The sequence below is a fragment of the Xenorhabdus sp. Sc-CR9 genome (genome assembly GCF_963897815.1).
Classification (GTDB): Bacteria; Pseudomonadota; Gammaproteobacteria; order Enterobacterales; family Enterobacteriaceae; genus Xenorhabdus.
Genome location: NZ_CAWQTY010000211.1, coordinates 1 through 57671 on the forward strand (window position 1 = coordinate 1; position 57671 = coordinate 57671).

Here is a 57671-nt window from a genome sequence, read left to right on the forward strand (position 1 = left end):
TTAGATGACGGCTTACCGTACTTTCATGAATACGTAAGGCTTGGGCAATCATCTGAGCTGTCCAGCCCTCTGATGCCAAAAGCACGGCCTTGATGCGATCACAGACTCGACTATCACGAGTCGTATCGTGCATCAATTCGAGGGCGCGTTTTTGTTCTGGTGTCAGATGAATTTTCATGGCTGCAAGCATGATCGGGTTTGGATAAGAAATCAAGCATCTTCAATGGCGATTGGTATAAAATGTAACAGGTTAGCATGTTAGCACTTTCAAGCGTCCTATATTTCTGCGGATCTTTTATTTTCAAACAGGCTCGAAATTTTTTTTGCAAAAAATGTAACACATGATTATTTCTTCGAACCAACTCGATAAATATCATGAAGGCTATTTTATTTTTCTCCTTTTAATTCATGCTTATTCTTATCCGAATTTATTCCCAATAGATTTCAAATTGCAGCATCACGGCACAATATTATAGCAACGTAATTATTTGAAAGGTTATAGCCACATGCAATCGGATATGTCACCAAACTACAAAAAAGGAAAAAAAATGAATCAGCAAGGATTTACATTGATTGAAGTGATGGTTGTTATGGCTATCGTGTCAATTCTCGGCGCAATTGCCATTCCCAGTTATCAAGGATATATCCAAAAAGCAGCATTAACCGATATGCTACAAGCTATTGTACCTTATAGATCCGGCATAGAGCTTTGTCGTTTTGAAACTGAGAATTATAAAGAATGTAATTCAGGCCAGGTTTCCATTCCATCCGGCCATAATAGCCGATATATCAGCGCCATCTCAGTAAAAGAAGGAGAAATAATCGTTACAGGTCAACAAAACCTCAGTGGCTTGAATGCTATTTTAAAACCAACTCAGGATATTAAAACAGGATTCACTCAGTGGAAAACTATTTGTGAATCTAAGAATGAATCATTGAAAATAAAATGTCAGGAAACATTGAAATTTTAAATATCAAAGAGTTTTATATCAAATAAATAAAATCATTAACCACTTTCAAACAAAAAACACAACCAATTAATTGAAGTTTTCGAGAAATAAAACTGTAATTTTAAAAATGAAGGATATTATTAATGAAAAATAAGGAAAACGTATTAATGGAAAGAGAAATAAAAGATCTGTGCCAACAGTATCAGGCTATTGTTATACAAAAAGATCACCATACTATTACCATAGCTTGTAGTAAATCACCTAACGAAGATTTCATCGCTGCATTACGTTTTGTTTCTGGCCTGATTGTGAATATAAATATTTGGCCTCAAGCAAAAATAGAATCTATGCTGACACAGGAAAAACCTCTGATATCAGAAGAAATTTATTGCGCAGAAAATGATGATATGGAGTCTTATCGTATAGAAAAACTGAACACCAACTATTCCAATCATCATACAATACAAACTAATAATATCCGAGATGAAGATATAGATGCCCCAGTTATTCAATTAATTAATCAGACGTTATTAACTGCAATACAAAAAAGAGCCTCAGATATTCATTTTGAGCCTTTTAAAAATAATTATCAAATACGCATTCGAGTGGATGGAATATTACATACAATGAAAACGCCGCCACCTCAGATGAATGCGAGTATTCCTGCCCGCTTGAAAATTATCGCAAAACTCAACATCGCTGAAAAACGTCATCCACAAGATGGGCAATTTGACTGGAACGACAGTAAGAATAACTATGCGATACGTATATCTACACTGCCGACACTACATGGAGAAAAAATAGTCCTTCGAATTCTAAATACCATACACCAATTGTCATTGGAACAACTTGGCCTGCCTGAATCACAGTTACAACTTTTAAGGCAGAAGATCCATTTACCACAAGGCATGATTTTAGTGACAGGCCCAACCGGCAGCGGAAAAACTGTCACTCTCTATAGTTGCCTGCAATATTTAAATCAAGCTAAAAAGAATATCTGTAGTGTTGAAGATCCCGTAGAAATCCCTTTGAATGGCATTAATCAAACACCTGTAAATAACAAAATTGGGCTAGATTTTGCCAAAGTTCTCAGGGCGTTATTGCGGCAAGACCCCGATATCATCATGGTTGGTGAAATCCGTGATAATGAAACTGCCGAAATATCAATGAAAGCTGCACAAACAGGCCACTTAGTTTTATCGACACTACACACTAACTCGACTATCGATACCTTATCCCGCCTGCAAAATCTGGGAATTTCTGGCTATACCACAGCTTCATGCGTAAAATTGATTATTGCCCAACGGTTAGTTCGCAAACTTTGCCCCCACTGTCGCCAACAAGATAGCACTCCGACTATTATTCCCAACATAACTAATAAAGAAGAAAGCCCATCGGCCTTAACACTAAAAAAATGGCATGCGGTTGGCTGTGACCACTGTTTTTCTGGTTATTATGGTAGGACAGCCATTTATGAATTTCTCGAAATTAAATCAGAATTCCTGCAAACCCTGTCTGAACATTTAACTGACAATCTCTCACATTTACTCACCCAGCAGCAGGGTTCAACACTGTTTTCGTCAGGCATCACATTAGTAGAAAAAGGGATAACTACTCTTGAAGAGATTTACCAGATTACAGGCCATGAAACTGTATGAAAATAGAGTATATCTACCAATGGCAAGCCATTAATAATAAAGGAAAGATTATAGCGGGGGAGAGCATCGGTTACAGTAAAAAAAGTGTCTTCCGGTACTTAGGCCATCTCGATCTGCAACCTTATTCCATTAAATGCAAAAGGGTGATTCACTACGGTGAAAAAGAAGTTGCTTACCGACTACATTTCATTCATCAATTAAGTACGCTACTAACATCAGGCATCCCCCTTTTACGGGGGTTAGTTATCTTATTGCAAGATTGCAAATTTGCTCTCTGGCGATGTGTATTAACGGATATGATCCAGAAAATTAGTCAAGGAGAATCATTTTCAACAACATTAGCTCATTATCCGAAGCTATTCTCTCCTTTATTCTGCCAAATTATTGCAGTCGGAGAACAAACAGGCCAGCTTGAGAATTGCTGCCAATTAATCATCAATCAGTTAGAGCAACAGGATGCATTACTGAAAAAAATGCAAAAAGCTTATCGCTACCCTTTGATAGTCGCTTTTGTCACACTGTTAGTTATTATTTTGATGTTGATCTTTGTTCTGCCGGAATTTCGACAAGTTTATTCTTCGTTTAATGCTACCTTGCCTCTATTAACACGGTGGGTTTTGTCGGGATCTGACTTTTTGATCCAGTATGGGCTATTACTACTAATAATAATATTTATATTGCTAACTGGTTACCTATGGTTACGTAAGCGTTTTTCAATATTGCAAACAAAAGAAAAAATGCTCATGCTGAAGCTCCCTCTTTTTAAAAAATTGATAATTTATCAACAAATAAACCAGATATTCCATATTTTATTTATGACACAGAAAGCAGGGTTAACACTAACAACAGGGCTAGAATGTGCTATCAATGCCACTCGTCATCCAATTTTTATTGCTGGAGTAAAAAGCTTACATAAACAGATCCAACAGGGAATTCCTATGAGTGATGCATTAAAAAAAGCAGCATTTTTCCCTTCGTTATGCCAGCAATTTGTCATGATAGGTGAAGAATCAGGCGAGTTAGAATTATTCTTGTTTAATATTGCAAAATGGTATCAAGAAAAATCCATCAACCTTGCTGATAGTTTAGTTCAATTACTTGAACCTCTATTGATGTTGATAATGGCATTGATTATTGGTTTATTATTGTTGGCCATGTATCTGCCTATTTTTCAATTAGGAACAATATTGGTTTAACAAAATATTTACATATTTCATTATGCTTCCTCAAGGACACAAAAGCTGGGAATATATTCGTTTGTTTATAGCTCATTAGCGTTCCTTAGGTTACAATTTAATTATACTATCAGAAATATTTTAAGGGATAGGATGACTTATATTGTTGCACTCACAGGTGGAATTGGTAGCGGTAAAACGACTATCTCTAATGTATTTTCATCCCTTGGTGTTCCTCTTGTTGATGCCGATATTATTGCCAGAGAAGTAGTTGCTCCTGGTACTCCCGCATTGCTGGCAATTTCACAGCACTTTGGATCTGACATATTATTATCCGATGGTAGTCTAAACCGCGCATTGCTACGCCAAAAAATTTTTGCATCTCCGGAAGAAAAACAGTGGCTGAATGCGCTGTTGCATCCGCTGATACACTCAGAAACTCAGCGACAATTAAACCAAGTGACTGCCACCTACGTTATTTGGGTGGTTCCTCTGTTAATTGAAAATAATTTAATGCATCTGGCAGACCGTATTTTAGTTGTTGACATCTCACCAGAAACACAAATTGCTCGGACAATGGCACGTGATGGCGTAAACCGTAAACAAGTGGAAAATATTCTGGCTGCGCAAGCCAGCCGTCATGACAGACTGGATAAAGCAGATGATGTCATCTTTAATCACCATGGAGAACAAGACATTGTCTCCCGTGTGGTTGAATTACATCAACAATATTTAAAACAAGCAAAATCAGTCAGACAGGAAAACCGTAATGAGTGATGCAACCTCTACTATTATTTTTGAACATCCACTCAATGAAAGAATGCGTTCATGGTTGAGAATTGAATCTTCACTGCAACAGTTGGAAAAACAACGCCACTTAGATTCTCTGGCAAGCAGCCTGTCGTTTTTTCGTACAATCTCAGAACTAATTGAGATCCTAGATCGTGGTGAAGTCCGTTCTGAATTATTAAAAGAGTTGGATCGCCAGCAAGTTAAGTTAAAACTGTGGCTCGGCGCTCCAAATGCAGATACTGGCATGATCCAGAATTTAGCGAAGCAGCTGAAAGAATGCAGTATTGCCTTGAATCAAGGCCCCCGACTCAGCCAGCATATCAAAGAAGATCGCATCATCAATATGGTTCGCCAAAGACTAAGCATTCCGGGGGGATGTTGTAGTTTTGATTTGCCAACATTGCACTTGTGGCTGTATTTGCCACAATCAGTCAGAGATGAATCGGTCAAAGCCTGGCTAGGCAGCCTCCTCCCATTAAAGCAAGCATTGGAAAGTATTCTGGAACTCATACGCCAATCGGCAGTATTTACGCCTAAAATCAGTCACAATGGTTTTTATCAAGACAATGCTGACGAAGCAGACCTCCTGAGGCTGAAATTGGACGTCGTACCGAATGCATTAATTTACCCACAAGTCTCCGGCTATAAGACACGTTTCGCCATCCGTTTCTTGCCTATGGATAATGAGCGTATCGTTCCTGCCCATTTGTCTTTTGAATTAGCCTGCTGTTAACATGGCTCCGAAATCAAGCAGGGGAAAGGAAAGTAAGATGTCTGAAGTATTGACAGTCGAATGTCCAACATGTGGCAACACAGTAATATGGGGTGAAATCAGCCCACACCGCCCATTTTGTAGTAAACGTTGCCAATTAATCGACTTGGGAGAGTGGGCCAGCGAAGAAAAGAAAATACCGAGTCAAAGCGATAGTGCAGAAAATGATAGCTGGAGCGAAGATCCAGAACGGTGATATCACTTAGATGACATCGCGAGGGCACTGATTTTATTTAGTACTATTTTTATTTAGTACTATCGCGATGTCATTCTCTAAAGCAAATGATTTTAAAAAAGTAATCCCTGTTTTTAATGGGAGTCATTTTTTGTTAAAAAAGCGACAATACTACGATTTGCGGGTGGAAATTCATCAGCAATCAATTCTGACCGTAATACCCAGCGGGAAGGCTGTCCTTCTCTACCAAATGGTTCATTTTTCCATTCATCAACCAGAAAAAAGTAGAGTGTGATATTTCGGTCAGGAAAATCATGTGTAATAGTATCTACCAATTTACAATGAGTCACAGTGATCCCGACTTCTTCCTTTAATTCTCTAATCAATGCTTGCTCAGGTGTTTCTCCTTGTTCAAGTTTACCTCCGGGAAACTCCCAAAAACCGCCCATATGTGAATCAGCACTACGCTGTGTGATAAATATTTCATCAGTGCTATTTTTAATGATGCCTGCGGCAATATGCAGATATTTTTTTTCCATAATTGTTTTTTCTTGCTATTGATTATTTAACCTAGGTGATTATATCTTGCAGACTACAATAAAATTAGCTTAAATCGCAAACTTGTCTTTCATTTAATCGTTAATCACTTTTACCTTTCACAAAAACATATCATGTAAAAACAAACAGCAAGCGGTATAAAACTCTGTCTAAAAATGGATTCAGGTTTAAGCCATTATTTCAAAGAATAAGGAAAAACCGTTTATGCAAAATGACGCTCAACAATTAATTGAAGCAAGACAAATCGCCTATCAGTTTTCTGGTGAAGCAACCCCTTTATTTTCTGGTATTGATATGTTTTTGAATGCAGAACAACATGCGTTAATCGGACGTAATGGTATTGGTAAATCCTGGTTGGCATCTATATTGACGCGGCAGATATCTCCCACCGAAGGCAGTGTAAAACATTTTTGTAATGTAGGTTATTTATCACAAAGCCTATCATCTTTTGTTGGTAATGCTGCCGATATGCTGGGATTAACTAAAATTATGAGAGCTAATGAACGAGTTCTGGCAGGTATTGGTGATACAGATGATTTCGATGTAATGGAAGGTAATTGGGATTGGAAATTTCAGGTCGAATCCCTGCTGGCAGAAGGTGAACTCAATCCAAAAATACTAAACCAACCTTTTGATTCTCTAAGTGGTGGGGAGCAAACACGGATTAGGTTATTAACACTAAAGAGACAAGATGTAGGTTTTATGATCTTGGATGAACCAAGTAATCATCTTGATCGACAAGGACGTCTTTGGTTAGCCCGATGGCTGGAAGCTTTCAATGGTGGTATTTTGCTGGTTACCCACAATACTCAACTGTTACAACATACCTCAATTGTATATGAGCTCAGTGGATTAGGATTATCGCGTAGTATCGGTGGATGGGAAACGTGGTTGGAAAGCAAGGAGCAACTCCGGCTTGGTATTCAACGCGAAGTCGAACAAACTCAAAAAAACCGGAAACAAGCACTACAAGATAAGCAAAAAGATCATGAAAAAGTAAGTAAAAGGCTGAGTCAAGGCAAGTAACGGCGAGAAAATGCTAATCAAACTAAACTTATTCTTGACCGTGAACTAGAGCGCTCAGGAGCCACTTTGGCACGGCAAGCAAAACTGCATGAAGAACGAATACAAAGGAATAACTCTCTGGCGACAGATGCCAGAACGAAATTAGAAATTATTGATCCGTTGTCCATTGCTGTGGCTACCCCACAAACTGCTACTCCACCGTTACTTTACTTACAGGATGTTATTTTACCCTTTGGCTCAAACACTCCTATTAGTCTGACAATTCATAATAATGAACGCCTTGCTGTTGTCGGCAATAATGGCAGCGGGAAATCGACCTTATTGAAAGTCATAACAGGTGTTCTGCCCCTCAAACAAGGTACTCGCCGAATAACACCGTCATATCGTCTGATGGATCAACATTTTTCGTTTCTGGATAAAAATCAATCCGCACTACATAATTTTCAATTACAGTCTCCGGGCTGGACTGAAGATCGCTACCGTACTCGACTTGCTCAATTACGTATTCGTGGAGAAGAAGCTTTAAAGCCTGTCGGCTATCTGAGTGGTGGGGAGCAACTTAAAGTTGCACTGGCTTGTCTGTTTTGTGGTCCATATGCTCCTGCCCTATTGTTGTTAGATGAGCCAGACAATCATCTGGATATAGAATCACGTGAACTGCTCCAGAAAGCATTACATGACTATACCGGAGCTATGGTATTGATTTCCCATGATGAGATGTTCATTCAAAATGTGGGGAATATGCAAAAATTAGAGATGAGCTGAATCTGACAATCTCAGTCGTGATAGCTTTCCGTTACTGTGATTATATAAGCATGAAATATGGAGCGAGTGGCAACCTGCCACTCGCTCCATTCACTTGGTTTTAATTATAAGCGCCCGTGACAATGCTTATATTTTTTGCCGGAACCACATGGGCAGGTGTCGTTACGTCCAACTTTACGTTCCCCACTTGCCATCTGTGCTTCCTCTTCTGACATTAATGCGCCTTGTTCAACTTCATGGCTCAAGTACTGCTTTCTTGCCAAACGTTCAGCTTCCTCGCGGCGTTGCTGTTCAAGTGCTTCAACTTCTTCCGGCATTCTGACCTGAACTTTGCTCAAGGTACTGATCACTTCATATTTCAATGATTCCAGCATATTGGCAAACATGGCGAAGGATTCACGTTTGTATTCCTGTTTTGGATCTTTCTGAGCATAGCCACGCAGATGAATACCTTGACGCAGGTAATCCATCGCAGCTAAATGTTCTTTCCACAGTGTATCCAAAGTTTGCAGCATAATGCCTTTTTCAAAGTTACGCATCATCTCTGCATTGACGATCTCTTCTTTCTGTTTATAGACTTCAATCGCCTTATCAAGAATCCGATCCCGCAATGTTTCTTCATGCAGCTCAGGTTCTTTATCCAACCATTCTTTTATTGGCAGATCCAGATCGAAATCGTTGACTAAACGTTCTTGTAAACCTTCAACATCCCACATTTCTTCCAGAGATTGTGGTGGAATATACGTATCAATCGTTATTTTGAAGACATCTTCACGAATGCTGGAAATAGTTTCACTGACATCACTCACATCAAGTAAGTCGTTACGCTGAGCATAGATTGCACGACGCTGATCATTGGCAACATCATCATATTCCAGTAGTTGCTTACGGATATCAAAGTTACGGCTCTCAACTTTACGCTGCGCATTAGCAATCGCTTTGGTCACCCATGGATGCTCGATCGCTTCACCCGGTTTCATACCCAACTTGCGCATCATGCCTGTAACACGCTCAGACGCAAAAATACGCATCAGAGAATCTTCCATTGAGAGATAGAAGCGTGAAGAACCCGCATCACCCTGACGTCCGGCACGGCCACGTAGCTGGTTATCGATACGGCGTGATTCGTGACGCTCTGTACCAACAATATGCAAACCACCCGCTGCCAATACCGCATCATGACGCACTTGCCATGCTGCTTTAATGTTCTCAATTTGTTCTTCGGTTGGCTCTTTCAGTTTGGCAATTTCTGCCTGCCAACTTCCTCCCAACATGATATCTGTACCACGTCCCGCCATGTTGGTTGCAATAGTTACCGTACTGGCTTGGCCTGCCTGAGAGATAATATCGGCTTCCATAGCATGGAATTTTGCGTTCAGGACATTGTGTACAATGCCAGCTTCAGTCAATGCATTAGAAATAACCTCAGACTTCTCAATCGAAATAGTTCCCACCAACACAGGTTGACCTTTGCTTGTACGCTCCCTGATATCCTCAATGATCGCTTCAATTTTTTCCGCTTCCGTCATGTAAACCAAATCCGGTAAATCTTGACGGACCATTGGGCGGTTTGTCGGAACAACAATAGTATCCAGCTTATAAATAGAGCTGAATTCAAAAGCTTCAGTATCGGCTGTTCCCGTCATCCCCGCTAATTTTTCATATATACGGAAATAGTTCTGAAAGGTGATTGAAGCCAGTGTCTGGTTTTCATTTTGGATTTCGACACCTTCTTTAGCTTCTACTGCCTGATGCAATCCATCAGACCAGCGACGTCCCTGCATGGTACGCCCAGTATGTTCGTCAACAATGATAACTTCACCATCTTTGACAATATAATCTACATCGCGGGTAAACAGGGCATGGGCACGTAAAGCTGCTGTTACATGGTGCATCAGCATGATATTGGTCGGCGAGTACAGAGATTCACCTTCATTCATCAATTTGGCATCCACAAGCAATTCTTCAATCAACACTAAACCGCGTTCTGTCAGGTTGACTTGACGTGTTTTTTCATCAACTGAGAAGTGACCTTCGCCCTGGAAAGTATCTGAATCCTCTTTTTCCTGACGGATCAGGTTTGGTATCAATTTGTCCACTTTGAGATAAAGTTCAGAGCTATCTTCCGCAGGCCCTGAGATGATCAGAGGTGTACGAGCCTCATCGATAAGAATGGAGTCCACCTCATCCACCAAGGCATAATGCAATTTACGCTGAACTCGTTCTTCCGGGCTAAATGCCATGTTGTCACGCAGATAATCGAAACCATATTCATTATTAGTTCCGTAAGTAATATCTGCACTATAGGCTTCACGTTTTGCTGGCGCTGGCATGTTCGGCAGGTTAATACCGACTGTCATGCCGAGAAACTCAAATAGTGGACGGTTGTTTTCAGCATCCCGCTGTGCCAGATAGTCGTTTACGGTAACAACATGGACACCCCGGCCACTCAGGGCATTAAGATATGCAGGCAACGTTGCTGTCAGTGTTTTACCTTCACCGGTACGCATTTCTGCTATACAACGTTCATTCAGTACCATCCCGCCCAACAGCTGGACATCAAAGTGACGCATACCAAAGACACGTTTACTGGCTTCACGTACAGTAGCAAAAGCTTCCGGGAGAACTTTTTCCAGTGACTCCCCTTCCTTCAGACGAGTACGGAACTGATCTGTTTTTGCTTTCAGTTCTTCATCAGAAAGTTTTTCAAAATCCGGTTCCATGTGGTTGATCACATCAACTACTTTACGCAAACGACGCAGGGTACGGTCATTACGGCTACCAAAAATTTTAGTCAGTAATTTAATCAGCATAATTTAGTACATCTCAGATAGGGCTACTCTTGCAGCCAATCAATCATTTCTTGAAAAAAGTCTTATTGAATAAGAATAAAATAATACAAAAGTATTAAAGCAAAAATAAATGATTGGATAATGGCCCTGCTCTGATCCCTTGAATTTGGGCTACCCAGAGCGCTGGTGTGTACGTATCAGGAAAAACAGTCACTAGTATCGCAACATCAGATATGGTGTCATCAAATGGCTTTGATACTTGTGTCAACATAGCATGCAAAGTGTCCAGCATAAGCTGTTGCATTGATGGAGAAGAACTCCGAGCACTTTCTTTTGCTTCTTCGCATCTAACCGGCTCTGTGACCGAAAAAGCAAAAGAAAGTTGACGGATCACGTTACGAACAGCGTGTTGCTGCCAGTAGTTTAAATAATTGGAGGGTTGACGCTGAGCACTTTTTAGTTCAAACAGGTGTAATTGAAATAAATGCTCAAACGAAGAAAATGATTGATTTTGGTTTTCTTGAGTAGAAGAAGTATTAGTATGGGGAAGGTTTTCTGCCACTTTAGCAAAAACAGTAGGAACACCAATTCCCGTGGCAACTATGCCCAGTAAAAGGTGAGACCAAAAATAACGCCTACCAAATTGTCGCCAAAGATTTAAAATACTCATTAATCCTTCATTAATAAATACTGGAACTGCCCTTATTATGCGAGATAGCCGCCCACAATCACTGGATACTCTATTTGAAGACGAGGCGACTGTCGGGAAAAGCCCACTTCAAGTAATTCAAAAACATGCCATCGCATTATTGAAGCTCAACCGTGCTGTTCTCAGCTTACTTCCTGCACAGTTGCATCCATGGTGCAGGGTTGCCAATTATCGCAAACAAATTCTGGTACTGGAAGCAGGAAATGCCAGTTGGATGACCCGGCTTCGTTATGAAATTCCTACGTTGCGTTCTACTCTGAGGAGCGAAATTCTACCATCTTTATCCTCAATCGACATCAGGATTAATCCATCATTAATGGTCAAGTATGATAATAATGCACAGAACATCGCAAAATCCTCAGTTGAAGTATCCAATAATGATAATCAGGATTTACCAAAGCGCCAACTGACTCATGAAAGTGCAGAAACAATAATGATGTTGGCTGCACGCAGCCCGGAAAAATTGAAAAGGAAATTAGAACGATTAGCTGCACTGGCCGGAGAGGGTACCAGCACAGCCAAGAATAAGCGCTAACGCTGAATGAAAAACATCAGCGAAAGGAGTGTGATAGATAACATAACCCACTGGTGCATCATAGGAATGTTCTCAACACTCTTTTAGTTAATATACATGTTAGAAACACACACATTAGCCATTATGCCAACACTAATGAAGGGGCACGGAAAGCCAGCGGCATTTCAGCCTCATCTTCAAATGTGACAAATTCCCAAGCACTTTCTTGCGCCAAAACGGTTTGCAGTAGCTTGTTGTTCAGTGCATGACCCGATTTGAACGCGGTAAAGGCACCAATAATGTTGTAACCACACATAAACAGATCGCCGATGGCATCCAACATTTTATGACGAACAAATTCATCATGAAAACGCAAACCATCTTCATTGAGTACACGGTAATCATCTACCACAATAGCACAATCGAAGCTGCCACCAAGGCACAGACCTTGAGATTGTAAGTACTCAATATCACGCATAAATCCAAAAGTACGGGCACGGCTAATCTGACGAACGAATGAATCCGCTGAAAAGTCCATACTATAACGCTGTGAACCGGAATCAATCGCTGGATGGTTAAAGTCGATGGTAAAATCCAGACTGAAACCATGATATGGTGCCAATTCAGCCCATTTATCACCATCTTCCACGCGAACAGTTTCTTTCACACGTACGAATTTCTTCGCGACATTCAGTTCTTCAATACCCGCATCCAATAACAGGAAAACGAACGGGCTAGCACTACCATCCATAATCGGGATTTCTGGTGCATCGACGTCAATAACAATGTTGTCGATTCCCAAACCTGCCAATGCTGCATTCAAATGCTCAACAGTTGAAATCCGCACATTATGCTCATTCACCAAGCAAGTACAGAGCATAGTATCACGCACAGATTTGGCATCAGCCGGAAAATCAACCGGAGGATTCAAGTCAGTACGACGATAGATGACCCCGGTATTAGCCGGTGCTGGACGCATTGTCAGCGTGACTTTCTTACCGGTGTGTAAACCAACGCCAGTCGCTTGAACAATACGTTTTAATGTCCTTTGTTTGATCATCGTTTATATCTCGCAGTGTTACTTATCCCGCCAACCATTATAAAGTATGATTGCCGGGATATTTTAGCACAAAAAGCGGAGAAACCAATTTTTTAGCTATTAGTCAGCCTGCTTACGCAAAAATGCTGGAATATCAAGATAATCAGGCTCTTTGCTTGTATGTGTATTTTGGTCATTAACTACTTTTGCTGCTGGTTTGCTCTCATCAGACAATGAAGAGATTCCGCCGGGCATCTGCTGGTAACGGCGATCCATTGTGTTTGTCTGAGGAGCTTTGTTATTGGTCACCAGAGTAATTTCCGGACGCTTGTCCATCCCTATACCCGTTGCAACAACAGTAACACGCAGTTCATCGTTCATGTCCGGATCCAATGATGTACCGATAACCACGGTTGCATTATCAGAAGCAAATGCACGGATTGTGTTACCAACTGTTTCAAATTCGTCCAGACGCAGGTCAAAGCCCGCGGTGATGTTAACCAGAACACCACGCGCACCAGATAGGTCGATATCTTCCAACAGTGGGCTGGAGATAGCCATTTCTGCAGCTTCTTCCGCACGATCTTCACCTTGTGCAATACCTGAACCCATCATGGCATAACCCATTTCAGACATCACGGTACGAACGTCAGCGAAGTCAACGTTCATCAGCCCCGGACGAGTGATCAGCTCAGCAATACCCTGAACCGCTCCTTTCAGAACATCATTTGCCGCACCAAACGCATCCAGCAGGGAAATTCCGCGCCCCAAAACTTTCAACAATTTGTCATTTGGAATAGTAATCAATGAGTCCACATGTTTGGACAGTTCAGTGATTCCTTGTTCCGCGAAGGCCATACGCTTTTTGCCTTCGAAGTTAAATGGCTTAGTCACGACAGCCACGGTCAGAATGCCAAGTTCTTTGGCAATTTCAGCTACAACGGGCGCTGCACCTGTTCCTGTACCACCACCCATACCCGCAGCGATGAATACCATGTCAGCCCCTTCCAATGCGGTACGCAATGATTCGCGATCTTCTTCCGCGGCAGTACGGCCAACTTCAGGGTTTGCACCAGCGCCCAATCCTTTCGTAATGCCGTTGCCAATCTGGATAGTCTGACCAACAGCTGTCTTACGTAGTGCCTGAGCATCCGTGTTAATCGCAAAGAAGTCTACTCCTTCAATGCGTTCACGCACCATGTGCTCAACAGCATTACCGCCGCCGCCGCCGACGCCGATGACCTTAATCACCGCGTCATTGGTTAATTCCAGTGGTTCAAACATAATTTCTCTCCGTTTTGTGCCTTTATATCGAGGCAGGCGACATTGTCTTAGCCTCTGTATAAAAAATCAAAATTCTTTTTTCAGCCAGTTGCTGATTTTATTAAACCAGCCGCTCACTGACGTTCTTTTATCGGCATCAGAATCTCCGCCAAGGTGGGATTCTTTGCCATAATGCAGAAGCCCAACTGCTGTTGAGTAGCAAGGCTCCTGCACATAATCTGTCAGCCCAGTGATGTTCAGAGGACGACCAATACGAACTTGGGTATGGAATACCCGCTGGGCACAATCGGCCAATCCATCAATCTGGGCACCTCCCCCTGTCAGGACAATCCCTGCTGCCAAGTGGTGCTTTACTCCCTGCTGACGCAACTGTTCCTGCAATCGCAAAATTTCATCATTCACTAAATTCAGCAGTTCGGTATAACGGGGTTCTATTACTTCCGCCAGCGTCTGACGCTGCAAGCTACGGGGAGGCCGTCCTCCCACACTTGGGACTTCCACGCTCTCATCTTTGCTCACTATTGAACCCAATGCGCATCCATGACGAACCTTGATGGTTTCAGCATCACTTGGGGGGGTACCAAACGCATAAGCGATATCACTGGTAACAACATTTCCTGCATAAGGAATAACCTTGGTATGACGCAATGCACCGCCGGTATATACAGCGATATCCATCGTTCCACCGCCGATATCAACAACACATACCCCAAGTTCTTTTTCGTCTTCCGTTAATACAGCATAACTTGCTGCCAGTCCGGCAAAAATAAGTTGGTCAACTTTCAGCCCACAACGTTCAACAGCTTTTACAATATTTTTTGCCATATCGTTATGACAGGTAATCAAGTGAACTTTCGCCTGCATGCGCACACCAGAAAGCCCAACTGGATTTTTAATCCCTTCCTGATAGTCGATCGCGTATTCCTGTGGGATTACATGCAAAATACGGTGCTCATCACGAACACGAACCGATTTGGCTGTATGGACAACACTGTCCACATCATCTTGTGTCACTTCTTCTTCCGAAATCGGCACCATACCAATTTCGTTCTGACAACTAATATGCTTACCGGAAAGCGCCAAATAGACTGACGAGATCTGGCAATCTGCCATCAGTTCAGCCTGATCTATTGCACGTTGGACGTACTTAACAACCGATTCAAGATCGTTGACACCGCCTTTATCCATGCCACGGGATGGGCAACTTCCTACTCCGATAATATTAACCATACCATCGGGCAGAATTTCACCAACCAGGGCAGATACTTTTGCTGTCCCGATTTCAAGACCAACTACCAATTTTCTGTCCGTTGATTTGATCATCGTTATTCTGCCTGTCTCTGTATTATTACCAGTCACTGTTTGTTTTCTTGCCCGTTCATTGAAACTGGCGCATCAGTTAATAAAGGAGCCCAACCAACCGCAGCACCGCTGTCATAACGTAAATCGATATAAGCCACGCGTTTTTCCGTGTTTTTCAACAACACAGGATAAAGTTCAATAAAACGTTTTATTCGCTCCATATTATCTCGATTTCCTAACTCTAACCGGATATCGTTATCCAGTATCAATTGCCAGGAATTACGCGCTGTCATGATCACCGCTTTCAATTTTATTTGATGCGTTGAAAGAAAAGCTGTCATTGTGCTATATCCTTCCAATACATCTTTTTCTTTGCTTTCAGGACCATACAGCATCGGGTATTGCCCATTCATACTGCGTTCCATGGGCAAACTAAACACCCGACCTTCTGCATCCAGCATTTGCGTATCATTCCAGCGCGCATAAGGCACGTATTCTACCAGATGTATTTTCAGTTCATCAGGCCATTGTTTACGCACAGTCACTTGCCGAATCCATGACAGTTGTTCAATATTTTCCTGAATGACATTGACATCCTGTGTCATAAATGTTCCTGGGGTTCCCAGAGACAAAATAGCCTGCCTGACATCATCATTCGTGGTGTAATGGCGTTCACCGGTTAACACCAGTTTTGAAAGCGGTAATCGACTAGAGTCTTTCATCCAGTCCAGTGTCATCCAGCCCCCCCATATGATGGTGCCGATTACCATCAGGAAGAAGATAATCCCTATCAGATGATAACCATTACTGGGGCGTATCCCCTGAGCTTCGATCTCCCGCTCCCGGATATTCCGGGCTGCCTGTGACATATCAATCAGCCAATTCCAAAATTCTCGCTACAAGTTGGGAAAAACTGAGTCCGGCCTGACGCGCAGCAATTGGTACCAAACTATGACTGGTCATGCCCGGAGAGGTATTTGCCTCTAACAGATAGAAATTACCCTTGCCATCATCCATGATATCAACGCGTCCCCAGCCACTGCATCCCAGCGCTTTATATGCCCTTGATGCGATATCTATCAACTCCTGCTCTTTTTCGACACTCAAGCCACTTGGACAAAAGTATTGTGTTTCGTTGGAAATATATTTCGCATCATAGTCATAAAACACATCGGGAGCCTGAATCCGGATAGAAGGAAGAGCTTCATCACCCAAAAAACCCACGGTATATTCAGGGCCAAACAACCATTCCTCAATCAATATATTGCTGTCATATTTGAATGCCAGTTCTAATGCATCACGCAGCTCGGAATAGTCATTCACTTTGGTCATGCCCACACTGGAACCTTCCAGATTTGGTTTGACCATTAACGGTAGACCTAATTCTCGGACATAATCTTTGAGTTGAAGATCACTAAGTTGTTTAAATTTTTGAAAATTAATCGCAACATAAGAAGAAATGGGCAGTTTTGCTCCCTGCCATAGCTGTTTTGTACGCAATTTGTCCATTGACAAAGCTGATGCCATCACACCACTGCCTGTGTAAGGAAGCTGTAAAAACTCCAGTAAACCTTGCAGAATACCATCTTCACCACCACGGCCATGCAAAGCGATAAAAACTTTACTGAACCCCTCTTCTTTGAGTTTAGTCACATCAAAGTCTTTTGTATCGACTGAATAAGCATTAATGCCCGCTTCTTTCAGCCCAGCCAAAACTGACTGCCCTGATTGCAGTGAAACTTCACGTTCAGCAGACGTTCCGCCCAACAAAACTGCGACTTTATCAACCATGATGCTCTCCCTCATTAAAAGATGGCTGCAATTTTGTTTCAGCCAGATTGCGCGCTATTTTACCGATATTACCGGCACCCTGAACCAAAACTAAGTCATTGTTTTCCATCACCCGTGACAGTATGGGTGAAATTTGCTCTGAATCTGACACAAAAATTGGTTCCAATTTCCCACGGCTACGGATAGTCCGGCATAAAGAACGACTATCTGCCCCTGGGATCGGGGTTTCACCTGCGGCATATACATCCAGCATCAATAGAACATCTACCTGACTTAAAACATTAGCGAAATCATCATATAAATCACGGGTTCTCGTATAACGATGTGGCTGAAATACCATCACAATACGTTTATCCGTCCAGCCAGCCCGCGCAGCTTTGATCGTGGCATCAACTTCGGTTGGGTGATGGCCATAATCATCAACCAACATCACGCCACCTTCTTTGTTATTGATATGTTTGAGGGCAAATTCCCCCAGAAAATCAAATCGGCGTCCCGTTCCCTGAAACTCTGCCAGCGCTGTCAGAATTGCGGCATCATTAATGCCTTCTTCTGTTGCTACTGCTACCGCTGCCGTCGCATTCAATGCGTTGTGGCGTCCCGGGGCATTTAACACTACATGCAGGTCTGGCAGGTCGTTACGGCTGATAGTGAAAAATCCCTGAGCGCCTTTCTGTTCATAATGGGTAATACGGACATCCGCTTCTTCACTGAAGCCGTAAGTCGTAATATAACGCCCAATACGGGGAATCAATTCCTTCACGACAGGATCATCAATGCACATCACTGCACGACCATAAAACGGCAGGTTATGCAGAAAATTAACGAACGTCTGTTTCAGATTTTCGAAATTTCCCTGATAGGTGTCCAGGTGATCAGCTTCAATATTGGTGACAACCGCCATCATAGGCTGCAAATGCAGGAATGAAGCGTCGCTTTCATCTGCTTCCGCTATCAGGTAACGGCTGCTGCCTAAACGTGCATGTGTACCCGCCGCTTTTACCAAACCGCCATTGACAAATGTCGGATCAAGACCCGCCTGTGCATAGATGCCCGCAATCATTGCGGTTGTCGTGGTTTTTCCATGTGTTCCCGCGATAGCAATACCGTGGCGGTAACGCATCAGCTCTGCCAGCATTTCTGCGCGGCGGATTACCGGAATGCGGGCTTCACGAGCCGCCATAATCTCAGGGTTATCCGCAGGAATGGCAGTGGATGCAACCACAACACTGGCACCCCGTACATTTTCCGGACGGTGATTAAAATAAATGTTTGCACCCAGTGCAATCAGCTGTTGTGTGACTGGGTTGGGTGCCAGATCAGAACCGCTTATCTGATAACCTTCATTAGCCAACACCTCGGCGATGCCACCCATGCCAGCACCACCAATGCCGACAAAGTGGATATGCCTGACTTTTCTCATCTCAGGCACTGAAGCTCTTAATTTCGCCAACTGTTGTGTATTCACGTTTAATCTTCACTCGTTATGTTTACGTCACCGTTCTACTTTCTACTTACTAGAACGCTATTTAGAACTAGAACGGCTTGAATGATTTTCAACAGCATCAATCAGCGCTGCTGCCACACGCTCAGTTGCATTGATAATGGCGACTGAGCGTGACTTTTCTGCCATCTCCAGTAATTGCGGGCGTTGCCACTGCATTAACAATTCTGCTACGGCATCTGCCGTAAATGTGGGCTGCTCGAGTATCTTCGCGGCTCCCACTTTTTCCAATGGCAAAGCATTCCAATACTGCTGGCGATCTTTATGTTGAAATGGAACAAAGATCGCGGGTAAACCCGCAGCAGAAATTTCGCTGACCGTCAGAGCGCCAGAACGGCACACCACAATATCTGCCCACGCATAAGCCTGCGCCATATCATCAATAAATTCAGTCACTTTGAATTCAGATTTAACTGAATTTTCATATTTTTTCTGTGTTTCTTCCTGAGCACCTTTTCCGGCCTGATGCCATAGTGTGATTTTATTCCCCAAACGAGCTGCTACCTCTGGCATGATTTGGTTCAAAATCCTTGCACCCTGACTTCCCCCGACAACCAGAACCCGCACAGGGCCTTCACGTCCGGTCAAACGCTGCTCAGGTACGGGTAGAGCCAGTACATCTTCCCGTACAGGGTTGCCGACAACCGGTGCATTAGGAAATGCGCCCGGAAAGGCCTGTAAAACCGTTTTTGCGATTTTAGCCAACCAGCGATTGGTCAGCCCCGCAATACCATTTTGTTCATGTAATACAACAGGAATGCCACATAACCATGCGGCTATTCCACCCGGCCCAGAAACATATCCGCCCATTCCCAGTACAACATCCGGCTGATAACGTTGCATAATGGCTTTTGCCTGCCGGATTGCCTTAAAAATTCTTATAGGAGCGGCCAGCAATGCTTTGATTCCTTTGCCCCTCAATCCTGAAATTTGAATAAATTCGATATCAATACCATGTTTCGGCACTAAATCGGCTTCCATGCGATCAGGGGTTCCCAACCAGCGGATTTCCCACCCCTGCTCTTTTAAATGATGGGCAACCGCCAGTCCCGGAAACACATGACCGCCCGTACCACCTGCCATCACCATTAATCGCCGGTTTTTGCCACTCATTTAGGGCTCCTTACGAACGCCTGTGCTTTCGCCAGACGTACTTCATAATCAATTCGCAATAACAACACGATAGCCGTTGACATCACAATCAGACTCGAACCACCGTAACTCACCAGAGGCAAAGTCAGACCTTTTGTTGGCAATATACCCGCCGCTGCCCCTACATTGATGAATGCCTGAAAGCTGAACCAGATACCGATTGCACAAGCCAGAAAACCAGAAAACCGTTGATCAAGCTGTAATGCCCAGTGACCAATCATCATTGCGCGGAAAGCGACGAAGAATACCATTGCCAACACTAAAACCACACCGAAATAACCTAATTCCTCAGCAATAATTGAGAAAATAAAATCAGTATGCGCTTCAGGCAGATACTCCAATTTCTGAACTGAATTTCCCAAGCCTTGCCCGAAGAAATCTCCGCGACCGAATGCCATTAATGACTGAGTTAACTGATAACCGCTACCGAACGGATCCTCCCACGGATTCAGAAAAGAGGTCACCCTGCGTATACGGTAAGGCTCAGCGATAATCAGTACGCAAACGGCAAATATTCCGCAACCAATGATGGCAAGGAATTGCCACAACTTCGCACCCGCCAGAAACAGCAATGTCAGTGTTGTGACAAACAATACAATCACGGTTCCCAAATCAGGCTGAGCCAGCAGTAAAATAGCCAATGCAATCATGACCCCCATCGGCTTGCAGAATCCCCAGAAATTGTTTCTCACTTCCTCTACTTTTCTGACCAGATAGCTGGAAAGGTAACAAAAAAACGATAATTTCGATAATTCAGCAGGCTGAATACGCAATGGGCCTATCGCTACCCAACGTGATGCGCCATTAACTGAGCTACCGACAAAGAGCACCACAACTAACATCATGATTGTGCCGAACAACATGACATAGCTGTAACGCTGCCAGAACGCCATTGGAATGCGTAGTGTGATCAAAGACAAGAAAAAGCACAGCCCCAAGTAAATCGCATCACGTTGTGCAAAGATAAACGGATCTTTAGCAAGACGTTGACCAACAGGCATTGAGGCTGATGTCACCATGATAAAACCGATCACAGTCAACCCCAATATCATCCAGACCAGGGTACGATCATACATGACGATATCTGTGGTATCGGCTTCCACATTTCCCGCCAGCCAATTTTTAAATTTACCGAAGCCTGGAATGGTCATCAGCCTAGCTCCTCTGCCAAACGGGCAAATTCATGGCCACGATGTTCGAACCCACTGAATTGATCAAAACTCGCACAGGCGGGAGACAGCAGTACCATATCGCCAGCGACCAGCCTGGATGCGATTTCTCTCATTGCCTGCTCCATCGTTTCTGTCAGTGTTGCGATTTCAGGACGCAGTTGCGCCAGCTGCCTCCCATCACGGCCGAAACAGTAAAGACGAATATTATTCGCCGATATGTAGGGCTTAAGCGGAGCAAAATCAGCCGCTTTTCCATCTCCACCGACTAAAAGATAGAGCGTACCTTCTACTTTCAATCCACTGAGAGCGGCTTGTGTGCTACCGACATTGGTTGCCTTGGAGTCATTAACCCAGCGAACGCCATTTCTCATATGGACGACCTGAAAACGGTGTTCCAGCCCTGAAAATGCACGCAATGCCTGAATACTGGCTTCACGAGGAATACCTACAGCATCTGCCAGTGCCAATGCCGCCAGCCCGTTAGCATAATTATGTTGCCCGGCCAACTGCATTTCACGGGTTACCAGAACGGGACATTGATTGACCACCAATTGTTGATGCTCACTATCAAGCTGATAATCACCGCTATCCACACCAAAGCTGATATAGCCGCTACTCTTGCTTTCTATCGGCCAGGTCAGTTCATCCAGCGCATTCACTACGCATACTTTTGCTTGATCATAGATACGCAGTTTCGCCGCACGGTATTGTGATATCCCTTTAGGGTAACGAACCATATGGTCTTCAGTCACATTCAGCACAGTTGCAGCTGCAGCTTTGAGACTGTAAGTGGTTTCGAGCTGAAAACTGGAAAGCTCCAATACATACAATTGGCAAGGTTTTTTCAGTAATTCCAGTGCAGGAACCCCGATATTTCCTCCCACACCAACCTGCCATCCGGCTTCTTTTGCCATCGCACCCACTAACATGGTCACGGTGCTTTTACCGTTTGAACCCGTTATGGCAACAATCGGTGCCGTTGCCATACGACAAAACAGCTCAATATCACCGATAATTTCAATACCAGCATCCGCCGCTGCTTGTAATTCAGGGGTTGCCAACGCAATCCCCGGGCTGATAACAATTAAATCAGCATTCATCAGCCATTGGGCATTTAAACTTCCAGTGTGACACTCAACGTCATCAGGCAGCCTATCGCTGCCCGGTGGTACTATACGGGTGTCCATCACGCGCGGAATCACACCACGTGTGATGAAAAAATCAACGCAGGAAAGGCCCGTAAGGCCCAACCCGACGATAACGATTTTTTTATCCCCGTATTTAGTCATGAATAACTCAGCCATGATTAACGTACCTTCAGCGTTGCCAGACCAATCAGTACCAGCATCAAAGAAATAATCCAAAAGCGCACAATAACACGTGGTTCCGGCCAGCCTTTCAATTCATAATGATGGTGAATAGGTGCCATGCGGAAAATCCGTTGTCCACGCAGTTTGAACGATCCAACCTGCAAAATGACAGACAATGTTTCTACCACAAACACTCCGCCCATGATGACCAGCAGGAATTCCTGACGCAGCAAAACTGCGATGGTTCCTAACGCACCGCCAAGAGCCAATGAACCAACATCACCCATGAAGACTTGGGCTGGATAGGTGTTGAACCATAAGAAGCCCAATCCAGCACCAACAATTGCAGTACAGACAATTACCAACTCACCCGCATGATTCAGGTAAGGAATATGCAAATAGCTGGCAAAATTTACGTTGCCTGTTGCCCATGCCACTAATGCAAAACCCGCTGCGACCAAGACAGTAGGCATGATAGCCAGACCATCCAGACCATCGGTCAAATTCACTGCATTACTGGTTCCCACTATCACGAAATAGGCCAGCAAAATGTAAAGCAACCCGAGTTGTGGCATGACTTCTTTGAAGAACGGCACGACCAATTGTGTCGCTGGAGTACCTTTGCCAATGCTGTACATTACAAACGCCACACCCAACGCCAATACGGATTGCCAGAAATACTTCCAGCGGGCAATCAGCCCCTTGGTATCTTTGCGAACAACTTTCCGATAGTCGTCTACAAACCCCACAATGCCGTAACCTACCAACACCACCAGTACGCACCAAACATATGGGTTATCCAGACGCGCCCACAACAAAATAGAAATGGTAATGGAAAACAGGATCAGCAACCCGCCCATCGTTGGCGTTCCACGCTTGCTGAAGTGGGATTCTGGGCCGTTGTCACGTACAACCTGGCCTATCTGCAATTTTTGCAGATAAGAAATCAAGGTTGGCCCCATCCACAATGCGATAAACAGTGCTGTAAGCAAGCCGACGATAGCTCTGAACGTCAGATAGGAAAAGACGTTAAAACCGGTATGATACTGAACCAGATACTCGGCTAGCCAAACTAACATTGGAAGTTCTCCTTCAGTGTGTTCACTACCTCTTCCATTGCGGTACTGCGTGAACCTTTGATTAGTATTGAAATCATTTCGTGTTGTTCCAGTAAAGAGAGCAACGTTGCAATTAATTCAGCCTTGCTTGCGAAATGCTGCCCTCGACCACTTGAGGCGCTAATATGGGAGCTGAGAGTACCGACGCTAAATACCTTATCGATATCTGTCGAGGCCACCGCTTCTCCCACCTCACGGTGACATTCAATTGCCTGCTCCCCAAGCTCTCCCATATCGCCAACAACCATGACGCGGTAACCGGGCATCTGTGATAACACATTCGCAGCGGCAATCATGGAGCCTGTATTGGCGTTATAGGTGTCATCCAGCACCACTTTTCCCGCTGCAAGATGGATGGGGAATAAACGCCCCGAAACAGCCTTAAGCTCCGATAACCCGGCACGAATATCCTCCAGCGATGCACCAACAGAAATTGCCAGAGCACTGGCAGCCAGCGCATTGGCAATATTATGCCTTCCCGGCAATGGCAGTATCAGGTTGATATTCCCGACTGAGGTATGGAGACAAAAATGCGTTGCCAGTGGTTGTTCCGAAATTTCTGTCGCGTAAAAATCAGCGTCAGCTGTAGGGGCAACGGAGAAACACCACACTCTCCGCTGTTTATTGATGCTGTGCTGCCAATTATCCCAATCATTACTCTCCAGATTGATTATGGCTGTCCCGCCTGGAGCAAGGCCTTCAAAAATCTCGCCTTTTGCTTTTGCAACGCCAGAAAGAGAACCGAATCCCTCAAGATGAGCAGAAAACAGATTATTGACCAACGCACTTTCAGGACGAGTCATTTCAGTGGTATAAGCAATCTCACCAATATGGTTGGCACCTAGCTCAATGACGGCAAATTGGTGGTCGTCAGTGAGTCTGAACAGCGTCAACGGCACGCCAATATCATTATTGAAGTTACCAGAGGTATAAAGCGTATTACCGCATTGACGCAGAATAGCCGCCGTCATCTCTTTTACGGATGTTTTTCCTGATGATCCAGTCAAAGCCACAACTCGTGCCTTACTTTGCTGACGAACCCAACCCGCCAGTTTTCCCATCGCCAGACGAGTGTCTTTCACCACCACCTGCGGGCAGCCAATATCAAGACGACGGCTGACTAATAAGGCCCCTGCGTCCTGCTTAACTACATCGGCAGCGAAATCATGGGCATCAAACTTTTCGCCTTTTAAGGCAATAAACAAACCCCCACTTACGATTTTGCGGCTATCAGTTTCTACTGTATTAATTCGGAGAACTGCAGATTGCTGTTCAGTTACGTGGTGTAAAGTGCCATCAGTTAATTGTGCCAGTTGCTGGAGTGTCAGTGGGATCATGCGATTACCCCCAGCAAACGAGATACGGTCAGGCGATCTGAGTAATCCAAACGGCGATTGCCGATCAGTTGGTAATCTTCATGGCCTTTACCTGCAACCAGAACAACATCGTCTTCGGTTGCCTGCATAATGGCACTGGTAACAGCCTCAACACGCCCATAAATTGCCATCGCCCGTCCCGGATCGATAAATCCAGCCAGAATATCCGCTACAATTGCCTGTGGTTCCTCACTGCGGGGATTGTCATCAGTAACAACCACACGATCCGCCCCCTGTTCTGCAACCCCTCCCATCAGCGGGCGCTTGCCTTTGTCACGATCACCGCCACAACCAAATACGCACCAGAGTTGCCCTTTACAGTGCAGCCGAGCCGCAGACAATGCTTTTTCCAAAGCATCCGGTGTATGGGCGTAATCGACAACAACAATAGGGCGACCCGCAGCAGTAAAAACTTCCATGCGACCACAAACGGGTTCCAGACAAGATGCGGTTGCCAGTAATTTGTCCAAGGGATATTCCAATGACAGCAAAGTAGCCAGTGCCAATAACAAATTACTGACATTGAATGCGCCCATTAAAGGACTACTCAGCGTTCCATTTCCCCAACTTGAGCTAAACGCAATGGATGCGCCTTTGTCGTGATAATTCACCTCTTCGGCTGATAACCAACGCCCAAGCCAATTTTCTGGCAAACGGTTTTCCATCGTAACGGCAACAGCCTCAGGTAAGCGAGACAACCACTTCTGCCCTACCCCATCATCAGCATTGATGATTTTCTGTTTCGCATCATAGCGGCTAAACAGCATCCATTTAGCATTTTCGTAATTCTCCATATCACCATGATAATCAAGGTGATCTCGGCTTAAATTAGTGAAAATGGCAGCTTGAAATGGCAATGCAGCCACCCTTCCCTGAATCAGTCCATGTGAAGAAACTTCCATCGCGGCAAAAGTTGCCTTTTGATTAACGAGTTGCTGTAAATCAAGCTGAATATCAACAGCAGAACCGGTGGTATTTTCGCTTGGCACAACCATGCCCAGCAGGCCATTTCCCACCGTCCCCATCACAGCGCTGGTTTCTCCAAGCCCCTGGCTCCATTGCGCCAGCAATTGTGTTGTTGTCGTTTTCCCGTTGGTTCCGGTAACACCCACCAATTTTAGTTTATTACCAGGATGTTGATAAAATTCACCAGCCAGTTTTGACAATTTATTATTTAAATCATTCAAATAGATAACAGGCACACCATGCATTTTCTGTATCGTGCCGTTATCCGTTTTTCCTTTCGCTTCTGCAATCACCGCAGCAACACCTTGAGCGATGGCTTGAGGAATATATTTTCGACCATCTGTCTGATGCCCCTGAACGGCAACAAACAGATCTCCGGCAGCCACCTTACGGCTGTCTAATGTCATTTCGCGCAGCGGAAGCCCCGGTGTATCAACACCCCATGGAGCCAGTAAATCGCGTAAATTACGATCTGCCACTTTTATCCTCTTTATTTATTAATCACAAATTCGTTTTTATCACCTACAGGCAATGCATCTGGTTCAACATTCATCGTACGCAGCACACTACTCATGATGGAGCCGAAGATAGGCGCTGCAACCGCACCGCCATAATATTTACCTGCTTGTGGTTCATTAATAATCACAACCAGTGAAAACCGTGGATTACTCGCAGGTGCAACCCCCGCAGTATAAGAAATATGTTTATTATTTAGATATTTGCCATCCGGCCCGACTTTTCTTGCCGTACCGGTTTTAATTGCAATGCGATAGCCTTTTATTGCCGCCCGTACACCGCCGCCGCCTGGTAATGCGACGCTTTCCATCATGTGCACTACTGTTCGCATAATGTGCTCAGGAAATACCCGGATTCCCGGTACAGGAGGATCAACTTTGGTAATTGACAATGGGCGATAAACGCCCAAGCTACCTATCGTTGCATAGACACGCGCTAACTGTAACGGAGTTACCATTAGCCCATAGCCGAAAGAAAAGGTGGCCCTATCAAGATCAGACCACCGTTGTTTATTTATTGGAAATAAGCCACTACTTTCTCCGACCAGCCCCAGATTGGTCGGTTTTCCCATCCCAAAGCGTAAATAAGTATCTACGACCTCTGAGGCAGGCATCGCTAACGCCAGCTTGGAGACACCAACGTTACTCGACTTCTGTAAAATTCCGGTAATGGTTAACTCAGGACGCGGGGCAACGTCTTTGATTTCATGCCCTCTAGAACCATACGTTAATCGATAGGGTCTGGTATCCAACACCGTATTTTCTTTGACAATTCCACTATTCAGTGCACTCATCACCACGAGAGGTTTGATCGTGGAGCCCGGCTCAAAAGTATCGGTGATAGCGCGATTACGCATCGCATCTTTCGGTGTTCCGGCTAAATTATTCGGGTTATAAGAAGGGCTGTTTGCCATCGCCAATACTTCACCCGTATTAACATCAACCAGCACGGCCGTACCTGATTCAGCTTTGTTCAATGCAACAGCCTTAGTCAGCTCACGATAGACCAAAGTCTGAAGGCGTTCGTCAATGCTAAGCATCAGATCATGAGCCGCCCTGCTATCTGTAGATGCAATATCTTCAATCACCCGCCCCGTACGATCTTTACGAACAGTCCGGCTTCCCGGCATACCTGTCAGCCAGCTATCAAAGCTTTTTTCAATCCCCTCAATTCCCTTCCCGTCAATGTTAGTTACCCCAATAATATGCGCCGTAACCTGACCTGCCGGATAATAACGGCGAGATTCCTGACGCAAATAGATACCGGATAATTTCAATTTCTGAATATAATCACCGATGGAGGGGTTAACTTGTCGGGCAAGATAAACAAAGCGCCCATTGGGATAGTCACTGATTTTTCGGGTTAATTGTTCCAAAGGAATAGAAAGTGCATCAGCCAGTGCCTTCCAGCGGGAATCGTCTGTAATTCCGCCTTTTTCAAACACCTCTTTGGGATCTGCCCAGATAGCATCAACGGGTACACTAACAGCCAGTGGACGCCCATTGCGATCGTTTATCATGCCCCGGGCGGTAGGAATAGATTGGACTCGCAAAGAACGCGAGTCGCCTTCTTTTACCAAACGATCTGGATTGATGATCTGCAAATAAGCAACACGAATCAAAAGCCCGATTAAAGCAAACCCAATGCCCCCACACAGCAAGGCAAAACGCCAGCTTACAAAACTTGCTTTATCTTCTTGCTTTTTCGACTTTAAAGAGCGTGCAGCTTTCATCGCCTACCTTTTGGTTGTCAACTGGACTCAATGAGTAATCACAATATTTTCTTTTTCTGGATCAACGTGTTGCATCTGCAAATTTTGAGTTGCAATTCTTTCAACCCGACTGTGATCACCCAGAGCATTCTCTTCAAGGAGCAGGTTACGCCATTCAATATCCTGAGCATCAAGCTGAATTACCTGACGCTCCTTTTCCGCAGTCAATAAACGGGTTTCATGTGCGACCGTCACAACACCAATGGCTGAAACTACAACAGACACCAGTAAAACTAGTGGGAGCTTGGCATTACGAAGTAAATCTTTGCTAATAACCCCGACTAGGCCATGACGTTCACCAACCATTATTCACCCGCCTTTTCAGCAAACCGCAAAACCGAGCTTCGCGCTCTTGGATTTGCAGCCACTTCATCCTCTGAAGGCTTCATTTTGCCAATCGATTTCAAGCTTCGTCCTCCCAGCGCTTTTAATTGTGCATCAGTGAGAGGCAAACCGACTGGAACCTGTGGTCCTTGACTGTTTTGCCGGATAAAACGCTTCACCATGCGATCTTCCAACGAGTGGAAACTGATGACAGATAATCGCCCCCGTGGTGCCAGAACGCGCAATGCACCATCCAATGCACGTTCAATCTCTTCCAGTTCACTGTTTATGTAAATCCTAATAGCCTGAAAGCTGCGTGTTGCCGGATGTTTGTGCTTTTCCTTAAAAGGGCTTGCCTGAGCGATAAGTTCTGCCAGTTCCCGTGTTCGCGTAATCGGTTGTTCCTGATTGCGTGTCACGATAGCCTTTGCAATACGCTTGGCAAAACGTTCTTCACCAAATGTTTTCAGCACCCAAGCGATGTCTTCTGCTTCCGCTTTCATCAGCCACTCTGAGGCAGACAGCCCGCGTGTAGGGTCCATTCGCATATCCAATGGCCCATCACGCATAAATGAAAAGCCGCGCTCAGGATCATCCAGTTGTGGGGAAGAAACCCCTAAATCCAACAATACGCCATTAATTTTTCCAACCAAACCTGCGTTTTCCACATAAGTTGCCAATTCAGAAAATGGCCCGTGTGTGATAGAAAAGCGTTCGTCTGTAATGGTCTTTGAAGCTTCAATGGCTTGTGGGTCACGATCAATCGCCATTAAACGCCCATTTGGTCCCAATTTAGATAAAATCAGACGAGAATGTCCCCCCCGCCCGAATGTTCCATCTATATAAATTCCATCTTCTTGAATATTCAGTCCATTGACAGCTTCATCCAGTAATACACTGGTATGCTTAAAATGACTATTTGCCATGTTTATAGTGATAAATCCTGTAGCCTTGCAGATAAAGGTTCTTGTGTGGATTGCTCAGCCGCAATATCACTTTGTATTTGCTGATACCAAACTTGCTCATCCCACAATTCAAATTTATTAAATTGCCCAACCAGCATGACTTCTTTTGTTAGCCTTGCATGCTGACGCAATGTATTAGCTAATAAAAGACGCCCTGCATTGTCCATTTGACATTCACTGGCATGTCCCAATAACAAACGTTGAACACGACGTTCGGTTGGATTCATGCTGGATAAGCGAGATAATTTTTCTTCGATGATTTCCCATTTGGGTAATGTATAAAGCAACAAGCACGGCTGATGGAGATCAATGGTACAAACCATTTGACCTACAGACTCCTCATTCAGCGTTTCTCTATATCGGGCAGGTACAGTGAGCCGCCCTTTACTATCGAGATTAACCAGCGTTGCTCCACGAAACATACTCAGGTTACCCCTTGATGGCCGAAATCTCCACATTATCCCACAAATCACCACTATTAAGAGTTTACGGATGGTATGAAAACCTTGTCAAGCCAGAGCCGGTGCGCTTTAGCTAGATTTACAGAAAGATTCAGGAGAGAAAAAGAAGGATTTTTCGGTTATAACTATATTAAGAATGTATAACACCATGATAATTTTGAATAATTTAATAAGCTTGGAGAAAGCCTTCTTAGACTGTGAGCTTAGAACAAAAAATTACCACTTAAATTAATATATGCAAGTCACATCTCATCAATGATCAATTGTTAACCGCATAAAATCTATCAATAACAGAGATATATTTAGATAATAATAACATTAAAAATAATAATAATATGAAACTTAATACTTACAATAGGATTAAAAGCCATTAAATATCAAACGAATAATGAGAAATACTAAAATAAAAAGTAAACCACATAAATGGCATGGTATTTAGTGAGCAATTTTTCACTTTGTTAATTTTAATAATGTGTTATCAGTTATAGTGGTCACTATACTCTATTTAGGAAAATTTTAGTCAGAATAGTCTCAAAATTACATCAACACATGTATTTTAGTGATTTAGACAGAGCAAATAGCACCCTCATCTTCAATGAGGGTACTCAATCAGGCTTTACGGCTCAACTTACCACGACGGCATAAATGACGGCGCATTCTGGTTATTCCTGGCGTTGGGCGTTGTTTTTCATCCAAACTGGCCAATACCAATTCAAGGGCACGCTCAGCCACGTCACGATGACGCTGTGCCACAGACAAGACCGGACATTCAAGAAAATCGAGCAGCTCATGATCACCAAATGTAGCAATAACCAACTGGCTCGGTAAGCGACCGCTGCGCTTGAGAATGGTATCCATGACTCCCTGAAGCAACGCAAACGAAGTAGTATACATCGCCTGAGGAACCGGGTTGGTTTCCAGCCATGAAGCAAAGGCTTCAGCCGCCGCTTCACGCTCATAACTATTCGCATACAAATAATTTACTTCACGTGGGTCATGCTGCCATGATTCACGAAAACCCTGTTCACGCAAAAAACTGACTGATAATTCAGGCAATGCCCCCAAATAAAGTACAGATTCTGCCGGAAATTGTCGCAATTCCTGTGCCAGCATTTTTGCATCTTCAAGATCATCCCCAACAACACTGATAAAATGCTCACTGTCCAATGCACGATCAAGCGCGATGATAGGCAATGAACGGTTTGCCCAGCGCTGGTAGAAAGGATGTTCAGGGGGCAAGGCCGTGGAAACAATAATAGCATCAACCTGACGTTGCAGAAGGTGCTCAACGCAGCGCATTTCATTATCAGATTGGTCTTCAGAACATGCAATCAAGAGCTGATATCCACGCTGGCGCGCCTGACGTTCAAGATAATTGGCAATCCGAGTGTAACTCGTATTTTCCAAATCGGGTATGACTAAACCAATTGAACGGGTGCGCCCTGCCCTAAGACCAGCTGCTACAGCATTAGGATGATAATTGTGCTCTCTGACCACCACCATCACTTTTTCTACTGTTTTATCACTGACCCGATACTGCTTGGCTTTGCCATTTATAACATAACTGGCCGTAGTACGTGAAACACCTGCTAAGCGGGCGATCTCATCCAGTTTCACATTAACCCCTCAGTAAGATGATGAAAAAGCCCTACTTTACAGTAGGGCTCAGTAAATATCTGTATTTTAACCCGCAGATTACGATTTTTCATCGCATAATTTTATCTCCACGGGAGACACCAACAATACCTGAACGCGCAACTTCGACAATTTCAGCCACATCCCTCACCGAATCAAGGAATGCATCCAATTTCTCACTCGTGCCAACTAATTGGACGGTATATAGCATTGATGTGACATCAACAATCTGCCCGCGAAAAATGTCCGTACTGCGCTTAACTTCTTCCCGACCATATCCGCTGGCTTGTAGCTTCACCAGCATAATTTCACGCTCAACATGAGGCCCTGCCGTTAATTCATTAACTCGCAGCACATCCACCAATTTATGCAGTTGCTTCTCAATTTGTTCCAGTACCTTAGCATCACCTTTGGTCTGGATCGTCATACGTGACAATGTTGGGTCTTCAGTCGGCGCGACTGTCAGACTTTCGATATTATAACCCCGCTGAGAAAACAAACCAATCACGCGGGATAATGCTCCCGATTCGTTTTCAAGTAATACAGACAAAATCCGGCGCATGATCAGGTCCTCTCTGTTTTGCTTAACCACATTTCATCCATCGCTCCTCCACGGATTTGCATTGGATAAACGTGCTCTGTTTCATCAACGGTCACATCCACAAAGACCAGACGCTGGTTTGCCGTGACTTCAGTCAGTGCTTCGGCCAGTTTCGTTTCTAACTCGTCGTAAGTTTGGATAGCAATGCCAATATGACCGTAAGCTTCCGCCAATTTGACGAAATCCGGCAAAGATTCCATATAAGATTGAGAATGACGACCCGCATATATGATATCCTGCCACTGTTTTACCATTCCCAAGAAACGGTTATTCAGGTTCAGCACCAAAACAGGCAGGCCATATTGCAAAGCGGTGGACAATTCCTGAATATTCATCTGGATACTGCCATCACCAGTCACACATACCACTGTCGCATCAGGTTTTGCCAACTTCACACCGAGCGCGGCAGGCAGGCCAAATCCCATGGTTCCCAAACCACCGGAATTGATCCACTGTCTCGGTTTGTCAAATGGATAATGCAGGGCTGCAAACATCTGGTGCTGACCAACATCTGACGCGATATAAGCTTTCCCGTCAGTTAGGCGGTAAAGCGTTTGAATTACAGCTTGCGGTTTGATCTTCGCAGTAGTGCGATCATAATCAAGACACTTGCGGGTACGCCACTGATCGATGGAAAGCCACCAATCTTTCAGAGCATCCGGATCCTGGGTATCTTCTGTGGAATCCAGTAACTCCAACATTTGGCCGAGTACCTGTTTGGCATCCCCGACGATAGGGATATCCGCCCTCACCGTTTTCGAAATTGAAGTCGGGTCGATATCAATGTGTAACACAGTGGCCTCTGGGCAATATTTGTCCAGATTATTAGTTGTACGATCATCGAAACGTACTCCCACCGCAAAAATCACATCGGAATTGTGCATGGCTTTATTCGCTTCAAAAGTACCGTGCATTCCCAACATTCCCAGATTTTGCCGATGAGTTGCAGGAAATGCCCCCAATCCCATTAATGAACTAACGACGGGAATATGAAAACGCTCAGCCAGCTTCATCAATTCCGCTGAACATTCCGAATTGATGGCACCTCCCCCCACATAAATCACGGGTTTCTTCGCATCCAACAAGGTTTTCAATACACGCTTAATCTGTCTTTTATGCCCCTGTACAGTGGGATTGTAAGAGCGCATTTTGATTTTTTCAGGGTACACATACGGGAATTTCAATGCAGGATTGACGGTATCTTTGGGAAAGTCGATAACAACAGGCCCGGGTCGGCCAGTCGCAGCCAGATAGAAAGCTTTTTTAATTGTGCTTGGGATATCTTCTGCTTTTTTCACCAGAAAACTGTGTTTTACAATCGGGCGGGAAATTCCCACCATATCGCATTCCTGAAAAGCATCATTGCCTATCAGGGAACTGGCAACCTGACCAGACAGAACCACCATGGGAATTGAATCCATGTATGCCGTTGCGATTCCCGTGATGGCATTTGTTGCTCCTGGCCCGGATGTTACCAAAACAACCCCGACTTTTCCCGTAGAACGAGTATACCCATCCGCCATATGGACAGCACCCTGTTCATGGCGAACCAGAATATGCTCGATTCCTCCAACCGTATGCAGGGCATCGTAGATATCCAAGACCGCCCCGCCCGGATAACCGAACACATGTTCGACACCCTGATCGATTAACGATCTGACGACCATTTCGGCTCCTGACAACATCTCCATTGAGTTTGCCTCCAGGCTCTGTTTGCAAGTTAATTGTCGGAATTTCATAAAGTTATTACTAAAAGTAGCCTTACTTATTCCATTTCTATTTATATGAGTTTCTAACGCTATCCTATAACGTTAAGTCAACTAACATAACGTTAGATACAAACCTTAGCAAACATGAATTCACATACTGAAAACATTTTTTTAATGGAAAGCCGGTTTTTTTATCTGTCTTCAACTCCGATACATAGACTCAATTTCGCGCTGATAACGTTGTGAGATAACCTTGCGACGTAATTTCAATGTCGGCGTTAATTCCCCTTTCTCCATAGAAAAAGCTTCTGGCAAAAGAATGAACCGTTTAACTTGATGGAACTTAGCGATATTTTTCTGTTTTTCCTTCAAACGCTTTTCAAACAGTTCAATAATTTGATGATTACGTAATAATTCCAGCCGATCCCGATAATGGAGATGAATAGATTTTGCGTACTCTTCCAGCGTTTCATAGCTGGGGACAATCAGCGCGGAAACAAATTGTCGGGCATCGGCAATAACTGCAATATGCTCAATAAAGCGATCTTGTCCCAACATTCCTTCAATCATTTGTGGGGCGATATATTTACCTGTTGATGTCTTCATTAAATCTTTCAGACGTTCAGTGATAAACAGATTGCCGTCCTCATCTAATCCGCCGGCATCGCCTGTACGCAACCAGCCATCTTCAGTAAAAGTATGAACAGTCTCTTCGGGACGATTGAAATAGCCTTTCATCACAATAGGGCCGCGTACCTGAATTTCTCCTCCGGTACTGATACGGACATCAACACCGGGTAATGGGGTGCCAATTGAGCCTAAAAAATAAGATTTTTCTTCCCAGCAAGACACGGTGGCGCAGGTTTCGGTCATGCCATAGCCATATTTAATGTTAAGTCCAAGGGACAGAAAGAAACGGGCAATTTCATCGTCGAGGCGAGCACCCGCCACAGGCAGAAAACGTATTCGTCCGCCCAACAAATTACGCAGTTTTTTCAACACCAGTCTGTCAGCTAATTGGTAACTACAACGAGTGAATGGACACCCTTTTTTATTCTGCTGCTGACGCATCCAGCGGCTTTCTCCCCGTTTCAAAGCCCAATTGAAAATCATCCTGCTTATAAAAGGTGCTCGGGAGACTTTCGCCGAGATAGCGCTGTACACTTTTTCATAAAAACGGGGAACGGAGCACATGACCGTTGGACGCACATCAGTCATCGCCTCACGCACAAAATTTGTGTCAGTCAAATAGACATTCAGGGCACCAGTGTGCATGACGTAGTAACTCCATGCACGTTCAAAGATATGAGATAAAGGCAGAAAACAGAGTGACACATCCTGTTTGGTTAATGTCAATCTTTGGTCATGCAGGTAAAGTTGTGCGGCAATATTGTGATAGTCCAGCATCACTCCCTTTGGCTCTCCCGTTGTACCGGAGGTATAGATCAAAGTGAAAAGATCATTGAGGTTTTGATCTTTAATACGGCGCTCAAGCTCTGGCTGAAATTGTGCATGATCATTGGCTATAAAGGTAGATAAATACTGTGCCTGCGGACACGCTTTCAAATCCACAAATTCATCCATAACAATAAGATGAGTGAGTTTGGGACACAGTTCTATCAGTGTCACTGCGATATCATATTGCTCTTGCCCACCAATAAATAGTACACGTGCTTCCGCATCATTAAGAATGAATGCTGCCTGTTCTCGGGTACTGGTTGAGTAAAGCGGAACTGTCACAGCCCGAAGCTGGAGGATGGCTAAATCACTCAATGACCACGCCATACAATTATTCGCAAATATACCGACTTTTCCCTGTACTTCCACATCCAGAAATAATAATGCTTTTGCTATAGCTTCAGTGGCATGTTTGACCTCCCGCCAACTCATTTCAAGTTGTTTCGATGGAGACCATTGCTGAAAAGCAATTTTTTCCGGATATTCATTGGCTTGCTGCTGCAATCGATTAACCAAATGATAGGAATGCAGAGAATCTGTTATCACAATATATTCCTGTATAAATATTTCAGTTCAGCATATTCAGCAAGCATACCGCCTACTTTTCAGCTTACAGATGTTAGCTATTTTTGCGCAGTCTACCCATTCCCAGTAAAAGGGGAAAGCGTATTTTCAATATCTTCTCCCTCAGAAGAGGAAAATATTTACAGAATTTACCGAACAAGTATGGATAATCAGAGATAAATATTGCGATAAAGGAGCAAGTTGGAAGAGGACAGATATATTCCACCAAAGAAAATGTTGGCCAAGAGCCCTACCCCGACAACATCTTGGGATAGGCTCTAGCGTGTTTTATTTTATTCTCGTTCACCAAGATGGCTCAGGAGCGATTTCATCCACTGATGACCTTTATCCCGATCTGTTGAGCTATGCCAAATCAAATAACAAGGACGAGAAATTTGACCATTAGGTAAAGGAACCGAACAAATATTTAACTGTTCAGAATAATGTTCAACCATCCATTTTGGCACGATAGCCACTAAATAAGTCTGAGAGACAATATTCAATACACTATTTAAGTCCGTTCCTTGATAAGAAACAGAACGCAATAATTCATTACCTTCATAGTAAGGTTTACTGAATGAAGCTACATTATCCAATGCAACAATGGCATGTCTTTCTTCCAACAATTGTTGCTGAGTAATTAGCTTCCCAATTCTTGGGTGATGTTTAGAAACTGCCAGAACCAATTCATCATTAAACAACGGATAATTATTGAAATCAGACTGTTCTAATTGGGTATAACTGAGAACGAATTCTATTTCCTGATATTTTAATTGTTTCTCTATATCATCACTAATTTGTGTTCTAATGACAACTTCGATATTTGAAGAATGTTTTTTAATTTTCCCGACGATTTGAGCAGCCAAGCGAATATCAAGAGGGCTACAAATAGAAAGATTAAACACCCTTGTACTGTTATTGGGATCAAATCCTACCCCGGGCAATTCATTATGAACAATTTGAAGTGCCTGTCTGAGTGGCCCGAAAAGCTGTTTTGCTCTAGCAGTTGGCTGAATGCCCCGACCATAACGGACAAATAATTCATCATCAAACATCGTCTTCAAACGTGCCACAGCATTACTGACAGCCGGCTGTGACATTCCCAACACTTGAGCTGCGCGCGTGATATTCTGCATCTGCATTACAGCATCAAAAACAGTAAGCAAATTAAGATCAACACTACGCAGTTGAACATCGCATGATTCTTTTCTTCCTGTAGTTACTAAATTGTATTCAGTCATTATTTCACTCCACTAAACTTATAGCAGTGATCTCATTAAATAATGGCAGATTGACCGTTCGAAAACGCAACATTTTGACATCAAAAACAGTCCTGCCAATTAATAAGATCAATTACCTCAATTCTTGTAAATTAAATTGAGATTCATCCTTGTACAAAAAAATAAATATGTATAACCAATGTTTTATTATTTACGTATTCGTAATATTTTTAGAAGCATGAATATCAATGCGTTATATATGAATAGAAATAACTCATCTTACATTAACAACTTACGTTCAAAACGTTCAGTCAATAATGACAAAATGAGTGTCAGAAAAAAATTCATAATAAAATTACTGTATTACAACTATTTATTAGAACTTTCTATTAATATTACCTATTGGGAAAATGCTCTGAAGTATTAATCAGAAATTCGCTTTTCCAATATATTGATATACGACTTATTAATATTCTATATAGTTATGATTTCTTAATCTAGACACACTATGGTGAACATTCATCTTATCCTTGTTCCTTAGAACCTCGTATCTGCATTTAGACAATCATATTTAATCAATTGATTTAAACTCTAGGTTTAAAAGCGATCAGATTAAAACAGCAATCGCATAAAAATCACATAAAAACGACTGTACAAAACAACAGATACTACATTTAGTATCCATCAGAGCCGGATTTTACTCCATATATAGATATGAAAAATAGATAAAAACATCGCTAAAAATGTAAAAAATAGTCACCAAGCCCAAAATATACCCAATTAGGAATCAACAACGAACAGGATTCACACTAAATCTCTACTCATATAGCTTGACATTATTTTTAAAATAAAGTATCTATAAAAAATGCACTGATAATTAAAAGTCAATTAACAAATTCATAAAGGTTAGCTTACATGATTCACTTAATTCGCCTACTCAGCCTACTACTAATCGCCTTTAATGTGCGCGGTGTGCTGGTAGGTGAAAAACAAAGTTAAGTTAACCTCCATCAGAAAGCAAAAAACCCGCGCACCGCGCGGGTTTTTTTTACCTGCTCGGCGCCTGAAAAAACAAAACATCATCGCTTAACCTATTTGACAGGAGCACAACAACATGAGCCAGCAAGTTATCATCTTCGATACCACATTGCGTGATGGAGAACAGGCATTACAAGCCAGCCTGAGTGTAAAAGAGAAACTTCAAATCGCTTATGCGTTGGAAAGGTTGGGAGTCGATATTATTGAAGCTGGTTTTCCTGTTTCTTCTCCGGGAGATTTTCAATCCGTTCAAACAATCGCACGTGAAATTAAAAATAGCCGTATCTGTGCCTTATCCCGTTGTGTTGACAATGATATTGATGTCGCCGCCGAAGCCTTGAAAGTCGCCGAAGCCTTTCGTCTGCACATGGTATTGGCTACCTCCAGTCTGCATGTTGAACATAAATTAAAAAGAACTTTTGATGATGTTGTTGAAATGGCAGTTCGCTCCATCAAACGGGCACGTAATTACACTGATGACGTCGAATTTTCCTGTGAAGATGCTGGTCGCACAAATATCGACAACTTATGCAGAATTGTTGAACAGGCAATCAAGGCAGGTGCAACCACAGTCAATATTCCCGACACCGTGGGTTACACCACGCCTTATCAATTCGGCGGGATTATCCGTACCTTATTTGAGCGTGTACCCAATATTGATAAAGCGATTATTTCTGTTCATTGCCATGATGATTTGGGCATGTCCGCGGCTAACTCAATTACCGCAGTTCAGGCTGGTGCCCGACAGATAGAAGGCACGATCAATGGGTTGGGGGAACGCGCCGGTAACTGTTCGCTGGAAGAGGTGATCATGACGATCAAAACACGCCAGCAAATGTTAGGAGTTCATACCAATATTAACCATCAAGAAATCTACCGTACCAGCCAATTGGTTAGCCAAATTTGCAATACCCCTATCCCTGCCCATAAAGCCGTTGTTGGTAGTAATGCGTTTGCCCACTCTTCTGGCATCCATCAGGATGGTGTTCTGAAAAATCGTGAAACTTATGAGATCATGACACCAGAATCCATCGGACTGAAAGATACTCAATTAAATCTGACCTCACGTTCTGGACGAGCGGCAGTGAAACACCGCATGTCAGAAATGGGCTATCTGGAAAATGATTATGATCTGGATTCCTTGTATCAAGCGTTCTTAAAATTGGCAGACAAAAAAGGACAAGTGTTTGATTACGATTTGGAAGCATTGGTGTTCATCAATCAACAACAGCAAACACATGAACATTACCGACTGGATTATTTCAGCATCCAGTCCGGAACCAATGTCGTACCTACGGCAACCGTACGCCTGGCCTGCGGTGATAAAGTCAAATCTGAAGCCTCTACGGGTAACGGTACTGTTGATGCTATTTATCAGGCCATCGGCCGCATTACGGGTTATCCGTTTAAATTAATCTCCTACCAATTATCCGGCAAGGGGCATGGGAAAGATGCCCTCGGTCAAGTTGATATTATCGTGGAATGTTTTGGGCGTCGCTTCCACGGAATGGGGCTGGAAACAGATATCATTGAATCTTCAGCCAGAGCCATGATCCACGTCTTGAACAGCATCTGGCAGGCAGAACAAGTAGAAAAAGAGAAGCTGCGTATATCTCAGTGTAATACTCAAAATAACAACTCTAACGATACTCAAGACAACTCTAAGGAAACTGCATAATCATGTCTTCAAGCCAATCTATTTCAAATAATGTTATGTCAAACAAGCAAGATACAAATCACTATCATATTGCTGTTTTGCCCGGTGATGGCATTGGCCCCGAAGTCATGAAGCAAGCCTATAAGGTGTTGGATGCAATCCGCCATCGCTTCAATATTCGCATTACAACCAGTGAATATGATGTAGGAGGGATCGCCATTGATCGCCATGGCACTCCCTTACCTCAAGAAACTATCGATGGTTGTGAAAAATCTGATTCCATCCTGTTTGGTTCTGTGGGAGGCCCGAAATGGGAACATTTACCGCCCTCAAAACAACCTGAACGTGGTGCATTATTGCCATTACGCAAACATTTTAAATTGTTCAGTAACTTACGTCCGGCGCGTTTATACACTGGGTTAGAATCATTTTGCCCGCTTCGTCAGGATATCGCCGCAAAAGGCTTTGATATTTTATGCGTCCGAGAATTGACTGGCGGCATTTACTTCGGTCAACCCAAAGGACGTGAAGGCGAAGGAAAATATGAGCGCGCTTTTGACACTGAGATCTACCATCGTTTTGAAATAGAGCGAATCGCACGCATTGCGTTTGAATCTGCTCGCAAACGCCGCCATAAAATCACGTCAATTGATAAAGCGAATGTTCTGCAAAGTTCTGTGTTATGGCGTGAAGTCGTCAGTGAAATCGCTAAAAATTATCCCGATGTTGAGATCAATCATATGTATATTGATAACGCTACCATGCAATTGATCAAAGATCCGGCACAGTTTGATGTCTTGCTATGCTCCAATATATTTGGCGATATTTTATCCGATGAATGCGCCATGATCACGGGTTCAATGGGAATGCTGCCCTCTGCCAGCCTGAATGAAAAAGGCTTCGGCTTATATGAGCCAGCAGGTGGATCAGCGCCTGATATTGCGGGTAAAAATATTGCTAACCCGATAGCCCAAATTTTATCTCTGGCACTTTTGCTGCGTTATAGTTTTGGGCGTAATGATGCCGCAGATGTCATTGAACAAGCTATCAATCAGGCTTTGGAACAGAATTATCGCACCGCAGATTTAGCGGGTAATGACAAAACCATTGGTACCGATGAAATGGGCGATATCATTGCAAATTTGATTGCAGAGAAAATGTAGAAACACGCCACTTTTTCTTCGCTAACGTAGCCTCCCTTCTCTGTATAATACACCCATTAAAAAGGCCAGTAAGACAACTTACTGGCTGGCAAAATACCATTATTAAAAAAATCGGGAGTCAGAAAGAGAAGTTCGCTCTTCTGAACTACTTTAATTCCTATTCATTATCCGTTTAATATAAGAAAACAACATTTGATGAAAAAATCAGCAGAGTTCCTCTTTTATGTCGAACACTTGCTTACAACAACCATTCATTCGGCTATGGCGTCACTACCAAGGCAAAAAGAGCGAAACGACCTTGCAATCTCTGGCAGAAATTCTGCATTACCCACGTCAACGAAGAATGAGAGAGGGGAAAATGAATACCTTTGGGTGGTTTGATTTCAAATCTGCCTGGTTTAGGCTTTCGGAAGGATAATTCACAGAAAAAACTAAAGTTATAAACATTATTTGTCTGGCAACAACCATTTTATTCACTTTTTCTGTGGATATGTATGTGAAAAAGTGAGGGGTAAAACGGGTATACTTTTATTGAGTGTTTTATCACCCTTCTTAAGGGTAAATAAATAACTATTATTTTTCATTATGTTAATAGATTTAACGCCCCTTTTTACAATACATATCATTCATCAGAAATTTCAATCTTTCTCACACTGAGTAAATTTCAACCAATGATGATTTTATCCACAGGATATGCCTTTTAGTTAAACAAAAATCGACTATTTTTGTAGAAAAAGCCATTCATTAGAGCTGTGAATCAAACCAGTGATCTCACTTTTTATCACTTATCCCATAAATCTGTGGATAACATGGTGTAAGATCCTGTTTATTATCACTGGGAATAGGTGAACAATCATAACAAGCTTATTTTTAATACTGAGAACATAAATGAAAAGATCTTTTATATCATGCTATTATCAAAAACATTAGTGTAATGATAAATTAATAATGATTTACAATAATCCTAATGGACATTTTTTAACCAGAAAAAAATATACTCAATAACATGTACTTTACATCCCCGATACCACCTGAAAACGAACAGCAATTACTCGAATGGGCTCACGCTTTGGCAGGTTTATCCATGGGTGAACTGGCTGAATTCGCTAAACTGCCTATACCTCCTAATTTAAAGCGTGATAAAGGTTGGGTAGGTATGTTACTTGAATATTATTTAGGCGCAAATGCAGGCAGCAGGCCCGAACAGGATTTTCAACATATTGGTATTGAATTGAAAACGATCCCTGTGGACAGCAAAGGTACTCCATTGGAAACAACCTTTGTCTGTATCGCCCCTTTAACGGGTAACAGTGGTATTACATGGGAAAATTGTCACGTCAGACGCAAACTATCCCGCGTCTTATGGATACCTGTTGAGGGAGAAAGAAGTATTCCGCTTTCTGAACGCCGTGTAGGTTCACCCCTGCTTTGGAACCCAAGTGCCATAGAAGAAGAGTTGCTGCGAAACGATTGGGAAGAGCTGATGGATCTTATTGTATTGGGCAAAGTCGAAAGCATTACAGCCCGTCATGGTGAAGTATTGCAATTACGCCCCAAAGCGGCTAACAGCCGGGTTCTGACTGAAGCAATTGGAGAATATGGTCAACCAATAATGACACTGCCCAGAGGCTTTTATCTGAAGAAAAATTTTACAGCACCATTATTGGCTCGCCATTTTTTCTTGTAGCACAGTATAAAATTCCAACCCTAACGATCTGGTTTTTTGATAGAAATAACCATAAATCTAACCATGCTGGAACACTTACTCAGTCAGGTGCAACTCCCGGTTATTTGGAAACTACCCATAATCCGTTTGGACTTATTCGGTGGCCAACCAAGTGGCCACCTTACTCACTTTGATGCGGGTAACTAATTGCTCTGTTTTGTTTTCAGTTTAAAATCAAATTTAGTACTATTAACTCTATCTATAGCAAGGTCTAACTGAGATTCAGGAGAGACTTTCATTGAAGTAATGTCAACAAACCCAGATGACGGATGGTAGCTAAGATAAATAGTGCCAACCAGTGGATAACTGCGATTGCCCCTGTTTTTGATATAAAAGGCACAGGCAATCTCATTACTGCTGGCAGTTGATGGAATATTGACATATTCCATTTTGCTGCCAATTTTAACTGAGGAAATTTCAGCGTCTCTGATCCCCTCCGCATCCAATATCATCAAATAAGTACCTGTTTCAGCATCAGTCGTATCTATCAGGTTCAAATCTATGGAAAAATTAGGTAGTTGGTAATATGTAATATCACTTTTTAAGATCACAATAATTCCCCTGATTATATGATGACTATCAAATTATTCAAATTCCATCAGATATACCTTTTAACTTTAAAACTCACTATTGTATTCAAAATGGAATTTTAAACTTTATTATTCATATTTATCATTAATAATTTAAATAACAGCAATATATAAAATCACAATTTCTAATCATGTGACAATTTCGTTATGACATCATCACACCTTTTCAATACCATTATCCGCTAATTCTTTCTGCTAATTATATATTTTTTCACTTTTTTCAGTGCCATTTGTCTCTTTAATGGCGACAAATAATCAGTAAAAATAATGCCATGCAAATGATCGATTTCATGCTGCATAACAATTGATAAAAAATCCCCGCTTTCTATCGTAATCGTTTTACCGTGTCGGTCGAATGCTTCTACCTTCACTTTTTCAAAACGCTCAACATCTGCGTAATACCCCGGTATCGATAAGCAGCCCTCTTGATTCACCACGCGACGCTCTTTTTCAACAATCTTGGGATTAACCAAAACCATCGGCTGATCTCGGTTTGGGGAGAGATCAATGATCAATACTGCTTCTTTTCGTCCAACCTGCGGCGCCGCCAAGCCAATTCCATTGCCCGTGTTATACATAGTCTCCAACATGTCATCGATCAGGGTTTGAACACTATCAAAATCAGTGACATCAACACATTTTTGCCTCAGCCTTTCATCTGGGATTGTGAGTATATCTAGAATTGCCATAACTTATTATCCTCTTCTGACACCTTTGCTCATCTATACTCCATGAATTTCAAAACACAGCACGACGATAAGGGAACAAATCCCCAGAAGCATAGTCTAGCTATCGGGGCTGAGATGAGTGGGCACAGCCAACAAAGCTGCAATTTGAAAAACGAAGTGTATAGACATATACATCTGGTTGATTCAAATATATCTGATCCTCAATAAGATATCATCAATTATTGAAATAGCTTTCCCTAAAAAACAAAATAGACAAATACAATATTTTATCTATAGCCCTAAATATCTTTATTCTTTATCATAATCAATTTACTTCATCACCTTACTTTAAGATAAAAGAAACCCTAACTTATTCTGAATATTAGAGGGAACTTATTTTTAAGGAAATCTATCCGTAATAAAATAATAAAAAATGCCAACTGATAAAAATCGGCTGGCACACTGTTTTTGATTACGCTCGTGGTTATTTATTTGGTTTTTAATCAGTTGGATATTATAAATCTGCTTTTTCAAACGCCTGAACTAAATCAGCAATCAAATCATCAACATTCTCAATGCCTACAGAAATGCGGATCAACTGAGGTGTAATACCTGATGCCAGACGTCTTTCCAGTGGAATGGATGCATGAGTCATAGTAAAGGGCTGACCTATAAGGCTTTCCACGCCCCCCAAACTTTCTGCCAGTGTGAATAGCTGTAATTCTTTAATAACTCGGTGTGTATAATCTTCATCGCCTCTCAGAACAACAGAGATCATGCCGCCAAAGCCTCGCATCTGGCGTTTTGCCAACTCATGCTGAGGATGAGAAGCCAGGCCGGGATAGTACACTTTCTCGATTTGCGGCTGCTGCTCCAGCCAATGTGCTATTTTCTCTGCGCTGGAAATATGACGTTCCATACGCAATGCCAATGTCCGAATGCCACGCAGGACAAGAAAGCTACTGAACGGATCAAGAATGCCACCAATGGAATTTTGCAAAAACGCGACCTGTTCTGCCAATTCAGCATTGTTGCCCACGACAGCCAGACCAGCGACTACATCGGAATGACCATTCAGGTATTTAGTTGCAGAGTGAACAACAATATCAAAACCCAAATCAAGTGGGCGCTGGATATAAGGGGATGCAAAGGTATTATCCGCAACACTGATAATATTATGGCGCTGTGCAATCTGCGCAATGGCTGCCAAATCCGCTAATTTCAACAACGGATTGGTCGGAGTTTCTACCCAAATCATTTTAGTATCAGGCTGAATCGCGGCTTCCAGAGCGGCGGTATCCCCTGCCTGGACATAAGTGACACGCAAGCCGGCCGTGCGGCAGCGTACTTTCTCCAATAATCGGTAAGTTCCGCCATAGAGATCATCCACAGCAATCATATGGCTATCTTTATCAAGTAACTCCAGAATGGTTGAACTGGCGGCAAGACCAGAACCAAACGCATAACCACGAGTTCCATTCTCTAATTCAGCAATCGCACCTTCCAGCGCATCACGTGTCGGGTTTCCACTGCGGGAATATTCATACCCTGTATGCTGCCCCGGTGCAGGTTGGGCATAAGTGGATGTGGCATAGATTGCAGGCATGACAGCTCCCGTATGGTCAGGAGAATAACCTGCGTGAACGCTTTTTGTATCAAATTTAATCTTATTAAACTTAGTCCTATCAAACTTAGTCATTAATTTATTCCTGAAAAGAGATTAATTGAGTTGTTGACGCCATGCGTTCAGCACATCGGTACGAGTAATAAGTCCAAGGAATTGACTATTATCATCAACAATCAAAGCGACATGGCCTGCATCAAAGGTTGCGATCAATTGATCCAATGGTGCTTTTTTATTAAGTGTATGAATCTGACTGGTCATCGCTTGAGTGACAGGCAGTGAGAAATTGTGAGAGTCAGCTTGAATAGTGTGCATGAGATCCCATTCATCAATAATTCCAACAACCTGGTCATTTTCAATCACTGGCAACTGTGAAATATCATACAAACGCATACGACCATAAGTGACTTGCAAAGTATCTTGTGGTGAAACTGAAACTGTTGCCCCTTCCCGATAACGATAAGTGATGTAATCACTCAAATCATTTTCTTGTGGCTGTGAATGCAACCCTTGTTCTAATAACCAGTAATCATTGAACATTTTCGACAGATATTTGTTGCCACTGTCACAGGCAAGCGTTACTACACGTTTCGGTGTTGTTTGTGCCCGGCAGTAGCGCAGTGCGGCAGCCAGCAGAGTTCCTGAAGAGGAGCCTGCCAAAATCCCTTCGGTCAGTAACAAATCACGGGCGCTGGAAAAAGCTTCTGCATCGCTAATACGATAGGCATGATGGATTTGGGAAAAATCGCCAAGCGGTGGAACAAAATCCTCTCCGATACCTTCGACAAACCAGCTACCCGCTTCGTCATAATGACCGTGCTCAACATAATCGGCAAGAATAGAACCTTTAGGATCGGCGAGGACAAATTCGGTCTGGGGAGAAATTTCTTTAAAATACTGACTTAACCCTCCCAGAGTACCGCCGGAGCCGACACCAACGACCACAGCATCCACATTCTGTTCCATTTGTTGCCAAATTTCTGGGCCGGTACTCATGACATGAGCGGCGGAATTGGCAGGATTGTTGAATTGGTCAATATAATACGCACCACTCATTTCTTTCGACAGACGCAGCGCGTAATCCTGATAATATTCTGGATGCCCTTTTCCCACATCAGAGCGTGTCAGGCGAACATCGGTTCCCAGTGCTCGCAGATGATAAATTTTCTCCCTGCTCATTTTATCGGGCACGACCAGAATCAGTTTATAGCCTTTCATCGCAGCAACCAGCGCCAACCCAATGCCTGTATTACCCGCCGTAGCTTCAATGATAGTCCCTCCCGGCTTCAACACTCCTTGTTTTTCAGCTTGCTCAATCATTGAAAGCGCAACACGATCTTTAATCGATCCCCCCGGATTTTGATTCTCTAACTTAATAAATAACTGGCATGGTCCCGTATCCAGATGAGTGAGTTCCAGTAATGGAGTATTCCCTATAAGTTCAAGAACCGAACGTGATGCTGCCATATTAGCCTCTTGAGAATCGGTAAAATTTACAAATAAGACGTTCAGATTGGGAGAGAATACCGCTGCATAGCAATTGATTTGAAAGAACAAATAAAAACTACATATAATAAAAAGTAATTAGTTAATTCAATATTGATAGATCAAACATGAACTACAGATTATTTTTCTGATCATCTGATAATATTCAGTTTCTGAAAAATACGGCTGACGAAATTCACATCACTGTCATTTCAATAAATTATTTAAAAACATAATCTCAATAACTTCCTCTTCAGCCTATGTGTCTCCTTTATTTTAGCAAACCCATAAAAATGACATACAATCAGATCAAATAATGCAAACAATTTATTAACAATAAGAATAAACAAAAGAGGCGATTATGTATACATATCGGGAAGCCGCCAACCTTGCAGCATTAGTGTTATATGCTGCTGAAATGAATGATCAATATTACAATAATCCTGTACCACCAGCCGACCCGCGCATTAAAGAAGACGGATGGAAAGTGATAGCGTATATTTCGGCCGATGATACTTCATTCTCAGTAAAGACCCGCCAAGGGATGTTACCGGAGCATGTCTGCTACGGTTACGTTGCAAAAAAAAATAAATTCCTGAATGAATATGTTGTTGCCATACGTGGGACAGACTCCACCATTTTGCTGGAAGATATTCATGACGGACTGATTGACCACACTTCTCCGTGGGCCAAGTTTCCGACAATAGAAGTAAGCAGAGGATTTTTCAGCATTTACGACTCAATGAAATTGATAACTGTTGATCCTGAGTTTCACGGTGATTACAGCAATCTCAATCTGGCAAAGGCAATGACTCAATTGGTAGGAATCAATGGCCGATTTACAATAACAGCTCACAGTCTTGGCTCCGCTATAGCATCCTATCTCATGTATGAGATTGGCTCCAGCATCCCCAATCATTCAGCCTGTTTATTCGCCTGCCCAAGGCCCGGGAATAGTGAGTTTTCCCAGCATATTACCCGGAATTTCAGCAATTTTGATGTATTCAACTATGTAGACGATGTTATTCCTCATTTACCCCCTGAAATATTAGGATATTCATCACTGGCGCACATTCAGGAGTTTAACGCCCAAACCAATATAGATATTTCCGATGGCCCATTATGCAGCCACTATTTAATCAATTACATTGCCAGACTGGATTTTGATGTATTCAAAAGAGTCATAAAAAACGGTGATATTGATTCTTGTATCAATCTATAACTACTGTTCTGGCTAAGTCAGAGAACTTGATTTTTTTGCCAACCACTGCAATACCTATCCCAGTTAGGAAATATCAGCAACTGATAATAGGAGCATAAAGATGAAGTGGTATGGTAATACATTGCATAGACATACATTGCGTAGTTATGCATATGGTGCAATGTTAGTGGCAGGCAGCCTGTTCACACCGGCATTATGGGCAAAAGGGGAAGTGCATCTGTTGTTTCATATGGGATTGGGGGCCAATGGCAAATCCTTTGTGGGCGGTACACTGCAAAACAAAGGTGATCAACCTGTGGCAGGCGGGTATATCAACGTGTTGCCCTATAAAGAGAAATGCGAACCAGATACACCAATATTGTATTCATTTGAGTCATTGGCTCCGGGAGAAAAAAAAGAGTTTCGCATCCCAATGAATAGCCCGCTGAGTGGCTATCGTGTAATTGGTTTTGGCGCTTATGATGATATGGGATTTCCTCTTCCTGCCGTAGATGAAACAGCAAAAATCATTCAAGAACGTGAACCCAGCGAGCGGAAGGCGTGTCAGACAGCACGAAAAAACATACCTGATCCTAACAACGACACCAGCAAATAAGGCAGAAACCCAAAAATCATAATATTGGCTTTTTTGGACGCTCATCAGGATGGTTTATTTTTATAAACCATCCTTTTTGTTAACTCATATTTCTGCGATTTAAAAATTTATTGGTTAAATTTTCTTTCCGTATTTATGCGTAAAAATGCAAATCCATCCCTGCCTTTATGTGGAAAATTAACAGGATTGAATTGCATCTTTGGCATAATGGGATTCTTTCTATTTTCACCATATCCATCAAAGGATTAAAAAGTACTTATTATTTGACTTGATAACCATTTTATTTCACTTGATAACCATTGGGATTCTGAGATTGCCAGCGCCACGCATCGGTGGTCATTTCCACTACCGTGCGATTTGCCTTCCAGCCCAATTCACGCTCTGCCTTTTCTGGGCTTGACCAACATTCGGCAATATCTCCCGGACGGCGGGGACATATTTCATAAGGAATAAGTTTGCCACAAGCATGACTGAAAGCGTTCACCATTTCTAATACACTTGTGCCTTTCCCTGTACCCAAATTGTAAATATGCAGACCTGACTTTTTGCCAACGGCATTCAATGCAGCAATATGTCCGTCAGCTAAATCCATAACGTGGATATAATCACGAACCCCCGTACCATCAGATGTCGGATAATCATTACCATAAACAGACAATTTTTCCCGACGACCTACCGCAACCTGAGCGATATAAGGCATCAGATTATTGGGAATGCCCTGCGGATCTTCCCCCATTGTACCCGACGGATGAGCGCCAACCGGATTAAAATAACGCAGCAACACGACTGACCAGTCATTTTCTGCATGATGGAAGTCAGAGAGGCAGCGCTCAACCATATATTTACTGGTGCCATAAGGGTTGGTGGTATTACCTACCATCGACTGTTCGGTAATGGGTACTACTTCCGGATCGCCATATACTGTCGCAGATGAACTAAAAATGATACTTTTTACACCCGCTTTATGCATGCTGCGTACTAACACCAATGTACCGTTGACATTGTTGTCATAATATTCGATAGGTTTAGCGACAGATTCTCCGACCGCTTTTAAGCCAGCGAAATGAATAACTGACTGAATTTGATGGCGGGAGAAAATCGCATCAAGGAATGATTCATCCCGAATATCCCCTTCATAAAACAGTGGCTTCACGCCAGTTAATGCCTCAATGCGAGCCAACACTTCACGATTGGCATTACACAGGTTATCAATGATAATCGGTGTCATTCCTGCTTCAATCATTTGAACACAAGTATGACTACCAATATACCCCATGCCACCTGTCACTAATATTTCCACATTAACCTCTTTTTAAAAATGATTACAACTGAGAGTATAAAAAGAGTCAGCACATTAGTGAACTAAAACTAAAATATGGCAGAATCAGGCAATAATCGTTTTTGAATAGCTCGCTACCCAATAATCACAATCAGTAATAAAATTCCAATGATGAAAAAAATCACCTTTACGTCTACCCAACCTACTGCCGAAAAAGCTCCTTTTTTCACAGTCCTGCAAACAGGTTCATTACCAGAACATCCTGATATTCAAATTATACTGGCATATTTTGATCCGATTTTCTATCGGGATACCTTATTTGGCGAACACAGCATCACGTTCCCGGACAAATTACACAATGCAGTTAATAAACGGCGGGCAGAATATCTGGCAGCTCGCTACTGCACACAACAAGTGTTGAATAATCTGGACTATCCTGACTTTCAGGTAACAAATGCCCCAGATCGCTCCCCAATCTGGCCTGACAAAGTTTGTGGCTCCATCTCCCATTCAATCAACTGTGCCATTGCCTTTGCCGCTTTTTTGGATAATTACCAGATAATTGGTGTGGATATTGAACAAGAGATTAAATCAGATATTATTGAAAACGTTTCAGCCAGCATCATCAATGATGCTGAAGCAGCATTACTGGAGAAATGTGCATTGCCCTTCGGGCAGGCATTCACTCTTGCCTTTTCCATCAAAGAGAGCTTGTTCAAAGCACTTTATCCCCATGTAAAATGCTTTTTTGATTTTCATGCGGCTGAAATTACATCAATTGATTGCAATACTCACACGATGAACATCAAACTGCTGCAAACATTATCCGATAAGTATCGAAACGGCTCGCAATTTAACGGACAGTTCGTTCTCATGCCGCAACAGCAAGTGCTGACGTATATTGTGGAGTAACAGATTTCGCTTGCAAAAAAGAGGGCCTTTTAAAATAAAGGCTCACCTTTAGATGAGCCTTTAAAAAAACATTTACAAAATTAGTGCATTAGAAATCTTTCTTAGAAGCCTGCAAATACAGCAATTCCAATCCAATTGTCGCCGCTGCCAGCGCCGTGATCTCAGATTGATCATACGCAGGAGCCACTTCCACCACGTCCATTCCGACAATATTCAACGGTTGTAAGGCTCGTACTATTTTCAATGCGCGATCTGAAGTCAATCCTCCAATGACTGGCGTCCCTGTGCCCGGTGCAAATGCCGGATCAAGGCAATCAATATCGAAAGTCAGGTAAATCGGCAAATCACCCACCACAGTTTTAATCTGCTCAACAATGTCATTAACACCGCGATCATTGACCTGCCCGGCATCCAGTACAGTGAAACCATTATCAGTATCGTGTTCAGTGCGGATACCTATTTGCACTGAATGATGAGGATCTATCAACCCTTCATTTGGTGCATAATGAAACATCGTACCATGATCAAATTTGCTGCCATTTGGATAAGTATCCGTATGGGCATCAAAATGGATCAGCGCCATTTTGCCGAAATGTTTCGCATGGGCACGCAACAATGGCAACGTGACAAAATGATCACCGCCAAAAGACAGCATACGCTTGCCCGATGCCAGTACCTTTTCAGCATGTGCCTGCAACTTATCGCTCATATCCTCGGCATCACCGAAGTTAAATACAAGATCACCGCAATCCACCACTTTCAGGCGTTTACGTAAGCTAAAGTTCCATGGCCAACGGCTGCTTTCCCATGCCAGATTAGTCGATACCTGACGAATGGCAGCTGGCCCGTGGCGGCTACCCGCACGTCCCGATGTTGCCATATCGAAAGGTACTCCAGTAATTACCCATTCAGCATCACTGGAATAAGGTTGAAAATTCAATGGGAAACGCAAGAAACCGAAAGCATTTGAAACCAAAGAGTTATCAACTTGGTTTCCTAAGGAGCTAATACTCATGACATATCCTCAAAAGTCCCATACTGACTTATTACCAACATCCAATATTGACAACACTCAATGATTGGCAGTAACCAGTGACACAAAGCTTATTTACACTAGAAGATCAATCTTCCAAATACGCTAGCATTTTAAATTTAAAATAAAATGTTAGCAATCAACCCGAAACTGAAGAAACGAATGGATACACACTCTTATACAGACAAGGAAAAGTCTCCAAAGAATCTCAGTTCAGCAAATTATCATAGATTAATCATATAGTATTAGACATGTTTTCTTCTTACCAGAACTTTAAGAAAGTTTATTTCAAAAAAATATCAAATAAATAGGTAAAACATCTGTGAAGATGACCAATTATTTTAAGATGAAGAATGAACAACAAACTTAACCAGGATAATAATTATCACAACAAACAGAAAGAAAGTTGGCAAATATTGTTATTAATCTTGTCAAACTTTTCCGGCAGTCAGAAATAGATTTTAATAATGTTCAACCCATCATTTTATGCCATCCTAGCGTTGGAGTAAGCAACTCACTCAGTTTAATAAAATAATTAATGTATTTTACTAATACATAATCTCAATTATTGATGAATCTATTTTATTGATATTCACAAACAGAAAGTAATACCACATTTATATTACTAAGGAAATTTTCAGTTCGATTTCCTTCACCAAACTCGCAATGTGCATTGTTGATAAAATGAGGGATTAATTATGAATTCTCAAAATAATAAGTCTGATATAATAGCTTCAGAAGAAGATGAATTCGTGATAGTACCGACACGTAAGTATATTGAAGCATCAATTGAAGAACATGCTAAAAGCAGAAATCATCCAGATGCAACACTGACAGCAAAAGGATTTGTTATCCTGAGTAGTGCCGTGGATAGCGATAATGAAATTTATGCCGCAACCCCCAAGGCAATAAAAACAGCTTATGATCAAGCAAATATTGCCAATCAGAACGCTATCAATGCAAATAACAATGTTAATACCCGATTAGAAAAAAGTCAGAATGGCGCAGACATTCCTGATAAAATGGAATTCGTAAAAAATATTGGGTTAACGGAAACAGTAGAGCAGGCAAAAAATGCCGCCACTATTGACACAATATATCCTGTCGGCATTGTTTTATGGTTTGCCCAAAATCAAGATCCAAATAAACTATTTTCTGGTACAACATGGAAATATATTGGTGAAAACAAAACGATCAGATTAGCCTCTCCAGATGGTTCCAATATCTTATCAACCGGAGGAAATGATTCTATCACTCTGACTGCGGCACAAATACCCGCTCATAGCCATACCTTCTCAGCGACAACCAGTTCATTTGATTATGGAACTAAAGTCACGAATATTGCCGGTGACCATTACCATGATAGTGGATGGGGAGAATCAAACTACAGTCGTTATGGACATTATGACAGCACCAGGAATAGTTACGGTTCTGGTCGCTCAGACTGGGATAATTACAAATTTAATACCAGTACAAATGGTGCTCACCAGCACGAAACTCATATTGGCAGCCATGCTCATACGGTATCAGGCACAACATCAAGCGTGGGCAATGAGGAAGTTATCAATATTACCAACTCCTATGTCATGTTGATGGGATGGTATAGAACAGCATAAAAACCTACATGAACAAGGATGTTCAGTAAACATCGTCTCAATACGTCTATATTTCCCATCAATATAAAAAATAGTCATTCTAAATCAAATAACTATCTTGACTCAGAATGACTATTAATGAAGGTCAATGACTAATCAGGGCTATATCTTCTAAATAAGTGTAACCATAAAGGCCACTTTCAAACTCTTGCAGGAATTGCGCTTGCAAACCTTCATCCAAGTCGGTTGATTTCACCTGATCACGGAAGCGGGTCAACAATACCTGCGGCTCCAATTTGACATATTGGAGCATATTGGCAACAGAATCACCCTCTTCGCTCTGCTGATAAGTCACTTCACCATTTTCTGAAACGTAAACATCAATGGCTGCTGTATCACCAAACAGATTGTGCATATTGCCCAGAATTTCCTGATATGCGCCTACCATAAAGAAGCCAATCAATGGCGGATTATCCGGATCATAAGCCGGCATTGGCATTGTTGTTGCCACACCATCTCCATCGACATAATGATCAATAGTACCATCTGAATCACAGGTGATATCCAACAGAACAGCGCGACGATCCAGCGGCTTATCCAGCCCTTCAATTGGCAGGACAGGGAATAGCTGATCAATCCCCCACGCATCGGGCATAGACTGGAACAACGAGAAATTCACGTAGAGTTTATCCGCCATACGTTCCTGCAATTCATCAATGATAGGACGATGAGCACGGTTGCTTGGGTCAAGATTCTGCTGAATGTGGCGACAGATATTTAAGTACAGTTCTTCTGCCCATGCCCGTTCTGACAGATTCAGTATGCCATGGGAATATTGGGTATGAACATCATGCAGATCAAACTGGCTATCATGGAGCCATTCACGCAGTGAGCGGCGGCTACCGTCAGACTGCATTTCCAGCCATGTATTCCATAAACTGGTCAATGGACGTGGAGCATCTTTTGCCGGCGGTGTTGTTTCGGTGAACTCGTTACGTTCCACCCCAATGACATTGGAAACCAGAACCGTATGATGAGCTGTCAATGCACGACCGGATTCAGTAATAACCGTTGGATGGGGAAGTCCGTGCTCTTCACAAGCATCGCCAATACCCCATATAACGTTATTTGCGTATTCATTCAAACCATAGTTAACTGAGCATTCTGACTGGGAGCGTGTACCTTCATAATCAACACCCAATCCGCCACCAACGTCAAAACACTGAATATTGACACCCAATTTAGACAGCTCGACATAAAAATGGGCAGACTCACGTACCCCTGTTGCTATGTCTCGGATATTTGCCAACTGGGAACCCAAATGGAAATGTAGCAATTGCAGGCTGTCCAACCGACCCGCAGAGCGCAGAATTTCAATCAATTGCAATACTTGTGACGCAGCCAGACCAAACTTGGATTTTTCACCACCGCTGGCCTGCCATTTGCCTGAACCCTGACATGCCAGACGCGCCCGTACCCCTAAACGTGGGATCACGTTGAGTCGTTTGGCTTCTTCCAACACTAGCTCAATTTCAGACATTTTCTCGATAACCAGATACACTTTATGTCCCAGTTTTTCACCGATCAGAGCCAGACGAATATATTCACGATCTTTGTAGCCGTTACAGACAATTACAGTACCTGTCATGCCAGCATGAGCCAACACCGCCATAAGCTCTGCCTTAGAACCTGCTTCCAACCCGACGGGTTCATCAGCATTTGCCAGTGTTTCAATAACACGACGCTGCTGATTAACCTTAATTGGATAAACCAGAAAATAATCCCCTTTATAGCCATAAGATTCACGGGCACGCTTAAACGCCGCATTGATAGAACGTAGGCGGTGCTGCAAGATCTGGGGAAAACAAAACAGTGCAGGTAAACGCAATTGTTCTTTTTCTTCCTGAACTTTCTTCACCAGATCGGCAAGTTCAACTTGAGTTTCCGGTAAATCAGGATTTGGACAAACACTGACATTACCCAGATCATTGACATAGTAATAGTTGCCGCCCCAGTATGCGATGTTGTAAGTCTGCCGCATTTTGCGTGCGATATTATCTTTCATGGCAGTCTCCTTTATGGAGTCGAGGTTTGCCTTCACCTGTAGTCAATAACCCAAGGCACTATTTTATCGTGCGTATCTTGCGCATTAAAAAATGTCAGGGAACAGCATTCTCTTAAATTATAGAAACGTTTAGAGGGAACTAAACAATATATTTACTGTGTGAAAATATGATTGCCAACTCGATATTGCCTGCTTATCTATATGCGACGGGTAACATCGAAATGATTTCATATTTGAAAGAAAGGAACAGGATGTGGATACATCAATGGCATAATGTGGCTGTTGGCCGTTAACAATCAGCAGATAATGGTTCATAACCCCATTCACCCCACATGGTTTACTTATCGCAAACCGTTTCTCAATTGAGAAGCAGGACATAGGCTCATATCCTGCAAATGCCTGTAACCTGAAATGAACAAACTGATTCAGTTACGCGCGCAGTTTATACCTGTAATCCAATCAAATTGCAAAATGAAATTTATCTATGTTCTTCATCTTTTAAGCAGCGGCTTTATTGACTCTGTTCCCGATTCCAGTCACATACAAGAATAGTATAAGGATAGTTATACCCATCACCTTTCAAATCGCAGCTTTGTTGGCTGCATTCACCCCCATTTTCAGAAAAGAAAATTAAGATGTCACATAATGAAAGACATTTAAAACTAAAAAGACTGGTAACCTTAGTAAGAGTGCCTTAAAATAGCCATCTAGATGGTAAAACATCCGCCCTTAAACCAAAATTATATTTAAGGTATAAAATATAATGACTACACATCTTTTCACTTCTGAGTCTGTTTCAGAAGGACATCCAGATAAAATTGCCGATCAAATTTCCGATGCCGTCCTTGATGCGATTTTAGAACAAGATCCCAAGGCTCGTGTTGCCTGTGAAACTTATGTTAAAACTGGCATGGTCATGGTTGGTGGCGAAATCACTACTAGTGCATGGGTTGATATTGAAGAAATTACTCGTCGTACAGTCCGCGAAATAGGCTATACCAGTTCTGATATGGGCTTTGATGCCAGCTCATGTGCGGTTATAAGCGCGATTGGTAAACAATCACCTGATATTAACCAAGGTGTTGACCGGGCCGATCCTCTGGAGCAAGGCGCAGGTGATCAGGGCTTGATGTTTGGTTATGCCACTAACGAAACTGATGTTTTAATGCCAGCACCTATTACATATGCACACCGTTTGGTTGAACGTCAGGCTGAAGTCCGTAAAAACGGCACCCTGCCGTGGTTGCGTCCTGATGCGAAAAGTCAGGTTACATTCCAGTATGATAACGGTAAAATTGTTGGTATTGATGCTGTCGTGCTTTCTACCCAGCACTCCGAAGACATCAATCAAAAAGCACTGCAAGAAGCCGTGATGGATGAAATCATCAAGCCGGTACTGCCGACTGAATGGCTCACTCCGATGACCAAATACTTCATAAACCCAACAGGCCGTTTCGTCATTGGTGGCCCGATGGGTGACTGTGGTCTGACTGGGCGTAAAATCATCGTAGATACCTACGGTGGTATGGCCCGTCATGGCGGTGGGGCATTCTCAGGTAAAGATCCATCTAAAGTTGACCGTTCTGCTGCCTATGCTGCTCGTTACGTTGCCAAAAACATCGTTGCAGCAGGTTTGGCTGATCGCTGTGAAATCCAAGTTTCTTACGCCATCGGAGTTGCAGAGCCAACCTCTATCATGGTGGAAACATTCGGTACTGAGAAAGTTCCAACGTCAACACTGATTCAATTAGTGCGTGAGTTCTTTGATCTACGTCCTTACGGCCTGATCAAGATGCTGGATCTGCTGCATCCGATCTATCGCGATACTGCGGCATACGGTCATTTTGGTCGTGAGCAGTTCCCGTGGGAAGCAACAGATAAAGCTGAAATTTTAC

The 57671-nt window shown here is 42.8% G+C and carries 48 protein-coding genes and 3 pseudogenes (1 of these 51 running past the window's edge); 19 read left to right on the forward strand and 32 right to left on the reverse strand.

Translation table 11 applies throughout. From position 1 onward, the window contains the following. Positions 1-178 (reverse strand): helix-turn-helix domain-containing protein (locus tag AACQ81_RS16370; RefSeq protein ID WP_237385726.1); only part of this gene is annotated, 178 nt, incomplete at its 3' end. 370 nt (positions 179-548) lie between these two features. Between AACQ81_RS16370 and ppdD the strand changes: the two genes are divergently transcribed. The 6 genes from ppdD to yacG all read left to right on the forward strand — a co-directional run bounded on the left by ppdD (position 549) and on the right by yacG (position 5543). Next, on the forward strand, positions 549-971 hold the full coding sequence (gene ppdD / locus AACQ81_RS16375; RefSeq protein WP_237385727.1) for a prepilin peptidase-dependent pilin: 423 nt from the start codon (positions 549-551) through the stop codon (positions 969-971). Positions 972-1093: 122 nt separating this feature from the next. Further along, complete coding sequence (gspE, locus tag AACQ81_RS16380; RefSeq protein ID WP_237385643.1) at positions 1094-2608, forward strand: type II secretion system protein GspE; 1515 nt, start codon at positions 1094-1096, stop codon at positions 2606-2608. Further along, positions 2605-3804 carry a protein transport protein HofC gene (gene hofC / locus AACQ81_RS16385; protein ID WP_237385644.1) on the forward strand — a complete coding sequence of 400 codons (1200 nt, stop codon included), beginning with the start codon at positions 2605-2607 and terminating at the stop codon, positions 3802-3804. Before gspE ends, hofC begins: the two co-directional genes overlap by 4 nt. A 132-nt stretch (positions 3805-3936) precedes the next feature. Further along, on the forward strand, positions 3937-4560 hold the full coding sequence (coaE, locus tag AACQ81_RS16390; RefSeq protein ID WP_237385645.1) for a dephospho-CoA kinase: 624 nt from the start codon (positions 3937-3939) through the stop codon (positions 4558-4560). Next, on the forward strand, positions 4553-5308 hold the full coding sequence (gene zapD, locus AACQ81_RS16395) for a cell division protein ZapD (protein WP_237385646.1): 756 nt from the start codon (positions 4553-4555) through the stop codon (positions 5306-5308). The genes coaE and zapD overlap by 8 nt, the downstream gene beginning before the upstream one ends. Before the next feature lie 37 nt (positions 5309-5345). Then, positions 5346-5543 carry a DNA gyrase inhibitor YacG gene (gene yacG, locus AACQ81_RS16400; RefSeq protein ID WP_237385647.1) on the forward strand — a complete coding sequence of 66 codons (198 nt, stop codon included), beginning with the start codon at positions 5346-5348 and terminating at the stop codon, positions 5541-5543. Positions 5544-5656: 113 nt separating this feature from the next. On the opposite strand, the gene mutT is transcribed toward yacG, so the two are convergent. Then, on the reverse strand, positions 5657-6061 hold the full coding sequence (gene mutT, locus AACQ81_RS16405; protein WP_237385648.1) for an 8-oxo-dGTP diphosphatase MutT: 405 nt from the start codon (positions 6059-6061) through the stop codon (positions 5657-5659). 223 nt (positions 6062-6284) lie between these two features. Between mutT and AACQ81_RS16410 the strand changes: the two genes are divergently transcribed. Next, positions 6285-7106, forward strand: a complete 822-nt coding sequence (locus AACQ81_RS16410; protein ID WP_237385649.1) for an ATP-binding cassette domain-containing protein — start codon at positions 6285-6287, stop codon at positions 7104-7106. Positions 7107-7172: 66 nt separating this feature from the next. Next, positions 7173-7871, forward strand: coding sequence for an ATP-binding cassette domain-containing protein (locus AACQ81_RS16415; protein WP_237385650.1), 699 nt, complete (start codon positions 7173-7175; stop codon positions 7869-7871). 104 nt (positions 7872-7975) lie between these two features. Here the strand turns inward: AACQ81_RS16415 and secA are convergent, their stop codons facing one another. Beyond that, the gene (secA, locus tag AACQ81_RS16420) at positions 7976-10684 is read right to left on the reverse strand and encodes a preprotein translocase subunit SecA (protein WP_237385651.1); all 2709 of its coding nucleotides are present in this window, start codon (positions 10682-10684) and stop codon (positions 7976-7978) included. A 94-nt stretch (positions 10685-10778) separates the two neighbouring features. Further along, the gene (gene secM, locus AACQ81_RS16425) at positions 10779-11333 is read right to left on the reverse strand and encodes a secA translation cis-regulator SecM (RefSeq protein ID WP_237385652.1); all 555 of its coding nucleotides are present in this window, start codon (positions 11331-11333) and stop codon (positions 10779-10781) included. Between the two features lie 37 nt (positions 11334-11370). Between secM and AACQ81_RS16430 the strand changes: the two genes are divergently transcribed. Continuing rightward, positions 11371-11907, forward strand: a complete 537-nt coding sequence (locus AACQ81_RS16430) for a DUF721 domain-containing protein (protein WP_237385653.1) — start codon at positions 11371-11373, stop codon at positions 11905-11907. Between the two features lie 121 nt (positions 11908-12028). Here AACQ81_RS16430 and lpxC read toward each other — a convergent pair whose 3' ends face one another. The 21 genes and pseudogenes from lpxC to leuO form a co-directional block, all read right to left on the reverse strand. Then, positions 12029-12946, reverse strand: a complete 918-nt coding sequence (gene lpxC / locus AACQ81_RS16435) for a UDP-3-O-acyl-N-acetylglucosamine deacetylase (protein WP_237385654.1) — start codon at positions 12944-12946, stop codon at positions 12029-12031. A gap of 99 nt (positions 12947-13045) precedes the next feature. Next, positions 13046-14209: a cell division protein FtsZ gene (ftsZ, locus tag AACQ81_RS16440; protein WP_237385655.1), complete on the reverse strand. Its 1164-nt coding sequence runs from the start codon at positions 14207-14209 to the stop codon at positions 13046-13048. 66 nt (positions 14210-14275) lie between these two features. Continuing rightward, a complete protein-coding gene (ftsA, locus tag AACQ81_RS16445; protein ID WP_237385656.1) occupies positions 14276-15532 on the reverse strand; it encodes a cell division protein FtsA in 1257 nt (418 codons plus the stop codon). Between the two features lie 32 nt (positions 15533-15564). Further along, positions 15565-16380 carry a cell division protein FtsQ gene (gene ftsQ / locus AACQ81_RS16450; protein WP_237385657.1) on the reverse strand — a complete coding sequence of 272 codons (816 nt, stop codon included), beginning with the start codon at positions 16378-16380 and terminating at the stop codon, positions 15565-15567. A gap of 1 nt (position 16381) precedes the next feature. After that, positions 16382-17302 carry a D-alanine--D-alanine ligase gene (locus AACQ81_RS16455; protein ID WP_237385658.1) on the reverse strand — a complete coding sequence of 307 codons (921 nt, stop codon included), beginning with the start codon at positions 17300-17302 and terminating at the stop codon, positions 16382-16384. Further along, positions 17295-18770, reverse strand: coding sequence for a UDP-N-acetylmuramate--L-alanine ligase (murC, locus tag AACQ81_RS16460; protein ID WP_237385659.1), 1476 nt, complete (start codon positions 18768-18770; stop codon positions 17295-17297). The genes AACQ81_RS16455 and murC overlap by 8 nt, the downstream gene beginning before the upstream one ends. Before the next feature lie 57 nt (positions 18771-18827). Next, positions 18828-19919, reverse strand: a complete 1092-nt coding sequence (gene murG / locus AACQ81_RS16465; RefSeq protein WP_237385660.1) for an undecaprenyldiphospho-muramoylpentapeptide beta-N-acetylglucosaminyltransferase — start codon at positions 19917-19919, stop codon at positions 18828-18830. Next, complete coding sequence (gene ftsW, locus AACQ81_RS16470; protein WP_237385661.1) at positions 19916-21109, reverse strand: cell division protein FtsW; 1194 nt, start codon at positions 21107-21109, stop codon at positions 19916-19918. The genes murG and ftsW overlap by 4 nt, the downstream gene beginning before the upstream one ends. Continuing rightward, a complete protein-coding gene (gene murD, locus AACQ81_RS16475) occupies positions 21109-22419 on the reverse strand; it encodes a UDP-N-acetylmuramoyl-L-alanine--D-glutamate ligase (RefSeq protein ID WP_443089516.1) in 1311 nt (436 codons plus the stop codon). The genes ftsW and murD overlap by 1 nt, the downstream gene beginning before the upstream one ends. A 17-nt stretch (positions 22420-22436) precedes the next feature. Further along, complete coding sequence (gene mraY, locus AACQ81_RS16480; protein WP_237385663.1) at positions 22437-23519, reverse strand: phospho-N-acetylmuramoyl-pentapeptide-transferase; 1083 nt, start codon at positions 23517-23519, stop codon at positions 22437-22439. Beyond that, complete coding sequence (murF, locus tag AACQ81_RS16485) at positions 23513-24895, reverse strand: UDP-N-acetylmuramoyl-tripeptide--D-alanyl-D-alanine ligase (protein WP_237385664.1); 1383 nt, start codon at positions 24893-24895, stop codon at positions 23513-23515. The genes mraY and murF overlap by 7 nt, the downstream gene beginning before the upstream one ends. Next, positions 24892-26379: a UDP-N-acetylmuramoyl-L-alanyl-D-glutamate--2,6-diaminopimelate ligase gene (gene murE, locus AACQ81_RS16490; RefSeq protein WP_237385665.1), complete on the reverse strand. Its 1488-nt coding sequence runs from the start codon at positions 26377-26379 to the stop codon at positions 24892-24894. Before murE ends, murF begins: the two co-directional genes overlap by 4 nt. Next, positions 26366-28148: pseudogene (locus tag AACQ81_RS16495) on the reverse strand (peptidoglycan glycosyltransferase FtsI). Before AACQ81_RS16495 ends, murE begins: the two are co-directional and overlap by 14 nt. Positions 28149-28175: 27 nt before the next feature. Then, positions 28176-28493 (reverse strand): cell division protein FtsL, encoded by a 318-nt coding sequence (gene ftsL, locus AACQ81_RS16500; protein ID WP_237385667.1) that lies wholly within the window; start codon positions 28491-28493, stop codon positions 28176-28178. Further along, positions 28493-29437, reverse strand: a complete 945-nt coding sequence (gene rsmH, locus AACQ81_RS16505) for a 16S rRNA (cytosine(1402)-N(4))-methyltransferase RsmH (RefSeq protein WP_237385668.1) — start codon at positions 29435-29437, stop codon at positions 28493-28495. Before rsmH ends, ftsL begins: the two co-directional genes overlap by 1 nt. A gap of 2 nt (positions 29438-29439) precedes the next feature. Further along, the gene (gene mraZ / locus AACQ81_RS16510) at positions 29440-29898 is read right to left on the reverse strand and encodes a division/cell wall cluster transcriptional repressor MraZ (protein ID WP_237385669.1); all 459 of its coding nucleotides are present in this window, start codon (positions 29896-29898) and stop codon (positions 29440-29442) included. Positions 29899-30546: 648 nt separating this feature from the next. After that, positions 30547-31554, reverse strand: a complete 1008-nt coding sequence (gene cra, locus AACQ81_RS16515) for a catabolite repressor/activator (RefSeq protein ID WP_237385670.1) — start codon at positions 31552-31554, stop codon at positions 30547-30549. A gap of 88 nt (positions 31555-31642) precedes the next feature. Further along, positions 31643-32134 (reverse strand): acetolactate synthase small subunit, encoded by a 492-nt coding sequence (gene ilvN, locus AACQ81_RS16520; protein ID WP_237385671.1) that lies wholly within the window; start codon positions 32132-32134, stop codon positions 31643-31645. 2 nt (positions 32135-32136) lie between these two features. Then, positions 32137-33864 (reverse strand): acetolactate synthase 3 large subunit, encoded by a 1728-nt coding sequence (ilvI, locus tag AACQ81_RS16525; protein ID WP_237385672.1) that lies wholly within the window; start codon positions 33862-33864, stop codon positions 32137-32139. A 219-nt stretch (positions 33865-34083) separates the two neighbouring features. Beyond that, entirely contained in the window at positions 34084-35883 is a 1800-nt protein-coding gene (locus tag AACQ81_RS16530) for an AMP-dependent synthetase/ligase (protein WP_443089517.1), read from the reverse strand. Positions 35884-36197: 314 nt separating this feature from the next. Beyond that, entirely contained in the window at positions 36198-37145 is a 948-nt protein-coding gene (gene leuO / locus AACQ81_RS16535; protein ID WP_237385674.1) for a transcriptional regulator LeuO, read from the reverse strand. Positions 37146-38238: 1093 nt separating this feature from the next. Between leuO and leuA the strand changes: the two genes are divergently transcribed. The 5 genes and pseudogenes from leuA to AACQ81_RS16560 all read left to right on the forward strand — a co-directional run. Further along, the gene (gene leuA, locus AACQ81_RS16540) at positions 38239-39840 is read left to right on the forward strand and encodes a 2-isopropylmalate synthase (protein ID WP_237385675.1); all 1602 of its coding nucleotides are present in this window, start codon (positions 38239-38241) and stop codon (positions 39838-39840) included. Between the two features lie 35 nt (positions 39841-39875). Beyond that, positions 39876-40982, forward strand: coding sequence for a 3-isopropylmalate dehydrogenase (gene leuB, locus AACQ81_RS16545; RefSeq protein WP_237385728.1), 1107 nt, complete (start codon positions 39876-39878; stop codon positions 40980-40982). 223 nt (positions 40983-41205) lie between these two features. Beyond that, positions 41206-41313, forward strand: a pseudogene (locus tag AACQ81_RS19785) (SgrR family transcriptional regulator); the annotation flags it as partial. Between the two features lie 675 nt (positions 41314-41988). After that, the gene (mutH, locus tag AACQ81_RS16555) at positions 41989-42669 is read left to right on the forward strand and encodes a DNA mismatch repair endonuclease MutH (protein ID WP_237385677.1); all 681 of its coding nucleotides are present in this window, start codon (positions 41989-41991) and stop codon (positions 42667-42669) included. Between the two features lie 32 nt (positions 42670-42701). After that, positions 42702-42806, forward strand: a pseudogene (locus tag AACQ81_RS16560) (hypothetical protein); the annotation flags it as partial. A 45-nt stretch (positions 42807-42851) separates the two neighbouring features. On the opposite strand, the gene AACQ81_RS16565 reads toward AACQ81_RS16560, so the two are convergent. The 4 genes from AACQ81_RS16565 to AACQ81_RS16580 form a co-directional block, all read right to left on the reverse strand. Continuing rightward, positions 42852-43259, reverse strand: a complete 408-nt coding sequence (locus AACQ81_RS16565) for a hypothetical protein (protein WP_237385678.1) — start codon at positions 43257-43259, stop codon at positions 42852-42854. Positions 43260-43480: 221 nt separating this feature from the next. Further along, positions 43481-43987, reverse strand: a complete 507-nt coding sequence (gene def, locus AACQ81_RS16570; protein ID WP_237385679.1) for a peptide deformylase — start codon at positions 43985-43987, stop codon at positions 43481-43483. Positions 43988-44480: 493 nt separating this feature from the next. Further along, positions 44481-45665 carry a trans-sulfuration enzyme family protein gene (locus AACQ81_RS16575; RefSeq protein WP_237385680.1) on the reverse strand — a complete coding sequence of 395 codons (1185 nt, stop codon included), beginning with the start codon at positions 45663-45665 and terminating at the stop codon, positions 44481-44483. Between the two features lie 21 nt (positions 45666-45686). Beyond that, complete coding sequence (locus tag AACQ81_RS16580; protein WP_237385681.1) at positions 45687-47057, reverse strand: pyridoxal-phosphate dependent enzyme; 1371 nt, start codon at positions 47055-47057, stop codon at positions 45687-45689. Between the two features lie 379 nt (positions 47058-47436). Between AACQ81_RS16580 and AACQ81_RS16585 the strand changes: the two genes are divergently transcribed. Both AACQ81_RS16585 and AACQ81_RS16590 read left to right on the forward strand, forming a co-directional pair. Further along, positions 47437-48297, forward strand: a complete 861-nt coding sequence (locus tag AACQ81_RS16585) for a lipase family protein (protein ID WP_237385682.1) — start codon at positions 47437-47439, stop codon at positions 48295-48297. 100 nt (positions 48298-48397) lie between these two features. Then, complete coding sequence (locus AACQ81_RS16590; protein WP_237385683.1) at positions 48398-48892, forward strand: membrane-associated Zn-dependent protease 1; 495 nt, start codon at positions 48398-48400, stop codon at positions 48890-48892. Between the two features lie 280 nt (positions 48893-49172). Here the strand turns inward: AACQ81_RS16590 and galE are convergent, their stop codons facing one another. Beyond that, a complete protein-coding gene (gene galE, locus AACQ81_RS16595; protein ID WP_237385684.1) occupies positions 49173-50192 on the reverse strand; it encodes a UDP-glucose 4-epimerase GalE in 1020 nt (339 codons plus the stop codon). 147 nt (positions 50193-50339) lie between these two features. Between galE and AACQ81_RS16600 the strand changes: the two genes are divergently transcribed. Beyond that, complete coding sequence (locus AACQ81_RS16600; RefSeq protein ID WP_237385685.1) at positions 50340-51083, forward strand: 4'-phosphopantetheinyl transferase family protein; 744 nt, start codon at positions 50340-50342, stop codon at positions 51081-51083. An 88-nt stretch (positions 51084-51171) separates the two neighbouring features. On the opposite strand, the gene speB is transcribed toward AACQ81_RS16600, so the two are convergent. Further along, positions 51172-52098, reverse strand: a complete 927-nt coding sequence (gene speB, locus AACQ81_RS16605; protein WP_237385686.1) for an agmatinase — start codon at positions 52096-52098, stop codon at positions 51172-51174. 716 nt (positions 52099-52814) lie between these two features. On the opposite strand from speB, the gene AACQ81_RS16610 reads away from it, so the two are divergent. Further along, positions 52815-53732 carry a tail fiber protein gene (locus AACQ81_RS16610; RefSeq protein WP_237385687.1) on the forward strand — a complete coding sequence of 306 codons (918 nt, stop codon included), beginning with the start codon at positions 52815-52817 and terminating at the stop codon, positions 53730-53732. Positions 53733-53856: 124 nt separating this feature from the next. Here AACQ81_RS16610 and speA read toward each other — a convergent pair whose 3' ends face one another. After that, positions 53857-55776: a biosynthetic arginine decarboxylase gene (speA, locus tag AACQ81_RS16615; RefSeq protein WP_237385688.1), complete on the reverse strand. Its 1920-nt coding sequence runs from the start codon at positions 55774-55776 to the stop codon at positions 53857-53859. A gap of 763 nt (positions 55777-56539) precedes the next feature. Between speA and metK the strand changes: the two genes are divergently transcribed. Next, on the forward strand, positions 56540-57671 hold the 5' portion of the coding sequence (metK, locus tag AACQ81_RS16620) for a methionine adenosyltransferase (RefSeq protein WP_237385689.1). 23 nt of this gene lie beyond the right edge of the window; only the first 1132 of its 1155 coding nucleotides appear in the window; its start codon is at positions 56540-56542; its stop codon lies beyond the right edge, outside the window.

Coding starts and splice junctions, on each gene's coding strand:
- speA (WP_237385688.1), bottom strand. CDS start 55,776: ATGAAAGATAATATCGCACGCAAAATGCGGCAGACTTACAACATCGCA.
- ftsZ (WP_237385655.1), bottom strand. CDS start 14,209: ATGTTTGAACCACTGGAATTAACCAATGACGCGGTGATTAAGGTCATC.
- AACQ81_RS16610 (WP_237385687.1), top strand. CDS start 52,815: ATGAATTCTCAAAATAATAAGTCTGATATAATAGCTTCAGAAGAAGAT.
- speB (WP_237385686.1), bottom strand. CDS start 52,098: ATGAGTATTAGCTCCTTAGGAAACCAAGTTGATAACTCTTTGGTTTCA.
- ftsL (WP_237385667.1), bottom strand. CDS start 28,493: ATGGTTGGTGAACGTCATGGCCTAGTCGGGGTTATTAGCAAAGATTTA.
- def (WP_237385679.1), bottom strand. CDS start 43,987: ATGGCAATTCTAGATATACTCACAATCCCAGATGAAAGGCTGAGGCAA.
- AACQ81_RS16410 (WP_237385649.1), top strand. CDS start 6,285: ATGCAAAATGACGCTCAACAATTAATTGAAGCAAGACAAATCGCCTAT.
- secM (WP_237385652.1), bottom strand. CDS start 11,333: ATGAGTATTTTAAATCTTTGGCGACAATTTGGTAGGCGTTATTTTTGG.
- murF (WP_237385664.1), bottom strand. CDS start 24,895: ATGATCCCACTGACACTCCAGCAACTGGCACAATTAACTGATGGCACT.
- AACQ81_RS16580 (WP_237385681.1), bottom strand. CDS start 47,057: ATGGCAGCATCACGTTCGGTTCTTGAACTTATAGGGAATACTCCATTA.
- ftsA (WP_237385656.1), bottom strand. CDS start 15,532: ATGATCAAATCAACGGACAGAAAATTGGTAGTTGGTCTTGAAATCGGG.
- ilvI (WP_237385672.1), bottom strand. CDS start 33,864: ATGGAGATGTTGTCAGGAGCCGAAATGGTCGTCAGATCGTTAATCGAT.
- leuB (WP_237385728.1), top strand. CDS start 39,876: ATGTCAAACAAGCAAGATACAAATCACTATCATATTGCTGTTTTGCCC.
- leuO (WP_237385674.1), bottom strand. CDS start 37,145: ATGACTGAATACAATTTAGTAACTACAGGAAGAAAAGAATCATGCGAT.
- yacG (WP_237385647.1), top strand. CDS start 5,346: ATGTCTGAAGTATTGACAGTCGAATGTCCAACATGTGGCAACACAGTA.
- AACQ81_RS16585 (WP_237385682.1), top strand. CDS start 47,437: ATGTATACATATCGGGAAGCCGCCAACCTTGCAGCATTAGTGTTATAT.
- gspE (WP_237385643.1), top strand. CDS start 1,094: ATGAAAAATAAGGAAAACGTATTAATGGAAAGAGAAATAAAAGATCTG.
- hofC (WP_237385644.1), top strand. CDS start 2,605: ATGAAAATAGAGTATATCTACCAATGGCAAGCCATTAATAATAAAGGA.
- AACQ81_RS16600 (WP_237385685.1), top strand. CDS start 50,340: ATGATGAAAAAAATCACCTTTACGTCTACCCAACCTACTGCCGAAAAA.
- mraY (WP_237385663.1), bottom strand. CDS start 23,519: ATGTTAGTTTGGCTAGCCGAGTATCTGGTTCAGTATCATACCGGTTTT.
- zapD (WP_237385646.1), top strand. CDS start 4,553: ATGAGTGATGCAACCTCTACTATTATTTTTGAACATCCACTCAATGAA.
- mraZ (WP_237385669.1), bottom strand. CDS start 29,898: ATGTTTCGTGGAGCAACGCTGGTTAATCTCGATAGTAAAGGGCGGCTC.
- mutH (WP_237385677.1), top strand. CDS start 41,989: ATGTACTTTACATCCCCGATACCACCTGAAAACGAACAGCAATTACTC.
- rsmH (WP_237385668.1), bottom strand. CDS start 29,437: ATGGCAAATAGTCATTTTAAGCATACCAGTGTATTACTGGATGAAGCT.
- ftsW (WP_237385661.1), bottom strand. CDS start 21,109: ATGACCATTCCAGGCTTCGGTAAATTTAAAAATTGGCTGGCGGGAAAT.
- leuA (WP_237385675.1), top strand. CDS start 38,239: ATGAGCCAGCAAGTTATCATCTTCGATACCACATTGCGTGATGGAGAA.
- mutT (WP_237385648.1), bottom strand. CDS start 6,061: ATGGAAAAAAAATATCTGCATATTGCCGCAGGCATCATTAAAAATAGC.
- murG (WP_237385660.1), bottom strand. CDS start 19,919: ATGAGTGGCAAAAACCGGCGATTAATGGTGATGGCAGGTGGTACGGGC.
- coaE (WP_237385645.1), top strand. CDS start 3,937: ATGACTTATATTGTTGCACTCACAGGTGGAATTGGTAGCGGTAAAACG.
- AACQ81_RS16455 (WP_237385658.1), bottom strand. CDS start 17,302: ATGGTTGATAAAGTCGCAGTTTTGTTGGGCGGAACGTCTGCTGAACGT.
- secA (WP_237385651.1), bottom strand. CDS start 10,684: ATGCTGATTAAATTACTGACTAAAATTTTTGGTAGCCGTAATGACCGT.
- ftsQ (WP_237385657.1), bottom strand. CDS start 16,380: ATGTCACAGGCAGCCCGGAATATCCGGGAGCGGGAGATCGAAGCTCAG.
- lpxC (WP_237385654.1), bottom strand. CDS start 12,946: ATGATCAAACAAAGGACATTAAAACGTATTGTTCAAGCGACTGGCGTT.
- AACQ81_RS16430 (WP_237385653.1), top strand. CDS start 11,371: ATGCGAGATAGCCGCCCACAATCACTGGATACTCTATTTGAAGACGAG.
- murD (WP_443089516.1), bottom strand. CDS start 22,419: ATGACTAAATACGGGGATAAAAAAATCGTTATCGTCGGGTTGGGCCTT.
- ppdD (WP_237385727.1), top strand. CDS start 549: ATGAATCAGCAAGGATTTACATTGATTGAAGTGATGGTTGTTATGGCT.
- AACQ81_RS16590 (WP_237385683.1), top strand. CDS start 48,398: ATGAAGTGGTATGGTAATACATTGCATAGACATACATTGCGTAGTTAT.
- AACQ81_RS16575 (WP_237385680.1), bottom strand. CDS start 45,665: ATGACTAAGTTTGATAGGACTAAGTTTAATAAGATTAAATTTGATACA.
- ilvN (WP_237385671.1), bottom strand. CDS start 32,134: ATGCGCCGGATTTTGTCTGTATTACTTGAAAACGAATCGGGAGCATTA.